The 56,744-nt window shown below is 73.0% G+C and carries 49 protein-coding genes, 5 tRNA genes, 1 other RNA gene and 1 riboswitch (1 of these 56 only partly in view); of the genes, 35 read left to right on the forward strand and 20 right to left on the reverse strand.

The features are described from left to right. The first annotated feature begins 294 nt into the window (after positions 1–294). Positions 295–798, forward strand: a complete 504-nt coding sequence (locus GMA12_RS01745) for a DUF3145 domain-containing protein (RefSeq protein ID WP_047805220.1) — start codon at positions 295–297, stop codon at positions 796–798. Between the two features lie 97 nt (positions 799–895). Here GMA12_RS01745 and GMA12_RS01750 read toward each other — a convergent pair whose 3' ends face one another. The 6 genes from GMA12_RS01750 to aceE all read right to left on the reverse strand — a co-directional run bounded on the left by GMA12_RS01750 (position 896) and on the right by aceE (position 9,013). After that, the gene (locus GMA12_RS01750) at positions 896–2,155 is read right to left on the reverse strand and encodes a beta-ketoacyl-[acyl-carrier-protein] synthase family protein (protein ID WP_156266514.1); all 1,260 of its coding nucleotides are present in this window, start codon (positions 2,153–2,155) and stop codon (positions 896–898) included. Between the two features lie 112 nt (positions 2,156–2,267). Beyond that, a complete protein-coding gene (locus GMA12_RS01755; protein ID WP_156266516.1) occupies positions 2,268–2,513 on the reverse strand; it encodes an acyl carrier protein in 246 nt (81 codons plus the stop codon). 207 nt (positions 2,514–2,720) lie between these two features. Continuing rightward, on the reverse strand, positions 2,721–3,788 hold the full coding sequence (locus GMA12_RS01760) for a beta-ketoacyl-ACP synthase III (RefSeq protein ID WP_162459343.1): 1,068 nt from the start codon (positions 3,786–3,788) through the stop codon (positions 2,721–2,723). 111 nt (positions 3,789–3,899) lie between these two features. Next, entirely contained in the window at positions 3,900–4,814 is a 915-nt protein-coding gene (locus GMA12_RS01765) for an ACP S-malonyltransferase (protein WP_162459344.1), read from the reverse strand. A 78-nt stretch (positions 4,815–4,892) separates the two neighbouring features. Then, on the reverse strand, positions 4,893–6,167 hold the full coding sequence (locus GMA12_RS01770) for a PucR family transcriptional regulator (RefSeq protein WP_156266518.1): 1,275 nt from the start codon (positions 6,165–6,167) through the stop codon (positions 4,893–4,895). 107 nt (positions 6,168–6,274) lie between these two features. Beyond that, positions 6,275–9,013 carry a pyruvate dehydrogenase (acetyl-transferring), homodimeric type gene (gene aceE, locus GMA12_RS01775; RefSeq protein ID WP_162459345.1) on the reverse strand — a complete coding sequence of 913 codons (2,739 nt, stop codon included), beginning with the start codon at positions 9,011–9,013 and terminating at the stop codon, positions 6,275–6,277. Between the two features lie 434 nt (positions 9,014–9,447). Between aceE and GMA12_RS01780 the strand changes: the two genes are divergently transcribed. The 4 genes from GMA12_RS01780 to GMA12_RS01795 all read left to right on the forward strand — a co-directional run bounded on the left by GMA12_RS01780 (position 9,448) and on the right by GMA12_RS01795 (position 11,493). Next, positions 9,448–9,864, forward strand: a complete 417-nt coding sequence (locus GMA12_RS01780) for a DUF3052 domain-containing protein (protein ID WP_162459346.1) — start codon at positions 9,448–9,450, stop codon at positions 9,862–9,864. Between the two features lie 37 nt (positions 9,865–9,901). Next, positions 9,902–10,360, forward strand: coding sequence for a peroxiredoxin (locus GMA12_RS01785; RefSeq protein ID WP_156266520.1), 459 nt, complete (start codon positions 9,902–9,904; stop codon positions 10,358–10,360). A gap of 28 nt (positions 10,361–10,388) precedes the next feature. Beyond that, the gene (locus GMA12_RS01790) at positions 10,389–11,291 is read left to right on the forward strand and encodes a Sir2 family NAD-dependent protein deacetylase (RefSeq protein WP_156266522.1); all 903 of its coding nucleotides are present in this window, start codon (positions 10,389–10,391) and stop codon (positions 11,289–11,291) included. A 129-nt stretch (positions 11,292–11,420) separates the two neighbouring features. Further along, positions 11,421–11,493: transfer RNA gene (locus GMA12_RS01795), tRNA-Val, on the forward strand. A 19-nt stretch (positions 11,494–11,512) separates the two neighbouring features. Here GMA12_RS01795 and GMA12_RS01800 read toward each other — a convergent pair. Continuing rightward, complete coding sequence (locus tag GMA12_RS01800; protein ID WP_156266524.1) at positions 11,513–11,776, reverse strand: hypothetical protein; 264 nt, start codon at positions 11,774–11,776, stop codon at positions 11,513–11,515. Between the two features lie 241 nt (positions 11,777–12,017). On the opposite strand from GMA12_RS01800, the gene gnd reads away from it, so the two are divergent. Continuing rightward, positions 12,018–13,475 carry an NADP-dependent phosphogluconate dehydrogenase gene (gene gnd / locus GMA12_RS01805; protein ID WP_156266526.1) on the forward strand — a complete coding sequence of 486 codons (1,458 nt, stop codon included), beginning with the start codon at positions 12,018–12,020 and terminating at the stop codon, positions 13,473–13,475. Between the two features lie 105 nt (positions 13,476–13,580). Here the strand turns inward: gnd and epsC are convergent, their stop codons facing one another. The 3 genes from epsC to msrA form a co-directional block, all read right to left on the reverse strand. Further along, the gene (gene epsC, locus GMA12_RS01810) at positions 13,581–14,165 is read right to left on the reverse strand and encodes a serine O-acetyltransferase EpsC (protein ID WP_062734582.1); all 585 of its coding nucleotides are present in this window, start codon (positions 14,163–14,165) and stop codon (positions 13,581–13,583) included. Between the two features lie 186 nt (positions 14,166–14,351). Continuing rightward, positions 14,352–15,287 carry a cysteine synthase A gene (gene cysK, locus GMA12_RS01815; protein WP_156266528.1) on the reverse strand — a complete coding sequence of 312 codons (936 nt, stop codon included), beginning with the start codon at positions 15,285–15,287 and terminating at the stop codon, positions 14,352–14,354. Between the two features lie 128 nt (positions 15,288–15,415). Further along, a complete protein-coding gene (gene msrA / locus GMA12_RS01820) occupies positions 15,416–15,994 on the reverse strand; it encodes a peptide-methionine (S)-S-oxide reductase MsrA (RefSeq protein WP_156266530.1) in 579 nt (192 codons plus the stop codon). A 91-nt stretch (positions 15,995–16,085) separates the two neighbouring features. On the opposite strand from msrA, the gene GMA12_RS01825 reads away from it, so the two are divergent. Together GMA12_RS01825 and GMA12_RS01830 are read left to right on the forward strand one after the other, a co-directional pair. Further along, entirely contained in the window at positions 16,086–17,054 is a 969-nt protein-coding gene (locus GMA12_RS01825; protein WP_156266532.1) for a Nif3-like dinuclear metal center hexameric protein, read from the forward strand. Then, positions 17,051–17,785 (forward strand): zinc ribbon domain-containing protein, encoded by a 735-nt coding sequence (locus GMA12_RS01830; protein WP_156266534.1) that lies wholly within the window; start codon positions 17,051–17,053, stop codon positions 17,783–17,785. The genes GMA12_RS01825 and GMA12_RS01830 overlap by 4 nt, the downstream gene beginning before the upstream one ends. 26 nt (positions 17,786–17,811) lie before the next feature. Here the strand turns inward: GMA12_RS01830 and rnpB are convergent. Then, positions 17,812–18,203: RNase P RNA component class A (rnpB, locus tag GMA12_RS01835), an RNA gene on the reverse strand. 153 nt (positions 18,204–18,356) lie between these two features. Here rnpB and GMA12_RS01840 point away from each other — a divergent pair. Beyond that, positions 18,357–19,130: a YaaA family protein gene (locus GMA12_RS01840; protein WP_162459347.1), complete on the forward strand. Its 774-nt coding sequence runs from the start codon at positions 18,357–18,359 to the stop codon at positions 19,128–19,130. A 14-nt stretch (positions 19,131–19,144) separates the two neighbouring features. On the opposite strand, the gene def is transcribed toward GMA12_RS01840, so the two are convergent. From def to orn, 3 genes are all read right to left on the reverse strand, one after another. Next, positions 19,145–19,717 carry a peptide deformylase gene (gene def / locus GMA12_RS01845; RefSeq protein ID WP_156266538.1) on the reverse strand — a complete coding sequence of 191 codons (573 nt, stop codon included), beginning with the start codon at positions 19,715–19,717 and terminating at the stop codon, positions 19,145–19,147. Between the two features lie 100 nt (positions 19,718–19,817). Further along, a tRNA-His gene (locus tag GMA12_RS01850) sits at positions 19,818–19,891 on the reverse strand. A gap of 121 nt (positions 19,892–20,012) precedes the next feature. After that, positions 20,013–20,630, reverse strand: a complete 618-nt coding sequence (gene orn, locus GMA12_RS01855; RefSeq protein ID WP_162459348.1) for an oligoribonuclease — start codon at positions 20,628–20,630, stop codon at positions 20,013–20,015. Between the two features lie 156 nt (positions 20,631–20,786). On the opposite strand from orn, the gene mptB reads away from it, so the two are divergent. The 7 genes from mptB (at position 20,787) to ettA (ending at position 27,563) form a co-directional block, all read left to right on the forward strand. Then, positions 20,787–22,349 (forward strand): polyprenol phosphomannose-dependent alpha 1,6 mannosyltransferase MptB, encoded by a 1,563-nt coding sequence (gene mptB / locus GMA12_RS01860; protein ID WP_370829901.1) that lies wholly within the window; start codon positions 20,787–20,789, stop codon positions 22,347–22,349. A gap of 69 nt (positions 22,350–22,418) precedes the next feature. Beyond that, positions 22,419–22,491 (forward strand) — tRNA-Arg (locus GMA12_RS01865). A 262-nt stretch (positions 22,492–22,753) separates the two neighbouring features. Next, positions 22,754–23,791 carry an acyltransferase family protein gene (locus tag GMA12_RS01870; RefSeq protein ID WP_156266540.1) on the forward strand — a complete coding sequence of 346 codons (1,038 nt, stop codon included), beginning with the start codon at positions 22,754–22,756 and terminating at the stop codon, positions 23,789–23,791. A 332-nt stretch (positions 23,792–24,123) separates the two neighbouring features. Then, positions 24,124–24,354 carry a hypothetical protein gene (locus GMA12_RS01875; protein ID WP_047804588.1) on the forward strand — a complete coding sequence of 77 codons (231 nt, stop codon included), beginning with the start codon at positions 24,124–24,126 and terminating at the stop codon, positions 24,352–24,354. Positions 24,355–24,782: 428 nt separating this feature from the next. Next, the gene (locus GMA12_RS19175; RefSeq protein WP_276607331.1) at positions 24,783–24,917 is read left to right on the forward strand and encodes a hypothetical protein; all 135 of its coding nucleotides are present in this window, start codon (positions 24,783–24,785) and stop codon (positions 24,915–24,917) included. Positions 24,918–25,199: 282 nt separating this feature from the next. Beyond that, positions 25,200–25,772, forward strand: coding sequence for a single-stranded DNA-binding protein (locus GMA12_RS01880; RefSeq protein WP_156266542.1), 573 nt, complete (start codon positions 25,200–25,202; stop codon positions 25,770–25,772). Between the two features lie 108 nt (positions 25,773–25,880). Then, positions 25,881–27,563 (forward strand): energy-dependent translational throttle protein EttA, encoded by a 1,683-nt coding sequence (ettA, locus tag GMA12_RS01885; RefSeq protein WP_156266544.1) that lies wholly within the window; start codon positions 25,881–25,883, stop codon positions 27,561–27,563. 157 nt (positions 27,564–27,720) lie between these two features. Here the strand turns inward: ettA and GMA12_RS01890 are convergent, their stop codons facing one another. Beyond that, positions 27,721–28,611, reverse strand: a complete 891-nt coding sequence (locus GMA12_RS01890; protein WP_062734556.1) for an acyl-CoA thioesterase — start codon at positions 28,609–28,611, stop codon at positions 27,721–27,723. A 108-nt stretch (positions 28,612–28,719) separates the two neighbouring features. Here GMA12_RS01890 and GMA12_RS01895 point away from each other — a divergent pair, with 108 nt between their 5' ends. Together GMA12_RS01895 and GMA12_RS01900 are read left to right on the forward strand one after the other, a co-directional pair. Beyond that, positions 28,720–29,205: an acyl-CoA thioesterase gene (locus GMA12_RS01895; protein ID WP_156266546.1), complete on the forward strand. Its 486-nt coding sequence runs from the start codon at positions 28,720–28,722 to the stop codon at positions 29,203–29,205. Positions 29,206–29,210: 5 nt separating this feature from the next. Further along, positions 29,211–29,879, forward strand: a complete 669-nt coding sequence (locus GMA12_RS01900; protein WP_156266548.1) for a DUF8185 domain-containing protein — start codon at positions 29,211–29,213, stop codon at positions 29,877–29,879. Positions 29,880–29,909: 30 nt separating this feature from the next. Here GMA12_RS01900 and GMA12_RS01905 read toward each other — a convergent pair whose 3' ends face one another. Then, the gene (locus GMA12_RS01905) at positions 29,910–30,329 is read right to left on the reverse strand and encodes a globin (protein ID WP_047804609.1); all 420 of its coding nucleotides are present in this window, start codon (positions 30,327–30,329) and stop codon (positions 29,910–29,912) included. Positions 30,330–30,496: 167 nt separating this feature from the next. Continuing rightward, positions 30,497–33,064, reverse strand: coding sequence for an aminopeptidase N (gene pepN / locus GMA12_RS01910; RefSeq protein ID WP_162459349.1), 2,568 nt, complete (start codon positions 33,062–33,064; stop codon positions 30,497–30,499). Between the two features lie 215 nt (positions 33,065–33,279). Between pepN and GMA12_RS01915 the strand changes: the two genes are divergently transcribed. Genes GMA12_RS01915 through GMA12_RS01925 form a run of 3 tightly spaced genes read left to right on the forward strand, consistent with a single transcriptional unit; the run spans position 33,280 to position 35,380 of the window. Then, entirely contained in the window at positions 33,280–33,801 is a 522-nt protein-coding gene (locus GMA12_RS01915) for a ribose-5-phosphate isomerase (protein ID WP_156266550.1), read from the forward strand. Continuing rightward, positions 33,802–34,692 carry an Fpg/Nei family DNA glycosylase gene (locus GMA12_RS01920; RefSeq protein WP_162459350.1) on the forward strand — a complete coding sequence of 297 codons (891 nt, stop codon included), beginning with the start codon at positions 33,802–33,804 and terminating at the stop codon, positions 34,690–34,692. Between the two features lie 46 nt (positions 34,693–34,738). After that, the gene (locus GMA12_RS01925) at positions 34,739–35,380 is read left to right on the forward strand and encodes a methyltransferase domain-containing protein (protein WP_156266552.1); all 642 of its coding nucleotides are present in this window, start codon (positions 34,739–34,741) and stop codon (positions 35,378–35,380) included. A gap of 125 nt (positions 35,381–35,505) precedes the next feature. Here the strand turns inward: GMA12_RS01925 and GMA12_RS01930 are convergent. Next, positions 35,506–35,576 (reverse strand) — tRNA-Gly (locus GMA12_RS01930). Positions 35,577–35,800: 224 nt separating this feature from the next. On the opposite strand from GMA12_RS01930, the gene GMA12_RS01935 reads away from it, so the two are divergent. The 6 genes from GMA12_RS01935 to GMA12_RS01960 all read left to right on the forward strand — a co-directional run bounded on the left by GMA12_RS01935 (position 35,801) and on the right by GMA12_RS01960 (position 41,131). Further along, positions 35,801–35,873, forward strand: a tRNA-Pro gene (locus GMA12_RS01935). 108 nt (positions 35,874–35,981) lie between these two features. After that, on the forward strand, positions 35,982–37,433 hold the full coding sequence (gene tig / locus GMA12_RS01940; protein WP_162459351.1) for a trigger factor: 1,452 nt from the start codon (positions 35,982–35,984) through the stop codon (positions 37,431–37,433). 190 nt (positions 37,434–37,623) lie between these two features. Further along, entirely contained in the window at positions 37,624–38,289 is a 666-nt protein-coding gene (locus GMA12_RS01945; protein WP_156266554.1) for an ATP-dependent Clp protease proteolytic subunit, read from the forward strand. A 61-nt stretch (positions 38,290–38,350) separates the two neighbouring features. Beyond that, positions 38,351–39,028 carry an ATP-dependent Clp protease proteolytic subunit gene (locus tag GMA12_RS01950; protein WP_062734533.1) on the forward strand — a complete coding sequence of 226 codons (678 nt, stop codon included), beginning with the start codon at positions 38,351–38,353 and terminating at the stop codon, positions 39,026–39,028. Between the two features lie 143 nt (positions 39,029–39,171). Then, the gene (gene clpX, locus GMA12_RS01955; RefSeq protein ID WP_062734530.1) at positions 39,172–40,467 is read left to right on the forward strand and encodes an ATP-dependent Clp protease ATP-binding subunit ClpX; all 1,296 of its coding nucleotides are present in this window, start codon (positions 39,172–39,174) and stop codon (positions 40,465–40,467) included. Between the two features lie 67 nt (positions 40,468–40,534). Further along, positions 40,535–41,131, forward strand: a complete 597-nt coding sequence (locus GMA12_RS01960) for a mycothiol-dependent nitroreductase Rv2466c family protein (RefSeq protein WP_156266556.1) — start codon at positions 40,535–40,537, stop codon at positions 41,129–41,131. A 93-nt stretch (positions 41,132–41,224) separates the two neighbouring features. Here GMA12_RS01960 and valS read toward each other — a convergent pair whose 3' ends face one another. Continuing rightward, positions 41,225–43,861: a valine--tRNA ligase gene (gene valS / locus GMA12_RS01965; RefSeq protein WP_156266558.1), complete on the reverse strand. Its 2,637-nt coding sequence runs from the start codon at positions 43,859–43,861 to the stop codon at positions 41,225–41,227. 329 nt (positions 43,862–44,190) lie between these two features. Between valS and ileS the strand changes: the two genes are divergently transcribed. The 4 genes from ileS to ndk all read left to right on the forward strand — a co-directional run bounded on the left by ileS (position 44,191) and on the right by ndk (position 49,900). After that, positions 44,191–47,547, forward strand: a complete 3,357-nt coding sequence (gene ileS / locus GMA12_RS01970; RefSeq protein WP_156266560.1) for an isoleucine--tRNA ligase — start codon at positions 44,191–44,193, stop codon at positions 47,545–47,547. After that, positions 47,544–48,917, forward strand: coding sequence for a bifunctional folylpolyglutamate synthase/dihydrofolate synthase (locus GMA12_RS01975; protein ID WP_162459353.1), 1,374 nt, complete (start codon positions 47,544–47,546; stop codon positions 48,915–48,917). The genes ileS and GMA12_RS01975 overlap by 4 nt, the downstream gene beginning before the upstream one ends. 79 nt (positions 48,918–48,996) lie before the next feature. Then, positions 48,997–49,440 (forward strand): DUF4233 domain-containing protein, encoded by a 444-nt coding sequence (locus tag GMA12_RS01980; RefSeq protein ID WP_370829918.1) that lies wholly within the window; start codon positions 48,997–48,999, stop codon positions 49,438–49,440. A gap of 43 nt (positions 49,441–49,483) precedes the next feature. Beyond that, positions 49,484–49,900 carry a nucleoside-diphosphate kinase gene (gene ndk / locus GMA12_RS01985; protein ID WP_156266563.1) on the forward strand — a complete coding sequence of 139 codons (417 nt, stop codon included), beginning with the start codon at positions 49,484–49,486 and terminating at the stop codon, positions 49,898–49,900. Between the two features lie 142 nt (positions 49,901–50,042). On the opposite strand, the gene GMA12_RS19475 is transcribed toward ndk, so the two are convergent. Next, entirely contained in the window at positions 50,043–50,675 is a 633-nt protein-coding gene (locus GMA12_RS19475; RefSeq protein WP_162459354.1) for a vitamin K epoxide reductase family protein, read from the reverse strand. Positions 50,676–51,091: 416 nt separating this feature from the next. Here GMA12_RS19475 and GMA12_RS01995 point away from each other — a divergent pair, with 416 nt between their 5' ends. The 4 genes from GMA12_RS01995 to thiE form a co-directional block, all read left to right on the forward strand. Then, positions 51,092–54,604, forward strand: a complete 3,513-nt coding sequence (locus GMA12_RS01995) for an Rne/Rng family ribonuclease (RefSeq protein WP_156266566.1) — start codon at positions 51,092–51,094, stop codon at positions 54,602–54,604. Between the two features lie 337 nt (positions 54,605–54,941). Further along, positions 54,942–55,676 (forward strand): nuclear transport factor 2 family protein, encoded by a 735-nt coding sequence (locus GMA12_RS02000; protein ID WP_156266568.1) that lies wholly within the window; start codon positions 54,942–54,944, stop codon positions 55,674–55,676. A gap of 94 nt (positions 55,677–55,770) precedes the next feature. Further along, positions 55,771–55,864: riboswitch (TPP riboswitch) on the forward strand. Further along, a complete protein-coding gene (gene thiM, locus GMA12_RS02005) occupies positions 55,856–56,728 on the forward strand; it encodes a hydroxyethylthiazole kinase (protein ID WP_156266570.1) in 873 nt (290 codons plus the stop codon). Its footprint overlaps the riboswitch before it by 9 nt. Next, positions 56,725–56,744 carry the 5' portion of a thiamine phosphate synthase gene (thiE, locus tag GMA12_RS02010; RefSeq protein ID WP_162459355.1) on the forward strand. It continues 661 nt past the right edge of the window, so the window shows 20 of its 681 coding nt (coding positions 1–20); it begins with the start codon at positions 56,725–56,727; the stop codon falls past the right edge of the window. Before thiM ends, thiE begins: the two co-directional genes overlap by 4 nt.

A 56,744-nucleotide genomic window follows, 5' to 3' on the forward strand; every position in this document is an offset into this window, starting at 1 on the left:
GACCGCGCGCCGACGGCCGCGCGACGTCGCACAGGTTGACGGCCCCGGAAACTGTGCAGTTGAATGAGACGCGTAGTGTATCCACCGTCCCGGACCGGCCGGCAGGTCGCGGACCGGGACGGCGGGTACGGCACCGGGCCGACCGGACGCCGTGCGGGCCTCGAATCCCCGCGGTGCACGGGCCGGCCGCACAATCGCATCGCCCGGGAGCGGCGTACACCGCGACCCGGCGGGTGGGGCCGTCGTTGTGCAGGGCGTTGGGGAAGACGTACCTACACGACGGAGGAGCAGGTCATGTCTTCACCCACCACGCGCGGAGTGCTCTACGTGCACTCCGCGCCACAGGCGCTGTGCCCGCACATCCAGTGGGCGCTGGAGTCGGTCGCGCGCCAGCGCACGGAGCTCGAGTGGACCCAGCAGAACGCCGAGCCGGGCACCGTGCGCGCCGAGCTCGAGTGGTCGGGCCCCGCCGGCACCGGCGCGCTGCTGGCCTCCGCCCTGCGCACGATGGGCCGGCTCCGGTTCGAGGTGACGGAGAACCCCTCCCGCGGCCACGACGGCGCGCGCTGGTCCTTCACCCCCGACCTCGGGATCTTCCACGCCACCACCGACGCCGCCGGCAACATCATGGTCTCCGAGGACCGCATCCGCTACGCCTACGAGACCGCGGCCGGCAACCCGCTGCTGGTGATCAACGAGCTCTCGCTGGCCCTCGGCGAGGCCTGGGACGAGGAGCTGGAGCCGTTCCGGCACGCGGCGGAGGGCGCTCCGGTGCGCTGGCTGCACCGGGTCGGCTGAGCGTACCCGTTCCCGCTCCGCCTCCGGGGGCCGGACACGCCACGAGGGTCGTCCCGCGCTGCGGGGCGACCCTCGTGGCGTGTGCCGGGCGGTCCGCTCAGACGGTGCGGAACGCCGCGACCGCGTTGTGCCCGCCGAAGCCGAAGGAGTTGGACACGGCGACGAAGTCCCCGCCCGGCAGCTCCCGGGCCTCCGTGACGACGTCGAGGTCGATCTCCGGGTCCTGGTTCTCCAGGTTGATGGTGCACGGGGCGGTGCGGTGGTGCACGGCGAGCACGGTCAACACGGCCTCCACGGCACCGGAGCCGCCCAGGAGGTGCCCGGTCATGGACTTGGTGGCGGAGACGCACATGTCGTCCACGGCCGAGCCGAAGGCCCGCCGCAGGGCACCGGCCTCGGGGGCGTCGCCTCGGGGGGTGGAGGTGGCGTGGGCGTTGACGTGCTTGACGTCGGCCGGCGCGAACCCGCCGGTCTGCATGGCCTCGTCGAGGGCGCGGGCCGCGCCGCGGCCCTCGTCGTCGGGCGCGGTGATGTGGTAGGCGTCGGAGGTCAGGCCGGCTCCGGCCAGCTCCGCGTAGACGCGGGCGCCGCGGGCCTTGGCGTGCTCCTCCGACTCGAGCACCACGGCGCCGGCGCCCTCGCCCATGACGAAGCCGTCGCGGGCCGTGTCGTAGGGCCGGGACGCGCGCTGGGGCTCGTCGTTGCGCTTGGACAGCGCCTGCATCGAGGAGAACGCGGCGATGGTCACGGGGTGGATCGCGGACTCGGCCCCGCCGACCACCACGAGGTCGGCCTTGCCGGAGCGGATGAGGTTCATTCCCTGGTAGAAGGCCTCCGTGCCGGAGGCGCAGGCCGAGACGGGGGTGATCGAGGCGGCGCGGGCCTTGAGGTCCATGCCGACGGCCGCGGCGTTGCCGTTGGGCATGAGCATGGGCACGGTCAGCGGCATGACGCGGCGGGCCCCGCGCTTCTGCAGGGTGTCGTAGGCGTCGAGCAGGGTCCAGACCCCGCCGATGCCGGTGCCGAAGGCGACGGCGAAACGGTCGGGGTCGACCTCCGCGGAGTCCTCGGCGTTGGGTCCGGAGAACCCGGCGTCCGCCCAGGCCTCGCGGGCAGCGATGACCGACAGCTGCCCCGAGGGGTCCAGGCGCTTGGCCTCGACGCGGGAGAGCACCTCGCCGGCGGGGGTCGAGACCGGCGCGGCGATCCGCACGCTGAGATCGTAGGTGTCCACCCAGTCGTGCTCGATGGCGCGGACACCGGAGACGCCGGTGGTGGCGCTGCGCCACAGCTCGGGGACGGTGCCACCGATCGGGGTGGTGGCACCGAGACCGGTGACGACTACTTTGCGGGTCATGACTGCACTTCCTCGTGTCCTGGGATGAAGCGGTGGGCGGCCCGCCCGGGTGCGGGTCGGCGGGACGCGGCGGTTCCTGCGCCCCGCCGCGTCCCGCTGACGACCGGCCGACTCAGGCCTGGGCGTTGTCGATGAAGTTGACGGCGTCCTCGACGGTCTTGAGGTTCTTGACCTCCTCGTCGGGGATGGTCACGTCGAACTTCTCCTCGGCGTTGACGACGATGGTCATCATCGAGATGGAGTCGATGTCCAGGTCCTCGGTGAAGGACTTCTCGAGCTGGACCGCCTCGGTCTCCAGACCGGTCTCCTCGTTGACGATCTCCGCCAGGCCGGTCAGGATTTCCTCTTTGCTCGCCATGGTGGTGGCTTCCTTTCTCTGCGGCTGCCGGGCAGCCGGTGGTGACGGGCGCTCCCGGGCGGGTGCCGGGCGCATCTGTCCCGGTCAGGCCGTGCGGCCGGGCCGGGGGACATCGGGTGTGCGGTTCAACCCTACGACGAGTCGCAGAGGCCCCGCGCCGGGTCCGACACGTGCCCGGACCGGGATCCGGGCACGTGCCGCCGGGGATCAGGGGAGGACGACGACCTGCGCCCCGTAGACCAGGCCGGCGCCGAAGCCGATCTGCAGGGCCAGCTTGCCGGACAGCTCCGGGTGCTCGGCGAGCAGCCGGTGCGTGGCCAGCGGGACGGAGGCGGCGGAGGTGTTGCCGGCGTCGGCGATGTCGCGGGCGATGACCACGGAGTCCGGCAGCTTCAGGGTCTTGGCCATCTGGTCGATGATCCGCATGTTCGCCTGGTGCGGGATGAAGGCGGCGAGGTCCTCGGGGCCCACCCCGGCGACGTCCATGGCCTCCTGGGCGCGCTTGGCGACCTCCCACGAAGCCCAGCGGAAGACCGTCTGCCCGTCCTGGCGCAGGGTGGGCCACAGGGTCGCGTCCTCGCGCACCTCGCCGGTCTCCGGATCGAGGAGGTCGGGGGAGGGCGTGCGCCCCCGGCCCTGCTCCACGGCACGGATGTCCGTGAGCGGGTGGGTCATCCGGATGGCGTCCCACTTGGAGCCGTCCGAGCCCCACACGGACGGGCCGATGCCGGGGGTCTCGGACCGGCCGACCACCGCCGCGCCGGCGCCGTCGCCGAGCAGGAACGAGATGGAGCGCTCACTGTTGTCGATGACGTCGGAAAGCTTCTCCACGCCGATGACCAGCACGTAGTCGGCCGCCCCGGAGCGCACCAGGGCGTCGGCCTGGGCGATGCCGTAGCAGTAGCCGGCGCAGGCCGCGGAGATGTCGAAGGCGGGCGCCGGGGTGGCGCCCAGCCGCTCGGCGAGGGCCGCGGCCGCCGAGGGGGTGAGGTAGGGGAAGGAGATCGTGGAGACGATCACCCCGCCCAGCTGAGAGGCCTCGATCCCGGCGGCGGCCAGCGCCTCCCGGGCGGCGTGCTCCGACATGTCCAGCACGCTCACCTCCTCGGCGGCGCGGTGCCGGGTCCGGATGCCGGTGCGCTGCTGGATCCACTCGTCCGAGGACTCGATCCACTGGCACACGTCGTCGTTGGTCACGACCACGTCCGGGCGGTAGACCCCGAGGCCGAGGATGCGGGAGTGCGCGTTGGTCTGCTGCTGCTTCAGGGTCACCACAGGGGTCGTTGCTCCTTCGTGCGGCCGGGCGCGGCGGTCGGGCCGGCTGGGCGGGGCGGGGCGGCTGCTCCGGCCTCGGGACGTGCTGCGCACCGGGTGCGCTGGCGGACGTCAGACAAGAATACTCCGGGCCTGCTCCAGGTCCTCCGCGGAGTTCACGGCCAGGGCCGGGACGCCCTTCATGCCCCGCTTGGCCAGGCCGACCAGGGTGCCGGCCGGCGGCAGCTCGACCAGCTGCTCGACGCCGCGCTCCTGCAGCGTCTGCATGCACAGGTCCCAGCGGACGGGGCGGCAGACCTGGGCCACGAGCGCGTCGAGGGCCGCCGCGCCGGAGGCCACGGGGGCGCCGTCGGCGTTGGAGAGCAGGGGGTGCACGGGGTCGGCGGGGGAGAGGCCCGCCACGAGCTCGCGGAGGGGCTCGAGGGCGGGGGCCATGTGCTCGGTGTGGAACGCCCCGGCCACCTTCAGGGGCACGACGCGGGCCCGGGCGGGCGGGTGCTCGGCGAGGGCGGCGAGCTGCTCGAGCGTGCCGGCGGCGACGGTCTGCCCGCCGCCGTTGGCGTTGGCGGCGGTGAGCCCGGCCGCCTCGATCGCCTCCCGGACCTCGTCCTCCTTCCCGCCCAGGACGGCGCTCATGCCGGTGGGCAGGGCCGCGGCGGCCGCGGCCATGGCGTTGGCGCGGGTCCGGACGAACGCCATCGCGTCCTCCTCGGTGAGCACGCCGGCCAGGGCGGCGGCGGTGATCTCCCCGACGGAGTGCCCGGCGAGGACCAGGTCCTCCCGCGCGGTGCCGATCCGGTCGGCCAGCAGCCGGCCGGCCACGAGCCCGGCGGCCACGATGAGCGGCTGGGCCACGGCGGTGTCCTTGATGGTCTCCTCGTCGGCCTCGGTCCCGTAGTGCACGAGGTCCAGGCCGGCGGCCTCGCCCAGCCGCTCGAGGTGGGGGCGCACGCCGTCGAGGGCGAGCCACTCGGTGAGGAAGCCGGGTTTCTGGGAGCCCTGTCCGGGGCAGACGATCGCGATCACCCTCACAGCTTGGCAAGGAAGCGCCGCGCGGCGCGGGCGTGGAGACCACCAACCCGTGCGGCGGTGTTTGTAGGGAAGCTACAAGACCGGTGCCGCGGCGGGCGCGGAGGTGTCGAGCGGGGCGCAGGAGTCGGCCAGCCGCCCGGCGAGCAGGGCGCAGTGCAGCACGAACGCGTCGCGCGGGACGAGCGGGTCCCAGCCGGTGAGGTCGCAGATCCGGCGCAGCCGGTAGCGGACCGTGTTCGCGTGCACGAACAGCTCCCGGGCGGTGGCCTCCAGCGAGTGGCCCACGGAGACGTAGGCCGACAGGGTCTCCGCCAGTCCGGTGGCCGACCGGGTCAGCGGGCGGTAGACCGACTCGATCATCGCCGCGCGCGCGGCCTCGTCCCCGGCCATGGCCCGCTCGGGCCACAGGTCCTCGGAGTGCACCGGGCGCGGTGCGGCCGGCCAGGCGGGGGCCACGGACAGGGCCGCGTGGGCGAGCCGGGCGGACCGGCCCGCCTCGAAGATGGTGGGGGATTCCGGGCCGTAGGCGACCGGGCCGGGCCCGAACGCGGCGGTGAGCTTCTCCAGGGCGGTCTCCCGCTCGACCAGGCCGCCGAGGATGAGCACCAGCCGGTCGCCCTGGATGGAGACGAGGGAGTCCTGCGCGTGGCGGGCGGCCAGCCGCCGCAGCCGGGCGACCGTGGCGGGACCGGTGGCCTCCGGCGCGGAGCCGGTGAGCACGGTGACCGGGCCGGTCGAGGCCCAGCCCAGGGCCGCGACCCGGGAGCGCAGGGAGTCCGAGTGCTCGCCCCGCAGGATCCCGTCGACCACCAGGGACTCCAGCCGGGCGTCCCAGGACCCGCGGTTCTCGGCCGCCCGCGCGTAGACGTCGGCCGCGGCGAAGGCGATCTCCCTCGAGTACCGCAGCACGGCCTCGCGCAGCGCGGCCTCGTCGTGGTGCTTGGCGAGCTCGGGGACCTTCTCCTCGACCACGTCGACCACGATCCGCAGCAGCTGCAGCGCGTGCTGCAGCGAGATGGACCGGGTCAGCTCGGTCGGCGCGCTGCGGAAGACCTGGGTGAGCACCCACAGGGGCTCCTCCGGGTCCTCGTACCAGCGCACGAACGAGGAGATGCCGCGCTGGGCCACGAGGCCCAGCTCGGAGCGCTCGTCCGCGCGCAGCTCCTCGAACCAGCCGAGGTCCGTCTCGAGGCGGCGGGTGGCGACCGTGGAGATCGCCCCCAGGTTCGCCTTGAGGTTCTCGAGGGTCTTGGGGTGCGGCGGGGTGGCGGGACGGGCCTTGTCAGTGGGCCGCTTGCGCGAGGGGCGCAGCCAGCGCGTCGTCGGGTTCCCGTCCTGTCCTGCCATGCCCCGAGCTTAGAGCACGTCCCCGCCCGCACCGGACCGTGACGACGACGGCGCCCCGGCCACCCGCGCGGGTGGCCGGGGCGCCGTCGGGCTCCCGTGGGCTCGGCTCAGGCGTCGCCGCCGGCGTTGCCCGAGGTCCCGGCGTTGACGTCGTGCAGGCGGTACTTCTCGATCGCCTCGCCCGGGGTGCGCCAGTCGACCTCGCCCCGCTTGGCGAGCATCTCGAGCGCGCGCACCACCATGGAGTGCGAGTCCACGTGGAAGAAGCGGCGGGCGCCCTGCCGGGTGTCGGCGAAGCCGAACCCGTCGGTGCCCAGCGAGGCGAAGTCGTTGGGCACGAACTGGCGGATCATGTCCGGCAGGTCCGAGCTGAAGTCCGAGGACGCGACGATCGGCCCGGTCGCCCCGGCGAGCTGCTGGGCCACGAACGGCGTCCGCGTCCCGTCGCCCGGGTTGAGGAACGACTCCTTCTCCGCGGCGAGCCCGTCGCGGCGCAGCTCGACCCACGAGGTCACCGACCACACGTCGGCGGAGACGCCCCAGTCCTCGGCGAGCAGCCGCTGGGCCTCCAGGGCCCAGGGCACGGCCACGCCGGAGGCCAGCAGCTGCGTCCGGGGCCCGTCCTTCTCGGCGGGCTTGAGCAGGTAGATGCCCTTGAGGATGCCCTCGACGTCCACGTCCTCCGGCTCCGCCGGCTGCTGGTAGGGCTCGTTGTAGACCGTCAGGTAGTACATGACGTCGTGGTCCTCGTCACGGGTCCCGTACATGTGCTCGATGCCGCGCCGGACGATGTGGGCGATCTCGTAGCCGTAGGCCGGGTCGTAGTGCACCACCGCGGGGTTGGTCGAGGCCAGGATCGGGGAGTGCCCGTCGGCGTGCTGGAGGCCCTCGCCGGTGAGCGTGGTCCGCCCGGCGGTCGCGCCGATGAGGAACCCGCGGGTCAGCTGGTCGGCCGCCGCCCAGAACTCGTCGGCCGTGCGCTGGAAGCCGAACATCGAGTAGTAGATGTAGACCGGGACCATCGGCTCGCCGTGCGTGGCGTAGGAGGTGCCGGCGGCGGTGAACGCCGCGCTCGCCCCGGCCTCGTTGATGCCCGGGTGCAGGATGACGCCCTGCACGGACTCCTTGTAGGCGAGCATCAGCTCGCGGTCCACGGAGAGGTAGTTCTGCCCGTTGGGGTTGTAGATCTTCGCCGTGGGGAAGAACGAGTCCATCCCGAAGGTGCGGGCCTCGTCCGGGATGATCGGCACGATCCGGTGGCCGAAGTCCTTCTCCCGCAGCAGGTCCTTGAGGATGCGCACGAAGGCCATGGTCGTGGCGGCCATCTGCTTGCCCGAGCCCTTCTTGGCGGACTTGTAGGCCGCGTCGGTGGGCAGGGTGATCTCCTGCTGCCGGTGCGGGCGGTCCGGGACGAACCCGCCCAGCTCCTTGCGCCGCTCGAGCAAGTACTTGATCTCCGGGGCGTCCGGGCCCGGGTGGTAGTACGGGGCGTTGTAGAGGTCGTCCTCGATCTGCTCGTCGGAGACCGGGATGCGCAGGTGGTCGCGGAAGGCCTTGAGGTCCTCCAGGGTCAGCTTCTTCATCTGGTGGGTGGCGTTGCGCGCCTCGAAGTGGCTGCCCAGCCCGTAGCCCTTGACGCCCTGGGCCAGGATGACGGTCGGCTGGCCCTTGTGCTCCATGGCGGCCTTGTACGCGGCGTAGACCTTGTGGTAGTCGTGCGCGCCGCGCTTGAGCTCCCAGATCTCGTCGTCGCTCATGTCCGCGACGAGCTCCTTGGTGGCCGGGGACTTCCCGAAGAAGTGGTCGCGGATGAACCCGCCCGACTCGGCCTTGTAGGTCTGGTAGTCGCCGTCGAGGGTCTCGTTCATGATCCGGACCAGCTCGCCGTCCCGGTCCTTGGCGAGCAGCTGGTCCCACTCCCGGCCCCACAGGACCTTGATGACGTTCCAGCCGGCGCCGCGGAAGAAGGCCTCCAGCTCCTGGACGATCTTGCCGTTGCCGCGCACCGGCCCGTCCAGGCGCTGCAGGTTGCAGTTGACCACGAAGGTGAGGTTGTCCAGCTTGTCGTTGGCGGCCAGCTGCAGCGCGCCGCGGCTCTCCACCTCGTCCATCTCGCCGTCGCCCAGGAACGCCCAGACGTGCTGGTCGGAGGTGTCCTTGATGCCGCGGTTGTGCAGATAGCGGTTGAACTGGGCCTGGTAGATCGCGTTGAGCGGGCCGATGCCCATCGACACGGTGGGGAACTGCCAGAAGTCGGGCATGGACCGCGGGTGGGGGTAGGACGACAGGCCGTGGGGCGCCTTGGTCTTCTCCTGGCGGAACGCGTCCAGCTGCTCCTCGGTGAGCCGCCCCTCCAGGTAGGCGCGCGCGTAGTTGCCCGGGGCCGAGTGGCCCTGCCAGAACACCTGGTCGCCGCCGCCGGGGTGCTCGGGGCCGCGGAAGAAGTGGTTGAGCCCCACCTCGTAGAGGGTGGCCACGCCGGCGTAGGAGGAGATGTGCCCGCCCACGCCGATCTCGGGGCGCTGGGCCCGGTGCACCATCACGGCCGCGTTCCAGCGGAGGTACGCGCGGTAGCGCCGCTCGACCTCCTCGTCACCGGGGAACTCCGGCTCCTGGTCCACGGGGATCGAGTTGACGTAGTCGGTGGTGGTCACCATCGGCACGCCCACGCTCTTGGCGCCGGCGTGCTGGAGCAGGGCGCGCATGATGTACTGCGCCCGTTCCGTGCCCTGCGTCTCGATCAGGCCCTCGAAGGACTCGATCCACTCCCGGGTCTCCTCGGTGTCGGAGTCCTTGAGGTTGTTGGTCAAGCCACTGAGGATGTGGTGGTTGCTGGATGAAGGCACGTTGAACCTCTCTTCGTCGAGTTGCCGGGCGGGACCCGGGCGAGCGCACGCGCGAGCGCGGCCGGGCTGTTCCGACAGTCTCAAAATACCCGCCGACCGTTCCGCTTCCCGGCGCCACCCGCGGGGGTGGGGCGTCCGGGGACCGGCCCGCCGTGCGGATCGCGCCGGCGGGGTGTTCCAGGCGTACGGGGTGTCTGTTGGCACCATGTTTCCACACCCGGGACGGACCGTCACACGCGGGCGCGGCCCGCGATTCGGGAGGGCGTCACCGTGCGGGAGCTTGAAAGAGACCCTGATCCGGTGTTGTCTGGAGGATGAAGCCGGTATCCGGCCCGCCACCGTGCCCCCGCGGTCCGCCGACGGGCAGGCGGAGCCCCGCACCGGTACGCAGTGCGCGGTCGCTCGTCGGCCCGATCCCAGAAGGAGCAAGAACAGTGAGCGAGGCCAAGACCACCGCGGGTGACGCGGTAGTCCAGCTCGGTTTCAAGGATGGCGACTACATCCAGGAGTTCGGATACGACGAGGACGTCGACCTCGACCTGAGGGAGGGCATCGAGGACCTGATCGGTTCCGATCTGCTCGACGAGGAGGACCAGGAGGTCGTCGACGCCGTGCTGCTGTGGTTCCGCGAGGGCGACGGCGACCTCGTGGACACCCTGGTGGACGTCCAGACCACCCTCGACGAGGGCGGCGTGGTGTGGGTGCTGACCCCGAAGGCCGGGCGCGACGGCTACGTGCCGCCCGCCGAGGTCCAGGAGGCGGCTCCCACGGCGGGCCTGCACGTGACCACGACCGCGCGGGTCAGCGCGGACTGGGCCGCGACCCGCCTCATGCCCAAGCGCAACGTCTGAGCACGCGTCCCGGCGTCCACACCAGAGGAGACCACCCATGCCCGAGATCGGCGACACCGCCCCGGACTTCACGCTGCCGAACCAGTTCGGCGAGCCGGTCACCTTGAGCGGACTGCGGGGCAGGCCCGTGAGCATCGTCTTCTACCCGTTCGCCTTCTCGGGGACCTGCACCGGGGAGCTGTGCCGGCTCCAGGACAACCTGGCGGTGTTCGACGACGCCGGCGTGAAGCTGCTGGCGGTGTCCGTGGACTCCAAGTACGCGCTGCGGGCGTTCGCCCGCGAGGAGTCCTTCGAGTTCGACCTGCTCTCGGACTTCTGGCCGCACGGGGCCGTGGCCGAGCGCTACGGCGTCTTCGACCCCGTGTCGGGGCAGGCGGAGCGGGCCACGTTCGTGCTCGACGCCCAGGGCGTCGTCGTGGACGCCTTCCGGGCCGAGCCCGGGACCCCGCGGGAGCTCGAGGCCTACCGCGCCGCCCTGGCCAAGCTGCCGGCCTGACGCCCCGGCGCCGTCCGAGCGACCAGCGATGCCCACCGTGCGCGCCGGCTACGGCGCCCCCGTGAGTCCCGACCAGTTCCCCGATCCCGACGCCGTGGGACTGGACGAGGGGCTCGACGCGGCCGTGCCGCTGCTGGCCGGGCGCCGGACCGCGGTGCTGACGGGTGCGGGGATCAGCACCGACTCCGGGATCCCGGACTACCGCGGCCCCGGCTCGGCCCCGCGCACCCCGATGACCTTCCAGGAGTTCATGGCCAGCCCCTCGATGCGCAGCCACTACTGGGCGCGCAACCAGTACGGCTGGCGGCACCTCGAGCGGGCCGACCCCAATCCCGGCCACAGGGTCCTCGCCCGGCTCGAGGGCGCGGGAGCGGTCGCCGGCGTCGTCACGCAGAACATCGACCGCCTGCACCAGGCGGCGGGCTCCCTCAACGTCGTGGACCTGCACGGGCGCTACACCCGCGTGCTGTGCATGCGGTGCGGCACGCGGATCCCGCGGGCGGTGCTCTCCGACCTCTTCGACGGGCTCAACCCCGGCTTCTACGACTCGATCGGCTCGCCGGAGGACATCGAGTTCGCCCCGGACGCCGACGCGGTGCTGCCGCGCACGGCGGGCTTCCGCGTGCCCGACTGCCCCGTCTGCGGCGGGATCCTCAAGCCCGACGTCGTCTTCTTCGGCGAGAACGCCCCGCGGCACCGTGTGCTGCGGGCGCTGCGGATGGTGGACACCGCCGACGCCCTCCTGGTGGTCGGCTCCTCCCTCACCGTGAACTCGGGCCGCCGGTTCGTCCGGCACGCCGTGCGGGCCGGCCTGCCCGTGCTGATCGTCAACCACGGCCGGACCCGCGGGGACGCCGCCGCCCGGGTGAAGGTGGACGCCCCCGCCACCGCGTTCCTGGTCCGGCTCGAACAGCGACTCGCCCGCCCGTAGAATGGAGCCCGGATGTGGCGAACGCCACAGCCGCGACGGGCGCCCGGCACGGTTACTGGTTGGTAGCAACGGGTAGCCTGTTCGGGAACCGGGTGCTGGCGGTTGCGGAAATCGTCCACCCGGTTGTCAGGGTCTTTAGCTCAGCTGGTAGAGCGCCACGTTTACACCGTGGATGTCATCGGTTCGATCCCGGTAGGACCCACGTGCCGCGCGGGCCGCGGCTAGCGGAAGTACACCTGCTTGCCCCCGGGCAGCCTGCAGACGACCACGATGCTCCCCTCGCGGTCCGCCTTCTGGGCCTTCTTCACGTAGGCGGAGGCCTTCCCCCCGCACAGTCGTGCCGCCCTCTCGCTGGCGCGGTCGATCGTGGCCTCGTTGAGCACCTCCTTGCCGCCCACGACCAGGTCGACCTTGCCGTTGGCGGCGGCGGCCGGTGCGAATCCCGGGCCGGACCACAGTGCGGCACACGCCACGGCCCCGATCACCGTTCTCCTCCACGCCTGCATCCCTACCCCCTCGGGCTCTGCTGCGCTGGCACCAGGGTAGGGCCCGCGACCCGGTGCGTGCGTTTGTGACACAGGGTGGCCGGCGAGGCGTCCACCGGCTCCCTGGGCAAGGCCCGGCGGCAGGAGGTCGTCCGCGGCCGGACGCCCGTGCAGGACCCGTGCGCGGGGCGCCGGACGGGCACCGGACGGAGCTGCCCGCCAGTGTTTGTAGGCTGGGGGCATGGCAGCAGAACAGAAAGCTCAGATCGGCGTGACCGGCCTCGCGGTCATGGGCGCCAACCTCGCCCGCAACTTCGCCCGGCACGGGTACACCGTCGCCCTCCACAACCGTTCCGTCGGCAAGACCGACGCCCTCCTCGCCGCCCACGGCTCCGAGGGGAACTTCATCCGCACCGAGACCCTCCAGGAGCTCGTCGACTCCCTGGAGACCCCCCGCCGCATCCTGGTGATGGTCAAGGCCGGGGCGCCGGTGGACGCGGTGATCGAGCAGCTCGTGCCGCTGCTGGAGAAGGACGACATCATCATCGACGGCGGCAACTCCTACTTCCAGGACACCCGGCGCCGGGAGCGGGAGCTGGCCGCGCAGGGCATCGACTTCGTCGGTGTCGGCGTCTCGGGCGGTGAGGAGGGCGCCCTGCTCGGGCCGTCCATCATGCCCGGCGGCCCGCGCAAGTCCTACGACGCGCTGGGGCCGCTGCTGGAGGACATCGCCGCCAAGGCCGAGGACGGCAAGCCGTGCAGCGCCTGGATCGGCACGGACGGCGCCGGCCACTTCGTGAAGATGGTGCACAACGGCATCGAGTACGCCGACATGCAGGTCATCGGCGAGGCGCACGAGCTGCTGCGCGCCGTCGCCGGACTCGAGCCGGGGCAGCAGGCCGAGGTCTTCGAGCAGTGGAACACCACGGAGCTGGCCTCCTACCTCATCGAGATCACCGCCCACGTGCTGGCCCAGGTCGACGCCCGCACCGGGGCTCCGCTGGTCGACGTGATCGTCGACGCCGCGGGCCAGAAGGGCACCGGCCGCTGGACCGTCCAGGAGGCCCTGGAGCTCGGCTCCCCGGTCACCGCGATCGCCGAGTCCGTCTTCGCCCGCGCGCTGTCCTCCGCCGAGCCCGCGATGCGCCTGGAGGCCCAGCAGGTGCTGCCGGCCGGCATCGGCGGGACCACCGAGGACGTCGTGGGCGACCCCGAGTTCGTCGAGGACGTGCGCAAGGCCCTCTACGCCTCCAAGCTCGTGTCCTACGCCCAGGGCCTGGACATGCTCACGATGGCCGGGGCGGAGTACGGCTGGGAGCTGGACCTGGCGACCATCGCGTCGCTGTGGCGTGAGGGCTGCATCATCCGGGCGCAGCTGCTGGAGGTCATCATGGAGGCCTACCAGGGGGACGCGGCGCCGGCGAACCTGCTCTTCGCCCCGCAGTTCGTCGCCGCGATCGAGGACGCCCTGCCGTCCTGGCGCCGCGTGGTGGCCCGGGCGGTGGAGCGCGGGATCCCGGCCCCGGTGTTCGCCTCCACCCTGAACTACTACGACTCGCTGCGCCGCCCCCGCCTCAACGCGGCCCTGACCCAGGGGCTGCGGGACTACTTCGGGGCACACACCTACCGGCGCACCGACGACGCGGAGGGCGTCTACCACACCCTGTGGTCCGGGGACCGCTCCGAGGTCGTCGCCTAGACCCGACCCCGCCCCGGCACCCGCCGGAACGCAGGAGGGCCGCGCACCGTCGGGTGCGCGGCCCTCCCGCGTCGCCGTGGCCGGCGCTTCCTGGATCGGCGCTGCCTAGATCCACATCGCGGGGTCGATGTAGGTGGAGGGGTCCACCAGCGGCTGCTGCTTCTCCGGGGTGCGCGGGCGGACCTTGCCGGGGATCCCGGTCACGATCGCGTCCTCCGGCACGTCCTTGACCACCACGGCGTTGGCGCCGACCGCCGAGTCCGCCCCGATCTCCACGGGACCGAGGATCTTCGCCCCGGCGCCGATGACCACCCGGTCGCCCACGGTGGGGTGGCGCTTGACCTTCTCCAGGGACCGGCCGCCGAGGGTCACCCCGTGGTAGATCATCACGTCCTCACCGATCTCGGCGGTCTCCCCGATGACCACGCCCATGCCGTGGTCGATGAAGAAGCGGCGGCCGATGACGGCGCCGGGATGGATCTCGACGCCGGTGAGGAACCGGCCGAGCTGGGAGACCGTCCGGGCGAGCAGCCGCCGCTCCGGGTGCTGCCACAGCAGGTGCGAGAGGCGGTGGATCCAGATGGCGTGCAGACCCGAGTAGTTGAGGGCGATCTCCAGCCGGGAGCGGGCGGCGGGGTCGTGCGTGCGGGCCGTCTGCAGGTCCTCGGCGAGTCTGCTCCAGAAACTCAAGGTCTTCCTCTGTTCTTCCGGGGGTCGGTTCTTCCGGGGGCGGCGGCCCGGTCCGCGGCGCGGTTCGACGCGGGCCGGCTGCGGGGTGCGAAACCGGAACGACCCGCCCACCTCCGGGGCAACGTCGCCGGGAGGCGGCGCTATTCCCGGAAGGGGCGGGTCGTCGGCGCGGAGGCCCGGGCCGGATCAGCCGCGGATGTCCTCGTAGAGCAGCGTCGAGATGTAGCGCTCCCCGTAGTCGCACACGATCGCCACGATCAGCTTGTCCCGGTTCTCCTCCTTGGCGGCCTCCTGGAGGGCGGCCCACACGATGGCGCCCGAGGAGATCCCGCCGAGGATGCCCTCCTTGGTGCCCAGCTCCCGGGCCACGCGCACGGAGTCCTCGACGGTCACGTCGTAGACGTCGTCGTAGATCTCCCGGTCGAGGATGTCCGGGACGAAGTTCGCGCCCAGGCCCTGGATCTTGTGGGGGCCTGCCTTGCCCTGGGTCAGCAGCGGGGAGTCGGCCGGCTCGACCACGAGCAGGCGGATGTCCGGCTTCTGCTCGCGCAGGTACCGGCCCGCGCCGGTGATGGTGCCGCCGGTGCCCACACCCGAGATGAAGATGTCGACCTGTCCCTCGGTGTCCTCCCAGACCTCGGGGCCCGTGGTGGCGTAGTGGACCGCCGGGTTCGCCTCGTTGGCGAACTGGCTGGCCAGGACGGCGTTCTCGGTGCTGTCGACGATCTCGCGGGCCTTGTCGACCGCCCCGCGCATGCCTTCGGCGCCGGGGGTGAGCACGATCTGCGCGCCGTAGGCGCGCAGCATGACCCGGCGCTCCGTGGACATGGTCTCGGGCATGGTCAGGATGACCTTGTACCCGCGTGCCGCGCCGACCATGGCCAGGGCGATGCCGGTGTTGCCGGAGGTGCCCTCCACGATCGTGCCGCCCGGCTTGAGCTTGCCGGACTTCTCCGCGGCGTCGATGATGGCCACGCCGATCCGGTCCTTGACCGAGTTGGCCGGGTTGTAGAACTCCAGCTTCACGGCGACGTTGCCGGGCAGGCCCTCGTCGAGCCGGTTCAGGTGGACGAGCGGGGTGCGGCCCACGATCTCGGTGACGTCGTTGTAGATCTTCGCCATGTGCGTACCTCGGTTTCTGCGTGGTCGGTTCTCGGTGGGGTGGGATCGTGCTCCTGGGCCGCCGGGACCCTGGGGGTGCCCGCGGCGGCGCGGTCCTAGCTCAGCCTAGCCAGGCTCCGCAACTGCTACTACGCGGTAAGCCACGCGGAGTAACGTTGCCGGACCTTGGCCAGCTTGGGGTTGATGATCACCTGGCAGTACCCGTTCCAGGGCTGCTCGGCGTAGAAGTCCTGGTGCTCGGGCTCGGCCTCCCAGAACGTGCCCAGCGGCTCGAGGGTGGTGACGATCGGCCGGTCCCACAGCGGCTGCGTGCGCTCGATCGCGGCCGCGAACAGCTCCCGCTGGGCGTCGTCGGCCCAGAACATCGCCGAGCGGTACTGGGTGCCGACGTCGTAGCCCTGCCGGTTGAGGGTGGTGGGGTCGTGGCCGGTGAAGAACAGGTCGAGGATCACGTCCGCCGGCACCACGGCGGGGTCGAAGGTCACAGCGACCGCCTCGGCGTGCCCGGTGCTGCCGGAGCAGACCTCGTAGTAGGTGGGACGGTCCGTGGCGCCGCCGGTGTAGCCGGAGACCACGGCGGTGACGCCGCGCGTGATCCGGTACACCGCGTCGAGGCACCAGAAGCACCCGCCCGCGAGCACGAAGGTCACGGAGGCGGGACGGTCGTCGGGGACGGGGCGTGCGTCGTCGAACTCGGGAGAGGCCATGCCCCGTACAACACCGCGCCGCGCGCAACATTCCCGCGGCCCCGCCCCGACCCGCCCGGGCCCCCGGCGGACGGACTCCTAGACTGGGCCCATGAGCCAGCAGAGCACGTCCCCGCCCGGGTCCGCCCCCACGCTGTCGGAGGTGCTCGAGGCCGTCGAAGCGCTCTGGCCGCTGCACCTGCAGGAGCCCTGGGACGCCAGCGGGCTCGTCACCGGGCGCCCGGAGCAGCCCGTGCGCCGGATCCTCTTCGCCGTGGACCCCGTGGCCGACGTGGTGGCCGAGGCCGTGTCCACCGGCGCCGACCTGCTCGTCACCCACCACCCGCTGCTGCTGCGCGGGGTCACGTCCGTGGCCGCGGACGGCTTCAAGGGCGCGGTGGTGCACGAGCTCATCGAGCACCGGTGCGCCCTGCTCGCCTGCCACACCAACGCGGACTCCGCCCCGGACGGCGTCTCGGACGCCGTGGCCCGCGCCGCCGGGCTCACGACGACGACGCCGCTGGCCCCGCACCCGGCCGACCCGACCGTGGGCATCGGCCGGGTGGGCGAGCTGCCCGAGCCGGTGTCCCTGGCGCAGCTGGCACGGCGCCTGGCCGCCGCCGTCCCGCCCACCGCCCACGGGGTCCGCGTGGCGGGGGACCCCGACACCCCGGTGCGCCGCGTCGCGGTGTGCGGCGGGGCGGGGGACTCCCTCCTCGACGAGGTGCGGGCCAGCGGCGCCGACGTCTACGTCACCGCGGACCTGCGCCACCACCCCGCCTCCGAGGCCCGCGAGGCGGCCCTCGGCCCGGGCGCGGGCGGCACCCCCTGCCTCGTGGACCTCTCCCACTTCGCCAGCGAGTGGCTCTGGCTGCCCGTGGGCGCGGCTGCGCTGCGCGCGGCGCTCGCCGCGCGCGGCCACGAGGTGGCGGTCGAGGTCTCGGTGCGGCGCTCCGACCCGTGGGACTTCCGCGTCGACCATTCCGACGCCAGCCCCGACCTCGACGCCGACCCCGGCCACCGATCCGCCGCCCACGCCGCCCACGACCGTCCCGGCCCGACCGCAGGAGGACCAGCATGAGCACCGCCACGCCCGAGCAGCAACGAGCGCTCCTGGAGCTCGAGCGCGTCGACGCCCGGCTGCGCCGCATCGCGGCCCGGATCGCGGAGCTGAGAGCCGATCCCGAGGTCGCCGCCGCGCTGCAGCTGCGGGCCCGGGCGGTCGCCGCGGCCAAGGAGCTCGACGCGGCGGAGCAGGGCATCCGGCAGCGGCTGGCCGCGGCGGAGGAGAAGGTCGCCCGCGTCCAGGCCTCCATCGAGAAGGACCGCCGCCGCCTGGAGCAGGGCGGGACCGCCAAGGACCTCATGGGGCTGCAGCACGAGATCGACACCCGCACCCGCCAGCTGGCCGCGGCCGAGGAGGCGGAGCTGGAGCTGATGCAGGAGCTCGACGACGCCGCGGAGCACCGTGCCCGCATCACGCCGCGGCTCAGGGCGGCGGACGCGGACGCCCGGCGGCGCGTGGCCGCCCGGGACGAGGAGGGCCAGGCTCTCACCGCGGAGCGCGAGCAGCTGGCGGGCACGCGCGCGGCCGCGGCGCAGGCCGTGGAGGCGCCCGCGCTGGTCGCCCGGTACGAGAGGATCCGCACCGGCCGCGGCACGGAGCGCCCGGCGGCCGCGGAGCTGCGCGGCAGCGTGTGCGGGTCCTGCGGGACGGCGCTGAGTCCCACGGACGCCGCGACGTTCCGGGCGGCGGCCCCGGACGAGGTGCTCACGTGCCCGGAGTGCGGGGTCATCCTGGTCCGCGGCTGAGCGCCGGCGGGCCGGGGGAGGAACGAGGGACAGGCCGGCCTGTAAGCCGGGTTCTGTGCACACGGCCGGTCGCCCGGGCCGTGCTGGTGACCATCCATCTAGGCCCGCCGTTGCCGGCGGGCTCCAGCGGCCTACCCGGGTGCTCGGGCGAGCAGCCCTCGGGCGCACCCTGTCTGGCCTTGCTCCGGATGGGGTTTACCGAGCCGCGCCGGTCACCCGGCGCGCTGGTGGTCTCTTACACCACCTTTTCACCCTCACCCGCTGCCCGGACGCACCGGGGGCGGGCGGTCTGTTTTCTGTGGCACTTTCCTGCGGGTTCCCCCGAGTGGGCGTTGCCCACCATCCTGCTCTGCGGAGCCCGGACTTTCCTCGCGCCGCGGACCCGGGGGCCGCGGCCCGCGGTCACCCGGCCGGCCTGTCCGCCGTCCATCCTACCCGCCCCGGCCCCTGTCCGAGCCCGCATCCGGCTGGACGGTCCGACCTCATCCGATTCCCCCCCGGTCCCACGGTGGGCCCGGCGGCACCCGACGGTGGGGCGTGCGCGGTCGCGCGGGTCACTAGACTTCTGCGGGTGCTGATCCTGCTGCCCCCCTCCGAGACCAAGACCACCCCCGGCTCCGGCGAGCCCGTCGACACCGGGACCCTCGCCTTTCCCGAGCTCACACCCGCCCGTGAGCAGGTCCTCGCCGAGCTGGCGAGCGCGAGCGCCCGCGCGGACGCCCTCGACGTGCTGGGTGTGGGGGAGCGGCTGCGCGGGGAGGTCGAGCGCAACACCCGCCTCGGCGCCGAGCCCGCGGCGCCGGCGCTGCACGTCTACACCGGGGTGCTCTACGACGCCCTGGACCCGGCCGGGCTCACGGCCGCGCAGCGGGAGGCGGCGGCGGCCTCCCTCGTCGTCGTCTCCGCCCTGTGGGGCGCGGTGCGGCCCACGGACCGGATCCCGGCCTACCGGTTGTCGATGGGGACGGAACTGCCGCGGCTGGGCAAGCTCGCGGCCCACTGGAAGCGCCACCTGCCCGCCGCGCTCGGACCCGCCGCGGAGGACCGCCTCGTGGTCGACTGCCGCTCGGCCGCCTACGCGGCCGCGTGGCGCGCCCCCCGGGAGCGGACGGTCGGGGTCAAGGTCGTCCGGGAGCGGGGCGGGACGCGCACGGTCGTCTCGCACATGGCCAAGCACACCCGCGGGCTGCTCGCCCGTCACCTGGTGCAGCGCGCCGCCGACGGCGAGGGCCTCGCGACGCCGCAGGACCTGCTCACGGCGGCCGGGGAGCACTGGCGGGCGGAACTGCGGGAGCCCACGGCCCGCTCGGCCGGGGAGCTCGTGCTGGTGCTGCCCGGGGACTGAGCCGTCCTGCCGGCTCAGTGGCCGAACGGGTCCTCGTCGACCCCCGGGGTCCAGCTGTGGCCGTCCCGGCCCCACCCCTCGGCCTTGACCGCCTTGCGGGCCTTGCGGGCCCACTTGTCGTTGAGCCGGTCCAGGTAGAGCTTGCCGTCCAGGTGGTCGTACTCGTGCTGCATCACCCGGGCGAACCAGCCGTTGGCCTCGAAGGCCACCGGCGCCCCCGTGGCGTCGACCCCGGCGACCCGCACCCAGTCCGCCCGCTTGAGGGGCCAGCTGTAGCCGGGCACGGACAGGCATCCCTCGGACTCCTCGTCCGGGTCCGGGGCGTCCTGGGAGATCCTGCCGAGGGTCAGCACGGGGTTCACGAGTACCCCGCGCGGCGGGACCCCGTCGTCGTTCTGGAACGCGTAGGTGAAGATCCGCAGGCCCACGCCGATCTGCGGGGCGGCCAGTCCCACGCCGTGGGCGGCGTCCATGGTCTCGTACATGTCCTCGACGAGGGCGCGCAGCTCGTCGTCGAACGCCGTCACCTTCGCGGCGGGGCGGTGCAGGACGGGGTTGCCGGTGATCACCACGGGGCGGATGGCCATGACGCACTTCCTTCGACTTGCCGGGGGCGTCGCCCCGGCACGGGCCGGGGCGGGAACGACGAAAGGCCGCCCCGAGTCCTCGGGACGGCCTTTCACAGCGGGTGAGCGACGGGGGTTGAACCCGCGACCTCCTGGACCACAACCAGGCGCTCTGCCGAACTGAGCTACGCCCACCATGAACGCCCGCCGGAAGACCGTGCTTCCGCTGGGCAACGCATACGAGTATACCGCATTCCCGGACCGCGCCCGACCATGTCGGTCACGACCGCGGCGGCCCCGGCGCGGAACCGGTCGCTCAGGCGCCGGTGCGGGACCCGGCGATCTCCGTGGCGATGGCCCGCGCGGTCTCCGAGTCGGGCCCGGGCTCGGGGGCGAAGACGGCGCGGCGGTAGTAGCGCAGCTCGTCGATCGAGTCGCGGATGTCGCCCAGCGCCCGGTGGTTGCCGGTCTTCGGCGGCGCCTGGAAGTAGGCGCGCGGGAACCAGCGGCGGGAGAGCTCCTTGATGGTGGAGACGTCGATCACGCGGTAGTGCAGGTGCTCCACGACCTGCGGCATGTCCCGGACCAGGAAGGTGCGGTCCGTGCCCACGGAGTTGCCGCCCAGCGGGGCCTTGCCCGGTTCGGGCACCCACTTGCGGATGTAGGCGAGGACCTGCTCCTGGGCCTGCTCCATCGTCAGGCCGGAGGGCAGCTCGTCGAGCAGCTTGGACGCCGTGTGCATGTTCCGCACGAAGTCGCCCATCTGCGCCAGGGCCTCGTCACTGGGGCGGATCACCACGTCGACGCCCTCGCCGAGGACGTTGAGCTCGTCGTCGGTCACGAGGGCCGCGACCTCGATGAGAGCGTCCTCCTCGAGGGACAGCCCCGTCATCTCGCAGTCGATCCACACAATGCGTCCGTTGGAAGTAGCCACCCCGACAATCTACCGTGCCGGCCGGACGCCCCGTCGCGTGCACGGGCCTGCCGGGTGCTCTCCCGGCGGCGACGATAGGATCGGGGGCGACCACGGGTCCGCGCTGCGCCCAGCCGCGGCCGCCCGCAGCCACCGGACGGGCGCATCGGGAGAGCAGTGCAGACCACTTCGAGGACGCCGGCGCCGGGCGAGGGCGCCGAGCCGCTGGCGGGTCCCGGCGGCTCCCGGTCCGTCTCCGGCTCCCTGTGGCGCACCGTGCTCATGGGCGCCGTGGGCGCGCTCATGCTCTTCGTCGGCTCCCTCGGCGTCGGGTGGCTGGCCTCCGTCTCCCCGTTGCGCCAGGTGCCGGTCATCATCGCGATGCGCTTCACCACCACGGGCGCGATCGTGTCGATCCTGCTGCTCGCGGTGGGCGGGATGCTGCTGGTCCGGGAGTGGCTGCGGCTGGGGCAGAAGCTGAGCCGGTGGGGTCCCGGCAGCGGTCGGTGGGTGCTCATCGCCATCGCCGCCTGGTCGGCGCCCATGCTGGTGACGATCCCCCTGTTCAGCCGGGACGTGTACTCCTACATCGGCCAGGGCCGGGTGATGGCCAGCGGGCTGAATCCCTACGAGCACGGGGTCTCCACGATCGACAACTTCTTCCAGCTCGGCGCGGACCAGATGTGGTCCGAGTCCCCGCCGCCCTACGGGCCCCTGTTCCTGTGGCTGGAGCAGCTCGTGGTGGCCGTGACCGGGGCGAACCCGGACGCGGCCGTGCTGTGGTTCCGGGCGCTGTGCGTGCTGGCCGTGATCGCCTGCATGTGGTTGATCCCGCGGCTGGCGCGGCTGCACGGGATCAACCCCGCCCGGGCCCTGTGGCTCAGCGTGGCCAACCCCCTGTTCCTCACCAACTTCATCGTCTCCGTGCACAACGACGCGATCATGATGGCCCTGGCCCTGGCCGGCACCTACGTGGCCGCGGTGCACCGCAACTGGAAGGGCGGGCTGGCCGGCACGGCGCTCGTCACCCTCTCCGTGGCCGTCAAGCCCATCACGCTCGTCTTCCTGCCCTTCATCGGCCTGCTCTGGGCGGGGAAGAACGCCTCGTGGACGCGCCGCTTCGTGGTGTGGTTCCTCACCCTCGTCTGCGCACTCGCCCTGCTCGGGCTGATGGGCCTGCTCAACGGGTTCGGCTTCGGCTGGGTCGCCGCGATGTCCACCCCGGGCTCGGTGTCCATCTGGTACGCCCCCGTGGGCCTGCTGGGCGGGCTGGCGTCGGCCCTGGCCGCCGCGGTGGGGGCCGACGCCGGGCAGTGGCGCGGCACGGTCCACTCGATCGGGCAGGCCCTGGCCGTGCCGGTCATCCTGTGGCTGATGTTCACGGGCCGCGACGAGCGGATCATCCGGCGGCTGACCTGGGCGTTCGCGGCCATCGTGCTGTTCTCCCCGATGATCCAGGCCTGGTACGTGGTCTGGCTCATCCCGCTCTTCGCGGTCACGGGCATCCGCAGCGACTGGCAGGTGGACGTCCTGTTCTTCCTCACGGTCTTCTTCATGGTCTACGCGGTCTCGGACCAGCTCGACGTCTTTCCGTACCTGGACCTCGACCTGAGCTCCGGCCGGCTGATCGCGGCGGTCGTGGCGCTGTCCTACGGGGTGTACCTGTGGTTCCTCGACCCCGCGACCGGGCGCCGGCTCCGCGGCCGCTCCGAGCCCCCGGTGCGGAGCGCCGTCATCTGAGGTCCCGTGCGGGGCGCCGCGAGTTGGTAAACTCGTCCGCGGCGCCCGGGACACGGACCCGGGCGGCCCGCCTCAGTAGCTCAGTGGATAGAGCAGGAGCCTTCTAATCTCTTGGTCGGGGGTTCGACTCCCTCCTGGGGCACAGGAAAGCGCCGAGCCGGACAGGCAACGGCACCCCTGTCGCCGACGCGGCCGCGCAGCCTGCCGCGGCCGCGCGGACGGGCCGGTGCGGCGGCGCCGGTGCGGCTCCGGCCGGTCGGCGCGGTGACCACCGGTCCGTGCGCCGGCCGGATGCTTTCCCGTCATGCCGTGGCATCGTGATGGCGCCCCAGACGTTTGCATGTGAGAATACGGTCCTCACCCGTGGGGTCGGGTGAGATCCCTCGCAGAGAGTGCAGACGCTCATGACACTCAAGGACCGGCTGAGCAGCCGTCACAACCTTCTCAACGCCGTGCGCATCGTGTTCGCGGCCATGGTCATCCTCGGCCACGCGTGGCCGCTCACCGGTGCCTCCGGCCACGGCCTGGAGTTCCTCTCGGACGTGGCCGTCAACGGCTTCTTCCTGGTGAGCGGCTATCTCATCGCGGAGAGCCGCACGAGGACACCGTTCGTGCCCTACCTCTGGCGACGCCTCCTGCGGATCTATCCGGGCTTCCTCGTCAGCCTCCTGGTGGTGGCCGCGATCTTCGCGCCGCTGGGCGCCCGCCTCGGCGGCCAGGCCTTCGACCTGCGCTCGGCCGCGGGCTTCGTGCTGTCGAACAGCGCACTGCGGATCACCCAGTGGGAGATCGACGGGTCGCTCGCCGGTGCTCCCGTCGACGGGGCGTGGAACGGCTCGCTGTGGACCCTCTTCTACGAAGCGGTCGCCTATCTCGCCCTCGGCGCGGTGCTCAGCCTCTCCGTGGCCGTCCGGCGAGCCCGGTGGGTCCTGCCCGCACTGGCCCTGGCGGTCATCGGCCTCCGTGTGCTCGCCGAGGGCCCGCTGGAGGTCACCACCACTCTCTACCTCAACGGGCTCCGGCTCGCCGGCTACTTCCTGGCCGGCGCGGCCGTCTGGGCCTGGTCGGATCGCTGGAGACCACGCCCGTGGCACGTGGCGGCCGCCGTCGCCGTGTACCTCGTCCTGACCAACGAGGGCTGGGCGGATCTGTTCGGCCAGTTCCCGCTCGCCGTCGCGGTCCTCGGCATCGGGTCCCTGCCGTCCCGGAACTGGACGACCCGCACGGACCTGTCCTACGGCGTGTACATCTACGCCTATCCCGTCCAGCAGCTGTTGGTCATGCTCGGCACCGCGGCGTGGGGCGTGACCGCGAACATCATGCTCACCGTGGTCCTGGTGCTGCCCCTGGCCTTCCTGTCCTGGACTCTCGTGGAGAAGCCGGCACTGCGCGCCAAGAGACTCCTCGACCCGCGGGTCCCGGTCTCGCCGAGCCCGCAGTAGGCGGACGCCGCGACTGTCGGCCGCGCCCGGCGCCGGGTCGGACCGTCGTTCCGCGACGGCCTCCCCCGCGCACGGTGACGAGTCGAGCGGTCGTGGCACCGCCCGCCGCCGTGCGGGGCGGAAGTGGGGACAGCCCAACTCGGTGAATTCGCATAAGTTAAGAGGTGTTCCGCGAGGCGTGGCCCACCCGGCCCCGCCCGCCCTCGGCAGGGCGGGCGAGCCGGGCGCACGATCCTCGCTCACCCCGGTGCCAGCTCGCCGGAGTGACCGCCCCGGAGGGGAGACCCGGGGCGGCCAGGGCCACGCCTGCGGACCCGACCAGGGGAGGAACCATGAGCGTCACCATCATCCGGCAGTGGGTGGGCGGAGGGGCCCGCCACCACCACTACGAGACCGTCGAGGAGGCCGCGGAGGACACCAAGGACTTCATCGCCCGGCACGTCGACGAGGACATTGCCCCCGACCGTCTGGAGGCCATCATCCGCAGCGTCATCGACAGCCACTGCGTCCAGCTCGACACCCGCACGGGAGGCATCATCACCGGGCAGGGCCTCATCGTGTAGCGCCCGCCGGGACGGGGTCCGGGGCCGTGCCGTGGACCCCGTCCCGGCGTCCGCACTGCACCTGCGGTCGGGGCCCGTGATCGGACGCCCGTGATCGGACGCCCGTGATCGGACACCCGTGATCGGACACCCGTGATCGGACACCCGTGATCGGTCACCTGGGCTCGGCCACTCCGGTCCGGGCACCTGCACCGGGGGCCGATCAGCCCTCGCCGTCCCGTGCGGTGGTCCCGGGCAGGGGCCACCGCCGCACGGGCCCCTGCCCGGACGGCGGCCGCTGCCGGGGGAGGGCCGGACCGGGGCGCCCCGTGCGCGGTGCATCCACAGGCGCTCCCGCACCGGTAGTAGGAGTGAGAGCACCCGCGCAGGATGACGTCCGGCGGGCCACCGCCCGACCGGCCGCTGCAACGTTCATCGAGGTGAGCACGATGGCCCACATCCGGCTCTGCCCGTGCGGGGCACCACCCGTGCACGGGCCCTGGTGCTGGGCGTGCGCCCAGGAGCAGGAGAAGCATCACCGGCCGCTCGGCGTGATCACGTGGGACACCGCCGACCTCGACTGAGGCACGTCGCCCGCCCGACCCGCACCGTCCACCGCCCGGGTCCGCACCGCACCGGTTCCCGGGCCCGAACGGCGCGGGTCGGTCCGCACTGCACCGGTTCCCGGACCCGAGCGGCGCGGGTCGGTCCGCACTGCACCGGTCCCCGGACTCGGGGGCCGCGGGCGGGCTCCTCCACAACCGGGTCGCCGGGGCCGCGTCCCGGGCCGGGAGCGCAGGACGCTGGAGGCACCCCGACACCGGGGCCAGCCCCGGCCGAACGGCCGCCGTCCAGAGGAGTTCCCGATGACTGAGCAGATCACCGTCCGCGGCTACGTGGCCACGGATCCCGAGTCCCGCAACCTGCCCGACGGCACCGTGGTGGTGACCTTCCGACTGGCTTCCACGCCGCGCTGGTTCGACCAGCAGAGCTCGGCCTGGCGGGACGGGCACACCAACTGGTTCTCGGTGCAGGCGTTCCGCGCGCTGGGGCTCAACGCGCTGGCGAGCATCAAGAAGGGCCAGCCCGTGGTGGTGGTCGGGAAGCTGAAGGTCCGGTTCTGGGAGGGCGAGCACGGGCGCAACACGGCCGTCGACGTGGACGCCGTCTCCATCGGGCACGACCTGGCGTTGGGCACGGCATGCTTCCAGCGCACCGTCACCTCCTCGCCGGCCGCGGAGCAGAACGGAGCACCCGAACCGGCCGGGGACGGCACGGCGCAGTCGGATCCCGAGGAGACGGCGGGCCCCTCCGGGGAGAGCCGCGACCCGGCCGGGACCGACCGGCCGGCCCCGGAGGGGGTCGACCCGGAGACCGGAGAGATCCGCTCCGGGGCCGATCCGGGCCGCCGCCCGCGCCGGCAGCCCGCGACCGCCTGAGCCGCCCTGCCGGCCACCGCAGGCAGGGCGGCCGGGCCGGGGCGGGTCCCGTCCGTCCCGCTCCGTCCCCGCCGGTGGGCGGGGACGGAGCGGGGTAGCCTTGAGGGCATGGCGGAATTCATCTACACAATGTCCAAGGCCCGCAAGACCGTGGGCGACAAAGTCATCCTCGACGACGTCACCATGTCGTTCTACCCCGGCGCGAAGATCGGCGTCGTGGGACCCAACGGCGCCGGCAAGTCCACCATCCTCAAGATCATGGCCGGCCTCGACCAGCCCTCCAACGGCGAGGCCCGGCTCAGCCCCGGCTACACCGTCGGCATCCTGCTGCAGGAGCCGCCGCTCAACGAGGAGAAGACGGTCCTCGGCAACGTGGAGGAGGGCGTCGGCGAGATCAAGGCCAAGCTCGACCGCTTCAACGAGATCTCCGAGCAGATGGCCCAGCCCGACGCCGACTTCGACGCCCTGATGGAGGAGATGGGCCGGCTCCAGGAGGACATCGACACCGCCAACGCCTGGGACCTCGACTCCCAGCTGGAGCAGGCGATGGACGCGCTGCGCTGCCCGCCGCCGGACGCCGACGTCAAGGTCCTCTCCGGTGGTGAGCGCCGCCGCGTGGCCCTGTGCAAGCTGCTGCTGCAGAAGCCGGACCTGCTGCTGCTCGACGAGCCCACCAACCACCTCGACGCCGAGTCCGTGCTGTGGCTGGAGCAGCACCTGAAGGACTACCACGGCGCCGTCATGGCCGTGACCCACGACCGGTACTTCCTCGACCACGTGGCCGAGTGGATCTGTGAGGTCGACCGCGGCCGCCTCTACGGCTACGAGGGTAACTACTCGGCCTACCTCGAGACCAAGCGCGCCCGCATGGAGGTGCAGGGCAAGAAGGACGCCAAGCAGGCCAAGCGGCTGGCCGACGAGCTCGAGTGGGTGCGCTCCAACGCCAAGGGCCGGCAGGCCAAGTCCAAGGCCCGCCTGGCCCGCTACGAGGAGATGGCCGCCGAGGCCGAGAAGACGCGCAAGCTCGACTTCGAGGAGATCCAGATCCCGCCGGGTCCGCGCCTGGGCAACCTCGTGATCGAGGCGAACAACCTGCAGAAGGGCTTCGGGGACCGGTCCCTGATCAAGGACCTGTCCTTCTCCCTGCCGCGCAACGGCATCGTGGGTGTCATCGGTCCCAACGGCGTCGGCAAGTCGACCCTGTTCAAGACCATCGTGGGCCTCGAGGAGCTGGACGGGGGCGAGCTGAAGATCGGCGACTCCGTCAAGATCTCCTACGTGGACCAGAACCGCGCGAACCTCGACCCGAACAAGTCGCTGTGGGAGGTCGTCTCGGACGGCCTGGACTACATCAACGTCGGCAACGTCGAGATGCCCTCGCGCGCCTACGTCTCGGCGTTCGGGTTCAAGGGCCCGGACCAGCAGAAGAAGGCCGGGGTCCTCTCCGGCGGCGAGCGGAACCGGCTCAACCTGGCGCTGACTCTCAAGCAGGGCGGCAACCTGCTGCTGCTCGACGAGCCCACCAACGACCTCGACGTCGAGACCCTCGGCTCGCTGGAGAACGCGCTGCTGGAGTTCCCGGGCTGCGCCGTGGTGGTCTCCCACGACCGGTGGTTCCTGGACCGGGTCGCCACGCACATCCTGGCGTGGGAGGGCACCGAGGAGGAGCCGGACAACTGGTACTGGTTCGAGGGCAACTTCGAGTCCTACGAGGCCAACAAGGTGGAGCGTCTCGGCGCCGACGCCGCGCGCCCGCACCGGGTGACCCACCGCCGCCTGACCCGCGACTGATCCGCGCCGGAGGGCGCCGGGACCGGCCCGGTCCCGTCCGACGCGTGACAGGGGCCCGTCCGGCCGGGAAGACCATTTCTTCCCGGCCGGACGGGCCCCTGCGCCGCACCCGCGGCGCCTCAGCCGGCGCCGCGGCCGGGTCCGCACCGGGGCGGAGCTAGGCGAACTCCGGGAAGCGCATCATGCCCTCCTGGGCGGTGGTGGCCACCAGCCGGCCGTCCCGGGTGAACATCCGTCCCACGCCCAGCCCCCGTGCCGAGGAGGCGTTGGGGGAGGACTGCACGTAGAGCAGCCACTCGTCGGCGCGGGCCTCGCGGTGCCACCACATGGCGTGGTCGAGGGAGGCGAGGTTCATGCCCGGTTCGATCCAGGTCTTCCCGTGCAACCGCAGGATCGGCTCGAGCAGGGTGTAGTCGCTGGCGTAGGCCAGGGCCGCGCGGTGCACGTCCGGGTCGTCGGGCAGCGGCTTGAGCGTCTTGATCCACACCGCGTTGAACGGCTCGCCGCGGGAGTCCGGCTGGAAATAGATGGGCTCGGTGATGTAGCGCATGTCGAAGGGCCGTTCGTGGGCGATCGCCTGGGCCTCCGGGGCGTCGATGTGGCCCAGCAGCTCGACGGCGCTGGGCAGCGACTCGGGGTCGGGGAGGTTGCGGGGCGACTCGTCCTGGTGGTCCAGCCCCCGCGCGGGGACCTGGAAGGAGGCGATGGCCGAGAGGATGGCGCGGCCGTCCTGGTAGGCGTGCACCCGGCGGGCGGAGAATGAGCGGCCGTCGCGGATCCGCTCCACGCCGAAGGTGATGGGCTGCGACACGTCCCCGGCGCGCAGGAAGTACGCGTGCAGGGAGTGGATGATCCGCTCCGGCTCCACCGTGCGCATCGCGGCGGTGGCGGCCTGAGCCAGGACCTGGCCGCCGTAGACCCGACCGCGGGCGGGGGAGATGGAGTGGCCCACGTAGATGTCCTCGAGGGTGCGGGCACCGCCGCCGTCGGCGAGGTCCAGCATGTCGAGCAGCGCCTGCGTGGGGTCGGGGATGGGGCTGTAGGTCATGGGCTTCACTCTAGCCAAGGCCCCCGGTCCTTCCCGCCGCGCGCCCGGGCCGCGGCGCGCTGCCGCGGTGCGCTTCCGGCGGTGGCCGGGTGTGATGGGATGGGGAGCATGTCTTCCCTGCTGATCCCCATCCAGATGCGCTTCGGCGACATCGACAGCTACGGCCACGTCAACAACGTCACGATGCTGCAGTACCTGGAGGACGCCCGCGTCCGGCTCATGTCCCGGGCGCTGCCCGAGGACACCGCGGCGGGGATCCCGGAGGGCGCCTCGTTCCGGTCCCTGCTGGGGGAGCGGCAGACCGTGATCGGGCGCCAGGAGATCGAGTACACGGAGCAGCTGCTGTACCGGTCCGAGCCGGTGTTCGTGCGGGTGTGGGTCTCCTCCGTGGGCGGGTCCAGCTTCGTGCTGGACTACGCCGTGCAGGAGGAGGACGGCTCACGGGTCTACGCCGTGGCGCAGACCGCCGTCGTGCAGATCGACCGGGGCACCGGGCGGCCGGTCCGCCTGGACGGCACGCAGCGCGAGCTGCTCGAGCAGTGGGTGGACGCCCCCACCCAGTTCGCCCGCCGGCCCGCTCCCGCCGGGGCCTGAGCCCGATGAGCCGTCTCCTGCCGCTGACCGACCCGCGCGACGTCGCGGACCTGCGGACCTTCCTGACCCGCGCCCGCGGGGTGGACCCGCAGGGCGCGGTGCGCTTCCAGGCGCGCGGGCGCGCCGTGGGCGCATACGTGTGCGTGCTGGAGCCCCACGGCCTGCTGGACCGCACCCCCACGGTGCTGGGGCTGCGCACCGCCGCGCTGGCCCGCGAGCACGACCTGGACGTCACGGTCCCGCTCGGCGGGGTGCTCGATCGGATGCCCCGCCAGGACCAGGAGCAGGCCGAGGTGGGGCTGCCGCCGGTGGACGCGGCCGTGTCCTGGGCCGGCATCGCCCCGCCGCTGAGCGGGTGGACGCCGGTGGGCGCGGTGGCCGGTGACGCCCTGCGCGAGACGGCCCGGGCCGGGATCGCCGAGGTCGCCCGCACGGTGCCCACGGACGCGGGCGCCGCCGTCGTGGACACCGTGCGCTCGCAGGTCTGGGGCCGTTCGTCGGGCTGGGCCGAGCCCCTCGCCGGGCGGCTGAGCGGCGCCCCGGTGCCGGACGGCGCGGCGTTCGCGGCGTACTCGCTGGGCTTCCTCCGCCCCGGCGCGGAGGTCGCCGTGGCCGAGAACGGCCGCTGGGTGCGCCTCAGCACCCCCGGCGGCCACGTGCTCGCCAAGCGCTGAGCCCGCCGCGGCGGACCCGGGGCGCCGGGCTCAGCCGGGGCGGTTGATCATGGCGTGGGCCGCGCGGTCGAAGTAGTCCCAGATGATCCCGTCGTGCAGCGGCGAGAGTTCCAGGGTGTCCAGGGCCGCGCGCATGTGCTTCAGCCACGTCTCCCGGGCCCACACGTCCACGGGGAACGGCATGTGCCGCATCCGCAGCCGCGGGTGCCCGCGCTGCTCGGAGTAGGTGGTGGGCCCGCCCCAGTACTGCTCGAGGAACATCCGCAGCCGCTCCTCGGCGGGGCCGAGGTCGTCCTCCGGGTACAGCGCCCGGAACCGCTCGTCCTCGGCCACCCGGGCGTAGAACTCGTGCACGAGCTTCACGAAGGTCTCGTGCCCGCCCACCTGCTCGTAGAACGACGCCGACGTGCCCGCCTCGGCCTCCTGCCGCTCGTCGCCGACCTGCGGCACGGGCCGGCGCAGCTGGGACAGCGGCGCCCCCACCGCGAAGGACCGGGACCCGGGCGGGGCGGCGGCCGCGGGGTCTGTGCGCGGGGCGCCGCCGGGCTCACGAACGGGCTCGGGAACGGCTCCAGGAACCGGCCCGGGAGCCGGCCCGCCCGGCTTCTGCTCGTCGCTCATGCCCGCGCCACCTCGTACCGGGCGTCCACGGCCTGACCGCGCACCGCCCGGGCGGTGGCGTCGCGCTGCTCGAGCACGAGCCGGCGCAGCCCGTGCAGGTCCTCGGGCAGTTCGGCCAGGAACGCGTCCGTGGCGTCGACGGTCCGCTGGGCGGGGATGTTCGGGTACATTCCCACGGCGATCTGCCGGGCGAGCTCGTGGGTGCGGGTGCGCCACAGCTCGGGCATCGCCGCGAAGTACCGCTCGGCCCAGGGCTCGAGCAGGGACGGGTCGACGGCCGTGCGGAACCCGTCGATCGCCGCCTCCTGGATGGAGTTGGGCAGCGAGCCCTCGACCATGATCTGCTCCCAGGCCCGGGCCTTGGCCTCGGCCGTGGGGACCGCCGCGCGGGCGCGGGCCGCGGCGATGGCGCCGTTCTCGGTGTTGTCCTCGGCGAGCATCGCGTCGACCGCCTCGTCCCCGAGCCGTCCCCCGGCGCACAGGGCGGTGAGCACGGCCCAGCGCAGGTCGGTGTCCAGGGCCAGGCCCGCCAGGGACCGGCGCCCGTCGAGCAACTGCTCGAGGACGTCGAGCTGGGCGGCCGTGCGGGCGTGCCGGGCGAAGGCCTTCAGGAACTGCAGCTGCTGGTCGGACCCGGCTGCGGCCTCCTCGGTGAGCTGCCACAGCCGGTCGGCGGCGTCGCGCTGCACGGCCTCGCGCACCGGTTCGGCCACGTAGCCCTCCAGCACCGTCTCCAGCCGGCGCAGCTGCACCTGGATGCCGGTGGAGTCCGTCTCGTGGGCGATGTTGCCCAGCACGAGCTCCACGTAGCGGCGGGCCGGGGTCTCGCCGTCGTGCACGCCGTCCCACACGGACGCCTGGACGAGGGCCCGGGGCAGGGTCCGCTCGAAGTTCTTCAGGTGCGTGAGCGCGGTGTCCAGGGAGCACTCGTCGAGGCGGATCTTCGCGTAGGCGAGGTCGTCGTCGTTGAGCAGCACGAGGTCCGGCAGCTCCCGGCCGACCAACTCGGCCACCTCGGTGACGGGCCCGTCGACGTCGAGCTCCACCCGGTGGGTGCGCACCAGCTTGCCCTGCTCGCCGTCGTGGTCGTAGAACCCGACGGCCAGCCGGTGCGGGCGCAGCGTGGGGTGCTCCTCGGGGGCGGTCTGCTCGATCCGGAAGGAGCGGATCACCCCGTCCTCGTCGGTCTCGACCACCGGGGTCAGGGTGTTCACGCCGGCGGTCTCGAGCCACTTGGCGGACCACTGCTCGAGGTCGCGGCCGCTGGCCTCCTCGAGCCGGACCATGAGGTCCCGCAGCTCGGTGTTGCCCCACGCGTGCTCCCGGAAGTACCGGTTCAGCCCGGCCATGAACTGCTCCTGGCCGACCCACGCGACGAGCTGCTTGAGCACCGAGGCGCCCTTGGCGTAGGTGATGCCGTCGAAGTTGACCAGCACGTCCTCGAGGTCGCGGATCTCGGCCTTGATGGGGTGCGTGGTGGGCAGCTGGTCCTGCTCGTAGCCCCAGGACTTCTCCCCGGCGGCGAAGGTCGTCCATGCGTCCGTGTAGCGGGTGTTCTCCGCCGCGGCGAGGGTGGACATGAACTCCGCGAAGGACTCGTTGAGCCACAGGTCGTTCCACCAGCGCATGGTCACGAAGTCCCCGAACCACATGTGCGCCAGCTCGTGCAGGATCGTGATCGCCCGCCGCTCCACGCGCGCCTGCGTGGGCCGGGAGCGGAACACGTAGAGCTCCACGAAGGTCACCGCCCCGGCGTTCTCCATGGCCCCGGCGTTGAACTGCGGGACGAAGAGCTGGTCGTACTTCTCGAAGGGGTAGGGCATCCCGAACTGCGCCTCGAAGAACTCGAAGCCCCGCTTGGTGATGCCGAACATCTCCTCCGCCTCCACGTGCTCCATGAGCGAGCGCCGGGCGTAGAGCCCCAGCGGCACCGTGCGCCCGTCAGCGCTGACGAGCTCGTCGTGCACGGAGGCGTAGGGGCCGGCGATGAGTGCCGTGACGTAGCAGGGCACCACGGGCGTGGGGGAGAAGGACCACGTGGCCGCGCCGGGACCGGCGGGCACGGGCTCCGGGGTGGGCTGGGTGGAGACCACCGTCCAGTGCGCGGGGGCCGTGACCGTGAACGCGAAGCGCGCCTTGAGGTCCGGCTGCTCGAACACGGCGAACATCCGGCGGGTGTCCGCCACCTCGAACTGGGTGTAGAGGTAGACCTCGTCGTCGACCGGATCCACGAACCGGTGCAGGCCCTCGCCGGTGTTCATGTACCGGCAGTCCGCCTCCACCGTCAGCACGTTCTCGTCCTGCAGGCCCGGCAGCTGGATTCGCGCTCCGTCGGAGATCTCCGCGGGATCCAGCTCCCTGCCGTTGAGCACCACGGAGTGCACCGTGTCGGTGATCGCGTCGATGAACGTCGAGGCGCCCGGGACGGCCCGGAAGCGCACGGTGGTCGTCGAGCGGAAGAGGCGCTCGCCGCGGGTGAGGTCCAGGACCACGTCGTAGGCGTCCACGGCGACGGTCTCGGCCCGCGCGGCCGCCTCCTGGCGGGTCAGGTTGGTTCCGGGCACTTCGGTGCCGTCCTCTCGTCGGGGGCAGGGGGCGCCCACGGCCGGTGGGCCGCAGGGATTCCGCCCATTATGTCAGCCGGGTCACCCTCCCGGCGGGAGGACGTCCCGGGCCTGGCCCGGCGCGCCAGCCACTACGCTGGTGGGCGGCCGGTCCGCGCCCGCGGAGCCCGCCACGATCCCGCCCCGTTACCGCGAACCCCAGGAGCACGCCGCCCATGCGCGTCCACATCGCCACCGACCACGCCGGCCTGGACCTCTCCCGCTATCTGGTCGAGGAGCTCGTCGCCGCCGGTTACGACCTCGTCGACCACGGCCCCGCCGAGTACGACGCCCTCGACGACTACCCCGCCTTCTGCATCAGCGCCGCACGCGCCGTGCGCGAGGACCGGGAGGCGGGCCTGGACTCCCTGGGCATCGTCCTGGGCGGGTCCGGCAACGGGGAGCAGATCGCCGCCAACAAGGTCCGCGGGATCCGCGCCGCGCTCGCCTGGAACCTGGACACCGCCCGGCTGGCCCGCCAGCACAACGACGCCCAGGTCGTGGCCGTCGGCGGGCGCCAGCACCCCCGCGAGGAGGCGCTGGAGATCGTCAAGGCGTTCCTCGCGGAGCCCTTCTCCGGCGAGGAGCGTCACGTGCGGCGGATCGGCCAGATCGCCGAGTACGAGGCCACCGGGGCCGTGGCGGGCCGGCTCGAGGAGCTGCGCCCGCGGGAGTTCCCCGCCGCTCGGGAGGCCTGAGTGCCGGAGGGCCACTCCGTCCACCGGCTGGCCCGTCAGTTCGCCGACTGCTTCGTGGGCCAGGCCCTGGCCGTGAACTCCCCGCAGGGCCGGTTCGCGGAGGGGGCCGCGGTCCTCGACGGCGCCGTCCTGGCGGGCGCACGCGCCCACGGCAAGCAGCTGTTCCTCGACTTCGCGGGGGACCGGGTGCTGCGCTCCCATCTGGGCCTGTACGGGGCGTGGAGCTTCGGCGGCACCGAGCGGTTCCGCGGGGCCTCCTCCATCGGCGCGCCGCGGCGGATCGGCGAGCGGGAGGCCGGCGACGACGCCGCTCCCGCCGCCGGCCCGCTGCGCCCGCCCGCACCGGTGGGGGCGGTGCGGGTGCGCCTGGTCGGCGACGAGGGCTGGGCCGACCTGCGCGGGCCCACGCTGTGCGTGCTCGAGACCCGCGCGGAGGCCGAGGCCGCCCGGGCCCGGCTGGGTCCCGACCCGCTGGACCCCGGCGCCGACCCGGCGCCGTTCGTGGCCGCCGTGCGGCGCAGCGGCCGCCCGGTCGGGGCGCTGCTCATGGACCAGGCCGTGCTGGCGGGGGTGGGCAACATCTTCCGGGCGGAGTCGCTGTTCCGGTGCGGGGTGGACCCCCTGCTGCCCGGTCGGTCGCTGGGGGAGGAGGCCGTGCTGCGGCTGTGGGCGGAGAACGTGGCCCTGATGCGGACGGGGGCCAGGCTGGGCCGGATCGTCACCACGGACCCCGCCGACCGTCCCGGGGTGGACGAGACCGCGGCCTGGCCCGAGCACGCCCACTACGTCTACCGGCGCGCCGGGCAGCCCTGCCTGCGGTGCGGGACCCCGGTGGCGACCGGGGAGCTGGCCGGCCGCGGCCTGTACTGGTGCCCCGCCTGCCAGGCCTGAGCCGCCGGCCCTGAGCCGCCGGCCCGGCCGGGGATATCCTGGTGCCATGTCCGGTTGCTGCGGCCCCGCGAACTACGCGAGCGTCTTCGGGCCCCGGGTGGCCCGTGGGCTGGCCGCCCGGTACCGCCTGCGCGGCCCGGACCGGACCACCCGCCGGGTGCTGGACTTCCTCACCGCCCGGGGCGTGGAGGGGGCGTCCGTGCTCGAGATCGGCGGCGGCGTGGGCGAGGTGCAGTTGGAGCTGCTGCGCCGGGGCGCGGCCCGCACGACCAACCTCGAGCTGGTGGACTCCTACGAGGCCGAGGCGGCCGCGCTCGCCGCGGCGGCCGGAGTCCGCGAGCGCATCGTGCGCCGGCAGCTGGACATCGCGGTGGACCCGCGGGCGGTGGCCGCCCACGACGTCGTCGTCCTGCACCGGGTCGTGTGCTGCTATCCCGACCACGAGCGGCTGCTGGCGGCCGCGGCGGACCACGCGGAGCGGCTGCTGGTGCTCAGCTTCCCGCCCGACACCCCGGGGATCCGGGCGTCCCTCGCCCTGCTCAACGCGTTCTACCGGCTCACCGGCCGCTCGTTCCGCAACTACCTGCACCCGCCGGAGGCGATGCTGGAGGTGCTGCGCGCCCACGGGCTGCGCCCTGTCCACGTCCACCGCGGCCGGCTCTGGCAGGTGGTCGGCCTGGTCCGCTGAATCGGCCGCGACCGGTCCGGGGAACGGGAGGCGAGCGGGCCGTGCGCGGGGTGGCGGGATCCAGGCGACGACGAACGCCCCGGTCCGAGCGGACCGGGGCGTTCCGTGCACAGGGACGTGCGGGGAGGGGATGACGGGAATCGAACCCGCGTAATCAGTTTGGAAGACTGAGGCTCTACCATTGAGCTACATCCCCGGCGCCCGCTCGTGGCGGGCCTTTCCATTAACCGGCCCGGCGCGTGCGGTGTCAAATCCCCGGCCGTCCGCCCCGATCCGGGCCGGCCCCGGGGCGGACCCGCGGACCGGCCGCGGCAGGTCGCGGCGGGCCGAGGTGCGGGTCCGTCCGCCCAGCCGGTAGACTCGCCGGTGGTCCGTGCCCGAGCACCGGACCGCAGTCGTTGCAGCCGAGGCTGCAGGTACCGGGGCGTAGCGTAGTGGCTAGCGCGCCTGCTTTGGGAGCAGGAGATCGCAGGTTCGAGTCCTGTCGCCCCGACGTTGGAGCGGCTGCCCGGCCCACCGGGCAGCCGCCTTTCCGACTGTCCCGGGCCGGAGCACGGCCCCAGAACACCCACCCGACCTACCACTCAGGAGTGCAGCGGAAGTGAAGAGCGCCGTCGAGAAACTCAACCCGACCCAGGTCAAGATCGTCGTGGACGTCCCGTTCGCGGAGCTGAAGCCGTTCATCGACGAGACCTACAAGTCGCTCGGGAACCAGATCCAGGTCCCCGGCTTCCGCCGCGGCAAGGTCCCGGCGCGGCTGATCGAGCAGCGCGTGGGCTTCGACTTCGTCGTCGAGAACGCGCTCAACGAGGGCCTGAACACCTTCTTCCAGCAGGCCCTGGCCGAGAACGGGATCACCCCCCTGACCCAGCCGCAGGTCGAGGTCGTCGCCAAGCCGGACGAGACGAACCGCGAGGCCGACACCAAGGTCGAGATCGACGTGGCCGTGCGTCCCGAGATCGAGCTGCCCGACTACAAGGGCCTCGAGGTCGAGGTGGACGCCCGCGAGGCCTCCGCCGAGGACGAGCAGAAGGCCCTCGACGAGTTGCGCGGGCGCTTCGGCACCCTCAAGACCGTCGACCGCCCGGCCGCCGAGGGCGACTTCGTCACCCTGGACCTGCAGGCCCTGGTCGACGGCGAGGAGGTCGACGCCGCCAACGACCTGTCCTACCAGGTGGGCGCCGGCACCATGCTCGAGGGCATGGACGAGGCCATCACCGGGCTGTCCGCCGGGGAGGACGCCACCTTCGAGACGAAGCTCGCCGGCGGCGAGCACAGCGGCGAGGACGCGACCGTCAAGGTCAAGGTCACCGCCGTGAAGGAGCGCGAGCTGCCCGAGGCCGACGACGAGTTCGCCCAGCTGGCCTCCGAGTTCGACACCATCGAGGAGCTCAAGGAGGACCTGAAGAAGCAGGCCGCCGAGGGCACCGTCGTCGAGCAGGGCATCGAGGCCCGGGACAAGGTCCTGGAGAAGCTGCTCTCGCTGGTCGAGATCCCCGTGCCGCAGGCCGTGATCGACGAGCAGATCGCCCAGCACTTCGACAACCCGCAGGCCGAGGCCGACCACGACTCCCCGGAGCACCGGGACGAGGTCCGGAAGAACGCCGAGGACGCCTTCCGCAACGAGATCGTGCTGGACGCGGTCGCCGAGGCCGAGGAGATCGGCGTTGAGCAGTCCGAGCTGATCGACTACATCATCAACATGTCCCAGCAGTACGGCATGGACCCGAACCAGTTCGCGCAGTTGCTGGACTCCTCCGGCCAGGCCGGGCTGATGGTGGGCGAGGTCCGCCGCCGCAAGGCCCTGGCCAAGGTCCTGGAGTACGCCACGGTCACCGACACCGAGGGCCACCCGGTGGACCTCTCCGAGTTCGTCCGCCCGCAGGGCGAGGAGCAGGGTGCCGAGGAGCAGGCCTCCGAGGAGCAGACCGAGGAGGTCGTCCCCGAGGAGACTACCGCCGCCCCGACCCCCGGCACCGACGAGGAGTCGGCGGACTCGCCCGAGTCCCCGGAGTCGGCCGAGTCGGCGGACTCCGCGGACTCGGCCAAGTGAGGTCCTGAGCCCCGCACCGGAGGCGCCGTCGTTCCCCAGGAACGGCGGCGCCTTCGCCGTCGGCGGGCCCGCCGCGGCGACCATGCGCCATCAGCGAACAACCCCGGCGCGGACCGGTTCCGGTCCGGGGCGGGCACTAGTGTTCTGTTCAGAGATCACCGGACCACACGGACGAAAGAGGCACTGTTTCATGACCTCCGCTCACGAGTCGCCGTTCGGCTCGACCCACGCAAGCTCCACCGGCCCGCGCCTGCAGGGCGGCGCCCCCATGGGCGGCCAGGACGACTACGTCTACAACCGGCTCCTCAAGGAGCGCATCATCTGGCTGGGCTCCGAGGTGCGCGACGACAACGCGAACCTCATCTGCTCCCAGATGCTGCTGCTCTCGGCCGAGGACCCGCAGGCCGACATCTTCCTGTACATCAACTCCCCGGGCGGCTCCGTCACCGCGGGCATGGCGATCTACGACACCATGCAGCTGATCCCGAACGACGTGGTGACCGTGGCCACGGGCCTGGCGGCCTCGATGGGCCAGTTCCTGCTCTCCTCCGGCACCAAGGGCAAGCGCTACGCGACCCCCAACGCCCGGATCCTGATGCACCAGCCCTCGGGCGGCATGGGCGGCACCGCCTCGGACATCCGGGTGCAGGCCGAGCTCATCCTCTCGATGAAGCAGCGCCTGGCGGAGCTCACCGCCGAGCAGACCGGCCAGACCCTGGAGACCATCCTCCGCGACAACGACCGGGACAACTGGTTCGACGCCCAGCGGGCCCTGGACTACGGCTTCTTCGACCACATCGCCAGCTCGGCCGGGTCCATGACCGGCGGCGGCGGGACCATGAAGGACCAGGACTAGGACCTCGGCGGTCCCGCCCCCACGACCCGGCAAGCACTCCAGACTCTCGAGGATCTCAACGATGACCTACACCTACGGACCTTCGTCCACGGCCGGTTCCGCGGCCGCCCTGCCCACCAGCCGCTACGTGCTCCCCGACTTCGAGGAGCGCACCCCCTACGGGTACCGGCGGCAGAACCCCTACACCAAGCTGTTCGAGGACCGGATCATCTTCCTGGGCGTGCAGGTCGACGACGCCTCGGCCGACGACGTGATGGCCCAGCTGCTGGTGCTCGAGGCGCAGGACGCCGACCGGGACATCACCATGTACATCAACTCCCCGGGCGGGTCGTTTACCGCGATGACCGCGATCTACGACACCATGCAGTTCATCCGCCCGGAGATCCAGACCGTGTGCCTCGGGCAGGCGGCCTCCGCGGCGGCCGTGCTGCTGGCCGGCGGCACCCCGGGCAAGCGCCTGGCGCTGCCCAACGCCCGCGTGCTCATCCACCAGCCGGCCATGTCCGGGCAGGGCGGCGGGCAGGCCTCCGACATCGAGATCCAGGCCAACGAGATCATGCGCATGCGCGAGTGGCTCGAGGAGACCCTGGCCCTGCACTCCGGCAAGACCGCCGAGGAGGTCAACCGCGACATCGAGCGCGACAAGATCCTCACCGCGGCCGCCGCCAAGGAGTACGGGATCGTGGACCACGTCCTGGAGTCCCGCAAGATCCACAAGCCCGCCACCGTCACCGTCTGACGCGCGGCACCCGTCCCGCCGGAGCCCCGGTGCGCCGCGACCCTCACCGGTCGCGGCGCACCGGGGCGTCGCGGTGTTGGGGCGGGCCCCGGTCCTCGCCTATCCTGGACGAGGACTTCCGTACCCGACCAGAGGACTGATTCATGGCGCGCATCGGCGAGACCGCGGATCTGCTCAAGTGCTCCTTCTGCGGCAAGAGCCAGAAGCAGGTCCGCAAGCTCATCGCGGGCCCACGCGTCTACATCTGCGACGAGTGCATCGAGCTGTGCAACGAGATCATCGAGGAGGAGCTGAGCGAGGTCAAGGACCTCGAGCAGCAGGAGCTGCCCACGCCCCACGAGATCTACCAGCACCTGCACCAGTACGTGATCGGGCAGGAGACCGCCAAGCGGGCGCTGTCCGTGGCGGTGTACAACCACTACAAGCGGGTCCGGGCCGGGGAGAACGGCAAGCCCCTGTCCCTGGCCACCGCGGCCGGCGACGAGGACGTGGAGATCGCCAAGTCCAACATCCTGCTCGTCGGGCCCACCGGCTCCGGCAAGACCTACCTGGCGCAGTCGCTGGCCCGCCGGCTCGACGTCCCCTTCGCGGTCGCCGACGCCACCTCCCTCACCGAGGCCGGCTACGTGGGCGAGGACGTGGAGAACATCCTGCTCAAGCTCATCCAGGCCGCGGACTACGACGTCAAGCGGGCCGAGACGGGCATCATCTACATCGACGAGATCGACAAGATCTCCCGCAAGTCCGAGAACCCCTCCATCACCCGCGACGTCTCCGGGGAGGGCGTGCAGCAGGCGCTGCTGAAGATCCTCGAGGGCACCGTGGCCTCGGTGCCGCCGCAGGGCGGGCGCAAGCACCCCCAGCAGGAGTTCATCCAGATCGACACCACCAACGTGCTGTTCATCGTGGCCGGCGCCTTCGCCGGCCTGGAGGACATCGTCGACTCCCGCGCCGGGCACACCAGCATCGGCTTCGGCGCGGCGCTGCGGGAGAGCGGCCCGCGCCGGGACGTCATGGCCGACGTCATGCCCGAGGACCTGCTGAAGTTCGGCCTGATCCCCGAGCTCATCGGCCGGCTGCCCGTCGTGACCACCCTGCGGGAGCTGACCGTCGCCGACCTCACCCGCATCCTCACCGAGCCGCGCAACGCGCTGGTGAAGCAGTACCGGAAGATGTTCCAGCTCGACGGCGTCGAGCTGACCTTCGACCCGGAGGCGCTCACGGCCGTCGCCGAGCTCGCGATCCAGCGGGGCACCGGCGCCCGCGGGCTGCGCGCCATCCTCGAGGACGTCCTGCAGCCGGTGATGTTCGAGCTGCCCAGCCGGGAGGACATCGCCGCGGTGCTCGTCACCGCCGAGGCCGTGGCCAAGCAGGCCGAGCCGGAGATCATCACGCACGAGATGATCCGTGAGGAGCAGAACCGGAACAAAACCGCCTGATCCGTGGCTTGTACTCCGTGAGGCGCCCGCCGGTCCCGGCGGGCGCACCCGCGAGGAGAGGAAGCTGATGACGGACAAGGTCGATTTCTGGTTCGATCCCCTGTGCCCCTGGGCCTGGATGACCTCCCGCTGGATGGAGGAGGTGGAGTCCCGCCGCGACGTGGAGGTCACGTGGCGGATCATCTCGCTCGGCATCCTCAACGAGGACAACCCGGACAACCACCACCACGGCCACGAGAAGTCGATGTGGCTGGTGCGCGTGGTCGAGGCCGCGGCGGACGCCCACGGCGACGAGCAGCGCAAGAAGCTCTACGACGCGATGGGCACCCGCCGCCACCCCGGCGGCATGGAGGACCTGGAGCAGATCATCATCGAGTCGCTCGCGGAGGTCGGGCTGCCCGCCGAGCTCGCGGCGGCCAAGGACTCCGCCGAGTTCGACGGGGCGCTGCGGGCCTCCACGGAGGCCGCGCGGGCGGTCGCCGGGCAGGACATCGGCACCCCGTGCATCGCGGTCAACGGCACCGGTTTCTTCGGTCCCGTGTTCACCCCCGCCCCGACGGGGGAGGAGGCCGCGAAGATCTGGGACGGATCCCTGGCGCTGGCCTCCTACCCTGGGTTCTACGAGCTCAAGCGCGGGCGGGAGCAGGGCCCCGTCTTCTCCTGACCCTCCCGCATCCCCGGTGCACCGCGCCGGACACGGAGGAAGCCCCCCACGGCGACCCGTGGGGGGCTTCCTCCGTGCTCGGGCGTCCGCCGTCTACCGCGCCGGCTCCTCGGCGGGGGCCAGCTCGACGTCGCGCACGCCGAGGCCCTCGTCCCCGGCCACGAGCGTGAGCTGCGCGGCGTTGCCGGCGGCCCGGAGGTCGTCCAGGCCCGCCTCGAGCCGGGCCACGTCCTCGGCCGGGGCGCCGATGGTCGCCGAGCGCACGGCGGTGCGCTGCTTGACCTTGGCCTCGGACTTGGCCTTGCGCAGCCCGGACAGCGCCTCGCCCAGGGTCGTGAGGATCTCCGGGTCGGCGCCGTCCACGGCCGCGGCGAAGGCGTCGGCCGCCGGCCACGCCGCCCGGTGCACGGACCCGGTGCGCCACCAGGACCACACCTCCTCCGTGGCGAAGGGCAGCACCGGGGCGAAGAGCCGCAGCAGGGCGTCGAGGGTGGTGGCGAGCGCGGCGTGCACGGAGGCCTGCGCGGCCTCGCCGCGGGCCCCGTAGGCCCGGTCCTTGACGAGCTCGACGTAGTCGTCGGTGAACGTCCAGAAGAACTGCTCGGTGAGCTGCAGCGCCCGGGCGTACTCGTAGTCCGCGAAGGCCTGGGTGGCGCGCTCCACCACCGTGCGCAGCTGCGCGAGCAGCGCCCGGTCCAGGGGCTCGCTGAGCACGTCGGCGGACGCCCCGGAGCCGAGCACGGACGCCTCCGTGACGCCCTGGGCGAGGACGAACTTCGAGGCGTTGAGCAGCTTGATCGCCAGCCGCCGGCCGATCTTCATCTGCCCCTCGTCGTAGGCGGTGTCCGCGCCCAGGCGGGCCGAGGCGGCCCAGTAGCGCACCGCGTCGGCGCCGTACTTCTCGAGCACCTCGGTGGGGACCACCACGTTGCCCTTGGACTTGGACATCTTCTTGCGGTCCGGGTCGAGGATCCACCCGGAAAGCGCGGTGTTGGTCCAGGGCACCGTGCCGGCCAGCGACTCCGAGCGCACGACCGTGGAGAACAGCCAGGTGCGGATGATGTCGTGGCCCTGCGGCCGCAGGTCCATCGGGAAGGTGTTGGCGTGCAGCTGCTCGTCGAACGCCCAGCCGGTGGCGATCTGGGGGGTCAGCGAGGACGTGGCCCAGGTGTCGAGCACGTCCGGGTCGCCGGTGAAGCCGTGCGGCTGGTCCCGCTGGGACTCGTCGAAGCCGGGGGCCGGCTCGGCGGCCGGGTCCACCGGCAGCTGGTCGTGGGCAGGCAGGACGGGAGCGTCGTAGTCCGGGTTGCCGTCGCCGTCGAGGCGGTACCACACCGGGAACGGGACCCCGAAGAAGCGCTGGCGGGAGATCAGCCAGTCGCCGTTGAGGCCCTCGATCCAGTTCTCGTAGCGGGAGCGCATGAACGAGGGGTGCCAGTCCATCTCGCGGCCCCGCGCCAGCAGCGCCTCGCGCCGCTCGGCGTCGCGGCCGCCGTTGCGGATGTACCACTGGCGGGAGGTGACGACCTCCAGGGGCTTGTCGCCCTTCTCGTAGAAGTTCACCGGGTGCACGACCCTCTGCGGCTCGCCCTCCAGGTCCCCGGACTCGTGCAGCATCTCCACGACGGCCTGCTGGGCGGAGAACGCCGTCCTGCCGGCCACCCGGGCGTAGTGCTCGGCCGGGGCGCCCTCGGCGATCCACTCCGGGGTCTCGCTGGCGAAGCGGCCGTCGCGGCCGACGAGCGCGCGGGTGGGGAGGTCCAGCTCCCGCCACCAGGTGACGTCGGTGAGGTCGCCGAAGGTGCAGATCATGGCGATCCCGGAGCCCTTGTCCGGCTTGGCCAGCGGGTGCGCCTTCACCTCGACCTCGACGTCGAACAGCGGGGAGCGCACCGTGGTGCCGAACAGCGGCTGGTAGCGCTCGTCGTCCGGGTGGGCCACGAGGGCCACGCACGCGGGGAGCAGCTCGGGGCGGGTGGTCTCGATGTGGACGGTTCCCCCGTCGGGGCGGTGGAAGGCCACCCGGTGGTAGAAGCCCTCCCGCTCGCGGTCCTCCAGCTCGGCCTGGGCCACGGCGGTGCGGAAGGTGACGTCCCACAGGGTGGGGGCCTCGGCCAGGTAGGCGTTGCCGGCGGCCAGGTCCTCGAGGAAGGCGCGCTGGGAGACCGCTCGGGAGCGGGCGTCGATCGTGCGGTAGGTGCGGGTCCAGTCCACGGACAGGCCCAGGGTGGAGAAGAGGTGCTCGAAGACCTTCTCGTCCTCGACCGCCAGCTCCTCGCAGAGCTCGATGAAGTTCCGGCGCGAGACCACGTCCCAGTCGCGCTGGTTCTTCGCGGGCTTCTCCGGCGGGCGGTAGCCCTCCACGTAGGGCCGGGTGGGGTCGCAGCGCACGCCGTAGTAGTTCTGCACCCGCCGCTCGGTGGGCAGGCCGTTGTCGTCCCAGCCCAGCGGGTAGAAGACGTTCTTGCCGCTCATCCGCTGGTAGCGGGCGATCACGTCGGTCTGCGTGTAGGAGAACATGTGGCCGACGTGGAGGGAGCCGGAGGCGGTCGGCGGGGGAGTGTCGATCGAGTAGACCTGCTCGCGGGTCGTGTCCTCGTCGAACGCGAAGGTGCCCTCCTCGCGCCACTTCCGCGAGTACGTCTGCTCCAGTCCCTCCAGCGCGGGCTTGTCGGGAACGGTCACGGTCGTCGGTGCGGGCGTGTCTGTGCCCTGCGTGTTGTCAGCCATGCCGACCAGTCTCTCACGAGGCCGGGGCCGGCCCGGGGCGGCCCCGGCCTCGGCACCGGCCCGCGCGTGGGTTAAGCTGGGGGCAGTCATCACGGCGTCGATCCGGCCATCACCGGGGAGCCTTCGGAAGAACAGGACCGTCCCGCCGCGGGAAGGCCCCCAGTAGAACCGAACGGGTAAGCCCGTCACAGCAGTCAACGAGCGGCGGCCCGCGTCTCCTCCGGGGGAGCGGACCGCAAGCGAGGTGGTACCGCGTTCCGCCCCGGGCGACCGGCCGGCAGCGTCCTTGCTCCCTGACCCGCACCAGCAGCACCGACGTCAGAACGAGGATGGACCCCGTGTCAGACCAGCCCGTCTACCCCAAGGCGACCACCGACCCCGCCGCCCACGGCGTGCCCGCGGCCCCCGTGTTCCCGGCCGTCGAGGAGCGGGTCCTCGCCTACTGGGCGCAGGACCGCACCTTCCAGGCCAGCGTGGACCAGCGCGACCCCGGCCAGGACGGCTCCAACGAGTTCGTCTTCTACGACGGCCCCCCCTTCGCCAACGGCCTGCCGCACTACGGCCACCTGCTCACCGGCTACGTCAAGGACCTCGTGGCCCGCTACCAGACCCAGCAGGGCCGCCGGGTGGAGCGCCGCTTCGGCTGGGACACCCACGGGCTGCCCGCCGAGCTGGAGGCCATGAAGCAGCTGGGCATGGCGGACAAGCAGGAGATCGAGCGGATGGGCGTCGCGGCGTTCAACGACGCCTGCCGGTCCTCCGTGATGAAGTACGCCTCCGAGTGGCAGGACTACGTGACCCGCCAGGCGCGCTGGGTCGACTTCGACAACGACTACAAGACCCTCAACCCCGAGTACATGGAGTCCGTGATCGCGGCGTTCAAGGCGCTCGACGACAAGGGCCTCGTCTACTCCGGCTACCGCGTGCTGCCCTACTGCTGGAAGGACGAGACGCCGCTGTCCAACCACGAGCTGCGGATGGACGACGACGTCTACCAGGACCGCCAGGACCAGACCGTCACCGTCACCTTCCCCGTGCTCGACGACGCCTCCTGGGCGGCCCGGCCCGAGCTGGCCGCCGAGCTGGCCGGGGTGGAGGCCCTCGCCTGGACCACCACGCCCTGGACGCTGCCGACCAACCAGGCCATCGCCGTGGGCCCGGAGATCGTCTACGCGGTCGTCCCCGGGGCCGGGGAGCTCGCGGGCCGCCGCTTCCTGATCGCCGAGGAGCTGCTGGGCGCCTACGCCAAGGACCTGGGCTGGGGCGAGGAGGAGGACCCGGCCGCCGCGGCGGCCGCCGCCGTGACCGCCCGCCACCGCGGGGCCGACCTCGAGGGGCTGCGCTACCGGCGGCTGTGGGACTACTACGCCGACGCCGAGCGCTTCGGCACGGGCACGTCCTGGCAGTTCGTCGTGGCCGACTACGTCACCACGACCGACGGCACGGGGCTGGTCCACCAGGCCCCGGCCTACGGCGAGGACGACCAGAACGTCTGCGCCCGCTACGGCATCCCCGTGGTGCTGTCCCTCGACGAGTCCGGGGTCTTCCACCGGACCTTCGCCGACGAGCGGCTCGCCCCCGGCGCGCCGCTGGCCGGGATCGCCGGGCGCAACGTCTTCGACAAGGACGTGGCCCGCACGGTGATCCGGGACCTCAAGGCCCAGGGCCGGCTGGTGCGCCAGGCCACCTACGAGCACCCCTACCCGCACTGCTGGCGCTGCCGGAACCCGCTGATCTACCGGGCCGTGTCCTCCTGGTTCGTGGAGGTCACCCGGATCAAGGACCGGATGGTGGAGCTCAACCAGCAGATCAACTGGATCCCGGACAACGTCAAGGACGGCCAGTTCGGCAAGTGGCTGGAGAACGCCCGCGACTGGTCGATCTCCCGCAACCGGTACTGGGGCTCGCCCATCCCGGTCTGGGAGTCCGACGACCCCGAGCACCCGCGCCGCGACGTCTACGGCTCCCTCGCCGAGCTGGAGGCCGACTTCGGCCGGGTGCCCCGCAACGACCGCGGCGAGGTCGACCTGCACCGGCCGTGGATCGACGAGCTCACCCGCCCCAACCCGGACGACCCCACCGGCCGCTCCACGATGCGCCGCGTGCCCGAGGTCCTGGACGTCTGGTTCGACTCCGGCTCCATGCCCTACGCCCAGGTGCACTACCCGATGGAGAACCGGGACTGGTTCGAGACCCACAACCCGGGCGACTTCATCGTGGAGTACATCGGCCAGACCCGCGGCTGGTTCTACACCCTGCACATCCTGGCCACGGCGCTGTTCGACCGGCCCGCGTTCCGCAACGTCATCAGCCACGGCATCGTGCTCGGCTCGGACGGGCAGAAGATGTCCAAGTCCCTGCGCAACTACCCGGACGTCAACGAGGTCCTGGACCGGGACGGCGCCGACGCCATGCGCTGGTTCCTGATGTCCAGCCCCATCCTGCGCGGCGGGAACCTGGTCGTCACCGAGCAGGGCATCCGCGACGGCGTGCGGCAGATGATGCTGCCGCTGTGGAACGTCTACCACTTCTTCGGCCTGTACACGAACGCCGCGAACGGCGGCGCCGGGTACCAGGCGCGCACCCGCCACGAGTCCGGCAACGTCATGGACCGCTTCGTGCTCGCGGCCACCGGCCGGCTCGTCACCGACGTCAAGGAGGCCTTCGACCGCTACGACGTCTCCGGTGCCGCCGAGCACCTGCGCGCCTACATGGACACCCTCACCAACTGGTACGTGCGCCGCTCCCGGGACCGCTTCTTCGACGAGGACACCGTCGCCTTCGACGTCCTGTACACCTGCCTGGAGACCGTCTGCCGAGTGGCCGCCCCGCTGCTGCCGCTGGTCACGGAGGAGATCTGGCGCGGGCTCACCGGCGGGCGCTCCGTGCACCTGACCGACTGGCCGGACGCGTCGCTGTTCCCGGCGGAGACCGCCCTGGTGCAGCGGATGGAGACCACCCGCAGCATCTGCTCGGCCGGCTCCGCCCTGCGCAAGGCCCACAAGCTGCGCGTGCGCCAGCCGCTGGCCGGGATGACCGTCGTCGTCCCCGGCGGCGACGCGCTCGCCGGCACCTTCGAGCACATCGTCGCCGACGAGCTCAACCTGAAGTCGGTGACCCTGCTCGACGCGGCGGAGGCCTCCGCGGAGCAGTTCGGCATCTCCCAGCAGCTGAGGGTCAACGCCCGCGCGGCGGGCCCGCGCCTGGGCAAGGGCGTGCAGACGGTGATCAGGGCGGCCAAGGCCGGGGACTGGTCCACGGCCGAGGACGGCACCGTGACCGCCGGCGGGGTCGTGCTGCAGGAGGGCGAGTACGAGCTGGAGACGGTCGTGGCCGGAGACGCCGCGGCCGGCTCCCGCGCCGTGACCGTGCTGCCCGGCGGCGGCTTCCTGGTCCTGGACACCGAGCTCACCCCCGAGCTCGAGGCCGAGGGCACGGCCCGGGACATGGTGCGGGCCATCCAGCAGGCCCGCAAGGACGCCGACCTGCGGGTCTCGGACCGGATCCGCGCCGTGGTCACCGCCGACGAGCGCACGGTCGCCGCCCTGGAGGCCCACCGCGCGCTCGTGGCCGGCGAGACGCTGGCCACCGAGCTCGAGCTGCGGGTGGGCGAGCCCTCCGTGGACGTCGCCGTGCTCGGCGCGGACAGCCCGGCCACCACCGGCGCCGGGACGGTGCAGGCGTGAGCGCCCCGTTCGCGGAGGCCGGGGACGCCTCGACCGTCGAGGAGGTCTACGCCCGGCTGCTGGAGCGCGCCCCCGAGAACCGGATGGCCCCGCGCCTGGACGCCATGCGCCGGGCCATGGAGGTGCTCGGCGAGCCCCAGCGCGCCGCCCCGGTCATCCACCTGACCGGCACCAACGGCAAGACCTCGACCGCCCGGATGATCGAGGCCCTGCTGCTGGCCCACGACCTGCGCGTGGGCCGCTACACGAGCCCGCACCTGGCCCGGGTCACCGAGCGGATCAGCGTGGACGGGGAGCCCGTCGACGACGAGACGTTCGTGCGGGTCTACGGCGAGATCGCCCCGTACCTGGGGTTCGTCGACGCCGAGCTGGCCGAGCGCGGCGAGCCCCGGCTCAGCTACTTCGAGACGGTCACCGCGCTCGCGTTCGCCGTGTTCGCCGACGCGCCGGTCGACGTCGTCGTGCTCGAGGTCGGCATCGGCGGCTCCTGGGACGCCACCAACGTGGCCGACGCCGTGGTCTCCGTGGTCACCCCGATCGACCTCGACCACACCGACATGCTCGGCGACACGCTGGCGGAGATCGCCGCGGAGAAGGCCGGGATCCTCAAGCCCCACGGGTTCCTGGTCTCCGCCCCGCAGTCCCCGGAGGCCGCCGAGGTGCTCCTGGCCCGGGCCCGCGAGCTGGGGGTCCCGTTCCGCTTCGGCGGCGTCGAGTTCGGCGTGGAGTCGCGCGCCACGGCCGTCGGCGGGCAGGTGCTCTCCCTGCAGGGCCTGGCCGGGCGCTACCCCGAGGTGCTGCTGCCGCTGTTCGGCCTCCACCAGGCGGAGAACGCCGCGACCGCGGTGGCGGCCGTGGAGGCGTTCCTGGGCGGTGGCGACAAGGAGCTCAACCCCGAGCTGGTGCGTGCCGGTCTGGGCGCCGTGGAGTCCCCGGGGCGCCTCGAGCTGGCCCGGAAGGCTCCGCCGGTGATCCTCGACGCGGCGCACAACCCGCACGGGCTCACGGCCGCGGCCGCCGCCCTCAAGGAGGCCTTCACCTTCGGCAAGCTCAACCTGGTCGTGGGCGTGCTCCACGAGAAGGACGCCGAGGCGATGCTGCGGGTGCTGCTGGACGAGTACGAGGAGTTCCACACCGAGTTCTGGTTCACCCGCTCCTCCTCGCCGCGGGCCGTCGATCCGCAGGAGCTCGCGGAGCTGGCCGTGGACCTCGGCTTCCCCGAGGACGTGGTGCACGCCGTGGGCACGCTGGACGACGCCCTGGCCGAGGCCGTCCAGGACGCGGCCGGCCGGCCGGAGTTCGACGGCGCCGTGCTCGTCACCGGCTCCATCACGGTGGTCGGCCAGGCCCGGACCCTGCTGGGCCTGTGACCGTGCACCGCGCCCCGCACCAGCCGGCCCCACCGCCGGCCCGTCCACCGGCCCATCCGCAGGAGAGGAACCGTTCCCCGTGGCACGCATGACCAAGGCCCAGCGCGAGTGGCGCCCCGGGCAGCCCCGCCCGCGCCGCTCGATCCGCACGATGTTCGCCTCCTCCGTGCTGGTCATGGAGGCGTTCATCGCCTTCTTCGCCGCCCTGACCGCCTACGGGGTCCTCGGCCGCGAGCTGGGGGACAGCACCCGCACGGCGATCTTCGCGGGCGGGTGCGCCCTCGCCGTCGTCCTCCTGCTGGCCCCCGCCGTGCTGGGCCGCTCCTGGGGGTACACCCTGGGATGGGTCCTGCAGGTCGTGCTGATCGCCACGGGCTTCGTGCTCCCCGCCATGTTCGTGGTGGGCGTGCTGTCCGCCCTGGCGTGGTGGTACGCGGTGCGCACCGGCGCGCGGCTGGACCGGGAGAACGCCGCCCGCGACGCGGCCCAGGCGCAGTGGGAGCGCGAGCACCCGGACGGATAGGCTGGGCACCGACATCCCAGACCCGTCCTCCGGAAGGATCCTCATGACCACGGAACGCACCCTCGTCCTCGTCAAGCCCGACGGGGTGGCCCGCGGCCTCACCGGCCAGGTCCTCGCCCGGATCGAGGCCAAGGGCTACCGGCTGGCCGACCTGCGGCTGCTGCACGCCGAGCGCGCCGTGCTCGAGGAGCACTACGCGGAGCACCGGGGCAAGCCCTTCTTCGAGCCGCTGGTGGAGTTCATGCTCAGCGGGCCCGTGGTCGCCGCCGTCGTCGAGGGCGACCGGGTGATCGAGGGCTTCCGCTCGCTGGCCGGGACCACCGAGCCGACCACCGCCGCGCCGGGCACCATCCGCGGGGACCTCGGCCGGGACTGGGGCCAGAAGGTCCAGCAGAACATCGTGCACGGCTCGGACTCCCCGGAGTCCGCCGAGCGCGAGATCGGCATCTGGTTCTCCTGAGCGCCGAGCACGACGACGGCGGCCCGCCTCCCCACGGGGAGGCGGGCCGCCGTCGTCCGGTGCCGCGCCCGGGCGGGCGGCGCGGGTCGGCCGGGAGAGACCAGGCCGGGCAGGTCACGCGGGGAAGATCACGCCGGGCAGGTCACGCGGGGAAGATCACGCCGGCGAAGCGGATGAGCACCGTCCCGAAGATCAGCACGAGCAGCGCGGCGGCCGCGAACCACGTCCACTGCTCCGCCCCGCGCGCCACGGCGGCCGGGGCTGGCAGGACACCCGCGCGCAGGTTCCGGGCGGTGGTCTGCACCACCAGCACCGTCTGCATCACCCACACGAGCATGCAGTACAGGCACAGGGCGTTGATCTCGAACGTGGTCTGGTACCACAGCCACAGCACGAACAGCCACCCGAGGGTCACCCCGATCTGCACGCCCCACCAGTACCAGGTCGCGAACCGGGCCCCGGCCAGCACCGCCAGGGCCACGGCCACCACGACCGCGTAGGCGACGAGGCCGATGAAGGGGTTGGGGAAGCCGAAGGCCTCGGCCTGCGGGGTGCGCATCACCGTGCCGCAGGACAGCCACGAGTTGATGTCGCAGCTGGTGCGGTGGCCGGCGTCGAGGAAGAGCTGGACCCGCTCGTAGACCAGCGTGGCCGCGCCGTAGAAGCCGAGCAGGGCGGTCACGAGGGCCACGAGACCCCAGCGCCGGTCGGCGCGCGCGGCGTGCTCGGAGGGCTGGGCGGGGGAGTCGTCGAGGGCTGAGACAGAGGTGGTCACAGGCCCGATCCTAGGCGATGCTCCCCGGAGTTCCCGGGGAGCCCTGCGGGCCGGTTGCGGGCCGTGACGCGGACAATCCAGGTCGGAGCCGGGCGTCTGTGAGATACTGACCACGGTCGAGCCCGCCCGTACGCGGAATCTCGGCCCAGCCGGACTTCGACGCCGGTCGGCAGGACCCGCGGCTCTCATCGGATTGAGCGCGTCCGCCGCCGGCCCAAGACCGTTGCCCTTGCGAGCAGCGGCTCGGAGCCCCGGACTGGCTCGTTGCCGTCCCCGCCCGTTCGCGTGGCGTGCGGGACGCGGCGGGTACGCACAGGACTTCTGGCCGCCGCGTGGACCCCACCGGCGAAACGCCGACCAAGCCGCTGCGGGGACCGGGTACGGACGGCGTACCGCGGCATGGAGCACAGCTGTATATGGATGCCGAACAGGTGAACCAGGACGGGGCGCAGGACGCCCTGGACGCTGGTCAGCAGAACACATCGGACGACGCACGCCGGGAACTCCCGGCGGTGGACCGGGCGGCCGACAACGCCCCCGGAACCCTGGCGGAGACGCCGGGCGACGTCCTCGACGAGCCCGCCGGGGCGGAGGCCTCCGCCCCGGCGCACGGCGACGCCGCCGGGACCGACACGCTCGACGTCGCGCCGGGCACCGCGGTGCCCGGCGACGAGACGCCGGGCTCGGTGGCCGAGGAGGTCTCCGCGCCGAGCCGCCCCGCACCGGGCACGCCCGGGGCCGCGCTGGCCGGGGAGGAGATCGAACCGGCCGGTGAGGCGCAGGATCTCGGGGTGAGCGCCGCGCCGGCGGCCCCGGACGCGGCCCCCGCGGCCGGCGGCTCGCCGTCCGCCGAGGACGGCGTCGCGGACACCGCCGAGATAGCCGCCCCGCCGGCGGAGGAGGATCCCGCGGCGGACCCGGCCGCCGCCGACCGGGAGCCTGCCGAGGCCGCTGCCGCCTCCTCCGCCGCACCCGTGGCGGAGGCTCCCCACGCGGGCTCCGCACCGGACTCACACGGCACCGGCCCGGATACCGCAGTTGCCGAGGCCGCCGCCCCGCCCGTGGAGCAGGCTCCCGCGGAGAGCTCCGCGCCGGACCCGGCCGCCGCCGGCCAGGAGCCTGCCGAGGCCGCTGCGACAGGACCCGCCACCGCCCCCGCGGAGGGGACCTCCCAGGAGGATCGCGCGCCGAGCCCGGACACCTCCGACCAGGAGGACACCGACGTCGCCGAGGAGCCGGCGGAGCCCGACACCCCGTTGGCCGCCGCCGTCACCGCGACCTCGCTCATGTTCCACGCCCCGGACCTCGACGAGCTGCGCGAGGCCGCGCAGCAGCGCGCGGCCCGCCGCCGCGAGGCCCGGCGCCGCCAGCAGGAGGACGACGCGACCGCCGAGGACCCGGGCGACGGGGCCGAGGCGGAGGCGGCCGAGCTCGCCGAGGAGGCCGAGGAGGCCGAACAGAGCACCGGCGGGGGCGTGACCAGCCGCCGGCGGCGGCGCCGGCGCCGCGGGGACGTGGACATGGAGCTGGTGGGCGGCAGCGACGACGACCCGCCCAACACCGTCACGCGGGTCCGCGCCCCGCGCGCCGCGGAGAGCGCCACGGTCGACGAGGTCGTGGCGGTGAAGGGCTCCACCCGGCTCGAGGCCAAGAAGCAGCGCCGGCGGGAGTCCCGCCAGACCGGCCGCCGCCGCCAGGTCATCACCGAGGCCGAGTTCCTGGCCCGCCGCGAGTCCGTCGAGCGGCGGATGCTGGTGCGGCAGAAGGACAACCGGATCCAGATCGGCGTCCTCGAGGACGGCGTGCTGGCCGAGCACTTCGTCTCCCACACGCAGCAGGACTCGCTGATCGGCAACGTCTACGTGGGCAAGGTGCAGAACGTGCTGCCCTCCATGGAGGCGGCGTTCATCGACATCGGCCGGGGCCGCAACGCGGTGCTCTACGCCGGCGAGGTCAACTGGGACGCCTCCCGCCTCGAGGGCGGGCCGCGCCGGATCGAGGTCGCCCTGAAGTCCGGGGACTCGGTGCTGGTGCAGGTCACCAAGGACCCGGTGGGGCACAAGGGCGCCCGGCTCACGAGCCAGATCTCGCTGCCCGGCCGCTACCTGGTCTACGTCCCGGGCGGCTCGATGACCGGGATCTCCCGGAAGCTGCCCGACGTCGAGCGCGCCCGGCTGAAGAAGATCCTCAAGGACCGTCTGCCGGACGGGGCGGGCGTCATCGTGCGCACCGCCGCGGAGGGCGCCTCCGAGCAGGAGCTCACCCACGACATCAACCGGCTGCGGGCCCAGTGGGAGCAGATCCAGGAACGGGCGGGCTCCACCAAGACCCTGGCCCCGGAGATGCTCTACGCGGAGCCGGACCTGACCATCAAGACCGTCCGCGACGTCTTCAACGAGGACTTCACCACCATGGTCGTCCAGGGCGACGAGGCGTGGGACAACATCGAGGCGTACGTGACCTACGTCGCGCCGGACCTGCTCGACCGGCTCCAGAAGTGGGACGAGGACGAGGACCTGTTCGTGAACCAGCGTGTGGAGGAACAGATCCAGAAGGCTCTCGACCGCAAGGTCTTCCTGCCCTCGGGCGGCTCGCTCGTGATCGACCGGACCGAGGCCATGACGGTCGTCGACGTCAACACCGGCAAGTTCACCGGCTCCGGGGGCAACCTCGAGGAGACCGTCACCAAGAACAACCTGGAGGCGGCCGAGGAGATCGTGCGGCAGCTGCGGCTGCGGGACATCGGCGGCATCATCGTCATCGACTTCATCGACATGGTGCTCGAGTCCAACCGCGACCTCGTGCTGCGCCGGCTGGTGGAGTGCCTGGGCCGGGACCGCACCAAGCACCAGGTGGCCGAGGTGACCTCCCTGGGGCTGGTGCAGATGACCCGCAAGCGGATGGGCACCGGCCTGCTCGAGGTGTTCTCCGAGCCCTGCGAGCACTGCGCCGGCCGCGGCGTCGTCGTGCACGACCACCCGCTGGAGGGCCGCACCGGCGGCGTCCCGGGCGAGATCCGCGACCAGCGGCCCAACCGCACCGACCGCACCGACCGCAAGCGCGGCCGTCGCGGCCAGGCCGAGCAGCCGCCCGCCCGCCCGGAGGCCCGGACCACGGAGCCGGATCCGGCGGAGAAGGCGAAGGCCGAGGCCGCGCGCACGGCGTTCGCGACCATCGCGGCCGCGACCCACCACGAGACCCCGGAGGAGGCGGAGACGCCCCGCGCCGAGGAGCCGGCCGCCCCGGCGGAGTCCCGACCGGAGGGCTCGGGCCGCTCGCGCAAGAAGCGCCGCGGCAAGCGCAGCCGCAACCGCGGCCAGGGCGCGGAGACCGCGGCCGAGCAGCAGGAGACGGGGGAGACCCGGTCCCCGGCCGAGCCCGAGCCCGCCGCCGAGGAGCCCGCGGCCGAGCAGGGGTCCCGCCTGACGATCAAGGGCGAGGTCATCGAGCTCCCGCAGGGCCACGCGCCCGTCGCCGAGGAGCCCGCCGAGGCGCCGCGCCTGAGCCTGGACTCGTTGGCGGAGGCCTTCGACCAGCGGGAGCCGGAGCAGCGGAGCGCCGCGCCGGCCGCCGGCGCGTCCGCCGCTGAGCCCGAGGGCGCGTCGGCCGAGCCGGCGCAGAGCCCCGCCCGGGAGCGGCAGGTCACGAGCCAGGCCCCGTCCGGGCCCTCCGCCGGGACGACGGCCGGGGCGCCCGCGGAGCCGGCGCGCCCGCGCCGCCGCTCCCGCCGTGCTTCGGCCCCGGCCGCACGACCGGGGGAGGCCCAGGTGACCGCCGGTCAGGCGGCTGCCGCCGAGGGCGGGCGGCACGAGGCGACGACCGCCGCGGAGCTCCCGCAGCGCGCTCCCGCCGGACAGGGGCCGACCGTCGTGGGCGTCGGCGTCAAGGCCGAGGACCTCACCAGCGGCCGGCCCGCCGGCCAGGGCTGAGCGCCAGGCCGCCGAGGCACCCCGGAGGACCCCGACCCGCCGGTCGGGGTCCTCCGCCGTTGCAGGACCCGCGCTCCTGACGGGATCCGGGGCCGTCACCCGGCCCGGTTCCTGGCGCCGTCCCGCCGTTCTTCCGCCGGGGCACTGGGGCGCCGCGGCGCTCGGCCGTGACCCGCCCCGGGTGCCCGCGGGCTCCACCCGCCTCCTGCCGGTCTCCCCGGCCGTCACATGGCCCGATCTCCTGTCCGGCCGCCCAGCGCCGGGAGTAGCGTGGTCACACCACACGCGGGCGGCCCGACCGGGCGGACCCCCGGCCCGCAGCGCCGAGGGGATGGCCATGAGCAGCAAGCAGATCGTACTCACCGCGGGCACCGACCTCTTCGGACACCGGGACCCCGCGGCCCTCGACCGGTACTGGGCCCCGGACTTCCGGCAGCACTCCGGGCTCGGACCCGACGGCCGGGAGGGGCTCCGCGCCGTCCTCCAGCAGCTGCCGGAGGACTTCCGGATCGACAACCTGCGCGTGCTCGAGGACGGGGACATGGTCGCGGTCCACTGCGTCTACCACGGCCTCGGCCCGGAGCCCCTGGTGGCGGTGGACGTCTTCCGCGTGGCCGGCGACCGCCTCGCCGAGCACTGGGACGCCCTCGAGCCGCTGCCCGGCGGAGCCGTCGGCACGCACCGGATCGACGGCCCCCGCCAGGTCACGGATCACGAGAAGACCGCGGTGAACAAGGCGCTGATCACCGAGTGGGTGCACGAACGGCTCCTGGGCGCGGACCGGGAGGCCCTTGAGGAGCTGGCCCGCGACCCGCGCTACGTCGAGCACGGCGCCGGCCCGGACGCCCGGCTCGCCCGGCGGGCCCTCCACCGGGTGCTCGGCGAGGGCGACTTCGTCCTCACCGTCACCGAGGGCGTGCTCGAGCCCGACGACGAGGGCCGGGAGCACGGCGACCGGCGCCCGGCCGGCTGCTACGACCTGTGGCGGGTCGTCGACGGGCGGATCCTCGAGCACTGGGAGGTCTTCCAGCCCGTCCCGGAGCGGATGCCGCACGGCAACGGGTTCTTCTGACCGGGCGGCCGCCTCGTGCGGCGGTCCACGGCGGCACCCCGGCCCGCGGCCGGGCCCGCCGCGCCCGGCACCGGCCGGCGGCTAGACTGGCGGAACACCTGACACGGGGTGCCGCGCGAGCGGCTGAGATCACACCCGTCGAACCTGATCTAGCCAGTACTAGCGAAGGGATGTCCCTGATGCGCGATGCCGTACCCCTGCCCGCCCGCACCGCAGGAGCCGAGGCGGCGCCACCGGACCCCGCGCTCGCCGAGGACGCCGCCACGGCCCTCGAGGAGCTGCGCACCGCGGCGCCTCTGGTGCAGTGCATCACCAACACCGTGGTCGCCAACGTCACCGCCAACGTCCTGCTGGCCGTGGGCGCCTCCCCGGCCATGACCGACATCCAGGGCGAGGGCGGGGTCTTCGCCGAGCTCGCCGACGGGCTGCTCGTCAACACCGGCACGCCCACCGCCGAGCAGCGCGGGGCCGCCTACGAGGCCGTCGGCGCCCGGCAGCGGGCCGGCCGCGCCTGGGTGCTGGACCCCGTGGCCGTGGGCGCCCTGCCCGTGCGCACCGCCCTGGCCCGCGACCTGCTGCGGCACCGGCCCGCGATCGTGCGCGGCAACGCCTCGGAGATCATGGGCCTCGCCGGCGGCGCCGGCGGGCGGGGCACGGACGCCACCCACGGCGTCGACGCCGCCCGGGACGCCGCCGCCGCGCTCGCCGCGCAGGCCGGCTCGGCCGTGGCCGTCTCCGGTCCGGTCGACCTCGTGCGCGCCCCGGACGGGGGCGTGGTGCGCGTGCCGCACGGCACGCCGCTGCTGACCCGGATCACCGGAGGCGGCTGCGCCCTGGGCGCCCTGATGGCCGCCTTCACCGCCGTGCGCGCCGACCCCGCCGCGGCGGCGACCGCCGCCACGACGGTCTACACCCTGGCGGCCGAGGACGCCGCCGCCGGCTGCGCCGGTCCCGGCTCCTTCGCCGTGGCCCTGCTGGACCGGCTGCACACCATCACCCCGGAGCAGCTCGCCGCCCGGGCGGAGCTCGTGCGCGAGGAGGGTGCCCGGTGAGCGCCCGTCTCGATCC

It is taken from the genome of Kocuria sediminis, assembly GCF_009735315.1.
GTDB classification, from domain to species: domain Bacteria; phylum Actinomycetota; class Actinomycetes; order Actinomycetales; family Micrococcaceae; genus Kocuria; species Kocuria turfanensis.

Excerpts from the sequence above, each read along its gene's own strand:
- GMA12_RS01745 (WP_047805220.1), top strand. The coding sequence starts at position 295 with ATGTCTTCACCCACCACGCGCGGAGTGCTCTACGTGCACTCCGCGCCA.
- GMA12_RS01750 (WP_156266514.1), bottom strand. The coding sequence starts at position 2,155 with ATGACCCGCAAAGTAGTCGTCACCGGTCTCGGTGCCACCACCCCGATC.
- GMA12_RS01755 (WP_156266516.1), bottom strand. The coding sequence starts at position 2,513 with ATGGCGAGCAAAGAGGAAATCCTGACCGGCCTGGCGGAGATCGTCAAC.
- GMA12_RS01770 (WP_156266518.1), bottom strand. The coding sequence starts at position 6,167 with ATGGCAGGACAGGACGGGAACCCGACGACGCGCTGGCTGCGCCCCTCG.
- GMA12_RS01785 (WP_156266520.1), top strand. The coding sequence starts at position 9,902 with ATGCCCGAGATCGGCGACACCGCCCCGGACTTCACGCTGCCGAACCAG.
- GMA12_RS01790 (WP_156266522.1), top strand. The coding sequence starts at position 10,389 with ATGCCCACCGTGCGCGCCGGCTACGGCGCCCCCGTGAGTCCCGACCAG.
- gnd (WP_156266526.1), top strand. The coding sequence starts at position 12,018 with ATGGCAGCAGAACAGAAAGCTCAGATCGGCGTGACCGGCCTCGCGGTC.
- cysK (WP_156266528.1), bottom strand. The coding sequence starts at position 15,287 with ATGGCGAAGATCTACAACGACGTCACCGAGATCGTGGGCCGCACCCCG.
- msrA (WP_156266530.1), bottom strand. The coding sequence starts at position 15,994 with ATGGCCTCTCCCGAGTTCGACGACGCACGCCCCGTCCCCGACGACCGT.
- GMA12_RS01825 (WP_156266532.1), top strand. The coding sequence starts at position 16,086 with ATGAGCCAGCAGAGCACGTCCCCGCCCGGGTCCGCCCCCACGCTGTCG.
- GMA12_RS01830 (WP_156266534.1), top strand. The coding sequence starts at position 17,051 with ATGAGCACCGCCACGCCCGAGCAGCAACGAGCGCTCCTGGAGCTCGAG.
- def (WP_156266538.1), bottom strand. The coding sequence starts at position 19,717 with ATGGCCATCCGCCCCGTGGTGATCACCGGCAACCCCGTCCTGCACCGC.
- GMA12_RS01870 (WP_156266540.1), top strand. The coding sequence starts at position 22,754 with ATGACACTCAAGGACCGGCTGAGCAGCCGTCACAACCTTCTCAACGCC.
- GMA12_RS01875 (WP_047804588.1), top strand. The coding sequence starts at position 24,124 with ATGAGCGTCACCATCATCCGGCAGTGGGTGGGCGGAGGGGCCCGCCAC.
- GMA12_RS19175 (WP_276607331.1), top strand. The coding sequence starts at position 24,783 with ATGGCCCACATCCGGCTCTGCCCGTGCGGGGCACCACCCGTGCACGGG.
- GMA12_RS01880 (WP_156266542.1), top strand. The coding sequence starts at position 25,200 with ATGACTGAGCAGATCACCGTCCGCGGCTACGTGGCCACGGATCCCGAG.
- ettA (WP_156266544.1), top strand. The coding sequence starts at position 25,881 with ATGGCGGAATTCATCTACACAATGTCCAAGGCCCGCAAGACCGTGGGC.
- GMA12_RS01890 (WP_062734556.1), bottom strand. The coding sequence starts at position 28,611 with ATGACCTACAGCCCCATCCCCGACCCCACGCAGGCGCTGCTCGACATG.
- GMA12_RS01895 (WP_156266546.1), top strand. The coding sequence starts at position 28,720 with ATGTCTTCCCTGCTGATCCCCATCCAGATGCGCTTCGGCGACATCGAC.
- GMA12_RS01900 (WP_156266548.1), top strand. The coding sequence starts at position 29,211 with ATGAGCCGTCTCCTGCCGCTGACCGACCCGCGCGACGTCGCGGACCTG.
- GMA12_RS01915 (WP_156266550.1), top strand. The coding sequence starts at position 33,280 with ATGCGCGTCCACATCGCCACCGACCACGCCGGCCTGGACCTCTCCCGC.
- GMA12_RS01925 (WP_156266552.1), top strand. The coding sequence starts at position 34,739 with ATGTCCGGTTGCTGCGGCCCCGCGAACTACGCGAGCGTCTTCGGGCCC.
- GMA12_RS01945 (WP_156266554.1), top strand. The coding sequence starts at position 37,624 with ATGACCTCCGCTCACGAGTCGCCGTTCGGCTCGACCCACGCAAGCTCC.
- GMA12_RS01950 (WP_062734533.1), top strand. The coding sequence starts at position 38,351 with ATGACCTACACCTACGGACCTTCGTCCACGGCCGGTTCCGCGGCCGCC.
- clpX (WP_062734530.1), top strand. The coding sequence starts at position 39,172 with ATGGCGCGCATCGGCGAGACCGCGGATCTGCTCAAGTGCTCCTTCTGC.
- GMA12_RS01960 (WP_156266556.1), top strand. The coding sequence starts at position 40,535 with ATGACGGACAAGGTCGATTTCTGGTTCGATCCCCTGTGCCCCTGGGCC.
- valS (WP_156266558.1), bottom strand. The coding sequence starts at position 43,861 with ATGGCTGACAACACGCAGGGCACAGACACGCCCGCACCGACGACCGTG.
- ileS (WP_156266560.1), top strand. The coding sequence starts at position 44,191 with ATGGACCCCGTGTCAGACCAGCCCGTCTACCCCAAGGCGACCACCGAC.
- ndk (WP_156266563.1), top strand. The coding sequence starts at position 49,484 with ATGACCACGGAACGCACCCTCGTCCTCGTCAAGCCCGACGGGGTGGCC.
- GMA12_RS01995 (WP_156266566.1), top strand. The coding sequence starts at position 51,092 with ATGGATGCCGAACAGGTGAACCAGGACGGGGCGCAGGACGCCCTGGAC.
- GMA12_RS02000 (WP_156266568.1), top strand. The coding sequence starts at position 54,942 with ATGAGCAGCAAGCAGATCGTACTCACCGCGGGCACCGACCTCTTCGGA.
- thiM (WP_156266570.1), top strand. The coding sequence starts at position 55,856 with ATGCGCGATGCCGTACCCCTGCCCGCCCGCACCGCAGGAGCCGAGGCG.